Here is a 56,433-nt window from a genome sequence, read left to right on the forward strand (position 1 = left end):
CGGCTGGCCCATGGACGCAGACCCTTCGACGGTGTCTCACTCCAACAGCACGGGCCAGCCAAAATGCCGTCTACACCCAAAAACAATCCGCTTTAAGCCCCGACTACAACGCGGCGCATCGCGACCACTTCCACCTGGACATGGGCCGCTTCCGCACCTGCCGGTGACGATTCCGGATCAGCCGCTCCGGGGCATGGATTGCCTCACCGCTGTTCGATGGAGGTGGTTCCGAACAGGCGCTTGTACGCGCGCGGCTGCGAGCGCCAGTACTGCTTGGGCGCCTTCACCTCGGCCCCCAGCTCCGCCGCCGCGTGCCAGGGCCAGCGCGGGTCGTAGAGGATGCCGCGCGCCAGGGCGACCATGTCCGCCTGACCGTTGGCGACGATGGACTCCGCCTGTTGCGGTTCGGTGATCAGCCCGACGGCGATGGTCGGCATGCCTGTGTCGCGCTTGATGGCTTCCGCAAAGGGCACCTGATAGCCGGGGCCGATGGCGATGGACTGCGCTGGGGTCAGGCCGCCGCTCGAAACGTCGATGAAGGCGCAGCCCAGCTCCTTGACCGCCTGGGCGAAGGCCGTCGTCTGCTCCAGATCCCAGCCGCCCTCGGCCCAGTCGGTGGCGGACACCCGCACGCCCACCGGGCGGTCGGCGGGAAAGGCATCGCGAACCGCCCGGAACACCTCCAGCGGGAAGCGCATGCGGTTCTCCAGGCTACCGCCATAGGCGTCGTCGCGCCGGTTGGACAGCGGCGACAGGAACTGGTGCAGCAGGTAGCCGTGCGCGGCGTGGACCTGGATGGTGTCCAGCCCGATTCGCGCCGCGCGCTTGGCCGCCTCGGCGAAGGCGTCCCGCAGGCGCTCCAGCCCGGCCGCGTCCAGCGCCATCGGCGTGCGCTCACCGGCTGTGTGCGGGATCGGCGAAGGGGCAACGCAGTCCCAACCGCCCTCGGTGAGGAGAAGCTGCGCGCCGCCGTCCCAGGGCGGCCTGACGGACGCCTTGCGCCCGGCGTGGGAAAGCTGGATGCCGATGGGCGTCGCCGATTCCCGGCGCACGGCCTCCAGCACGCGCGCGAGCGCCGCTTCGGTCTCGTCCGACCACAGGCCGAGGTCGCCGGGGCTGATTCGTCCGTCCGCTTCGACCGCCGTGGCCTCGATGAACAGCAGGCCCGCCCCCGACAGCGCCAGATGGCCGAGGTGAATCAGATGCCAGCTGCCGGGCATGCCGTCCTGCGCCGAATACTGGCACATCGGCGCGATGACGATGCGGTTCTCAAGCTGGAGCGGGCCGAGCTGGATCGGCTGGAAAAGACGACTGGTCATCGGAACTCCGTGAATTGGCCGGAGGGTGGGCGGTCCCAATGCATGCTGTCACCGACCGGCCTGTCCGCCAACGGCGAAGGCCTCCCAATGCGCGCATGGCTGCTTTCTTCCATGCCCGATGTGACCATCCGCCATCGCAAGAAGACACAACCCGGATGCGGCGCGCAGGCCTACGCTGATGGAAGCCCGGCCACCGGCCGGGTCACAACCCGAATGCCGCGAGCATCTCACATGGCCACCGAACTCCACCGTATCGAGGTCCAGTTGATCGCGCCGAAGGATCTGGCCGGCCTCGTGCCGGTTCAGGCCCGCGCCCGCACGAAGACGGCGGTTTGCGCCTTCAACGACGCCGTGCACTCCGCCGGCCGCTCCGACGTCTTCATCCGCGGGCGATCCGCAATGGGGGTTTACGTGGAAGCCACCGACGACGGCTGCGCCTTCCTGCAAAGCCTGCCGCAGGTTTCCATGGTCGTGCCGTCCGCCTGATCCGGCGGGTCGGCCAGCCCAGCTCTCTGTAGAAAAACAACCGATTCCGGGAGGCCATTCACGAGGCGCACAGCGCGCAACGCCCCACCGCTGACAAGAAAAGGGCCGCCATCGCAAACGCGCTGGCGGCCATAAGTCTAGGGAGGAAACGCCCTACAGCACAGGCTGTAGTAACGCTACAGATATATCAGAGCCCGAGCCGCCTGTACAGCCCTTTGATCACCCGAAAGGAGCGGACCGCGCCCACGGGCGCGATGCCCCGGAAGCCCGACTTGTGCAGAGCCCCGGTGCTGCGCTTAATGGTTGCCCCACGGTCGGTGTCGGAGGGCGGAACATGGCGGCGGACGAGATGGCGCACGACCTGCCTGTTGCCGGGAAGGCCCGCCCCTGGCGCCGGTTGATGGTGGCGGGCTTTCTCGTCGCCATCGCCGCGTCGGGCGTCGTCTTTTATCAGGCCGCGCGGGCAACCCCGCCGAGCGACGAGGAACTCCGCGCCGACCTGATCACGATGATCCGGGACGCCGCACCGCGCGAGCGGCTGGAAAAGGAGATTGCCGCCGCCCTGGACCAGGATGCCCCCGAACAGGCCGAGGAACTGTTCGAGGTTGCCGACCTCATCGGCGTGACCATCGATCCGGCGCTTCGCGCGCGCTGGGTCGAGGAAACCTCCGGATGGCGGGCCGGCGCGCGGGCCGCCCGACGCGCGGCCATGGGCTTCGTCTCCGGTCAGGGGGAGGATCCCGTTAGCCTTACCGCCGCGCTGGCGTCCGACCTCACCGTGGTGGGCGACATCCGCGATCTCGCCGGGCAGGCCGCACTCATGGTCAAGGGCGAGGCAGTGGATGAATTGACGCTCGGGCTGTCCATCGCCGGGGTCGCCATGACCGCCGGGACTGTCGTCACCGCCGGCGGCGCCTTGCCCGCGAAGACAGGCGTTTCGCTCGCCAAGCTGGCGCGCAAGACGGGCAAGCTCAGCGTCCGGTTCCAGGCCGAACTCGGCCGCATCCTGGCGCGGGCCGTCGATCTTCCCGCCTTCAGGCACGCCGTTCGCGACATCCCCTGGTACCGGGCCGACGAGCTGGCGACGGCCGCCCGCCGCCATGCCGCGCGCGTCGATACCCGCGAGGTGGAGGCGGTGCTCTCCTCCGTGGGCTCGATCAACCAGGTGCTCGCCCCGTCGCGCACGCTCGCCGTCCTGCGGCATGTCGATGACGTGAAGGACGTTCAGAAGGCCGAGCGCGCCGCCAAGATCCTCGGCAAGCCCGTGAGCGGCGCGCTGCGGCTCACCGGGAAGCAGGTGCTCACGACGGTGGCGCGCACCGCCAAACTTTCGGTCGCAATGCTCGCCGCGCTGTTCGCCGCCATCGTCGGCGCCGTGTCGTTCCTGTTCGGCGCCGCGATGGCCCTGGTGGCGCTGCTTCGTCTCGGGAAACTGGTCCGCTGGCTGTTCCGCAACTCCGTGGGCCGCCTGCGCCGCCCGCGCCCGCAGCCGTCATAGACGACAATGGGGCGTAAACAAGAATGGGGTGGCGGGCCGGGCAACAACGGCGGCCCTGCTCTGTTGTCCGGAAGGCTTGTCGCCAAGCCGGTGTGACTTCAGACCAGAGGTGCTGTCATGGAGACGACCGAGACGGAAACCGTCGATACACTTCGTCAACGCCATGCCGAGCTCGAAGCCATGCTTCGCGCCGAGTATGGCCGTGCCAGACCCGACGACATGGCCCTGAAGCGCCTGAAACTGGAGAAGCTGTACGTCAAGGAGCGGCTGGACCAGCAACGGCTCCATTGAGCGGATCGCCACGGGACCCGCTCGGTCCGGGTCACAGATCCAGGACAATGTCGAAGGTGCCCTGAACGGCGCCCGCTTCAACGTCGTTCGCCGCCGCCAGGGGGACGATGACGCTTCGGCGCGCCCGCGGATCGCGGATGCCGTTCAGCAGACCGTCGCGCTCGTTCAGGGGCTCGCCCTCCACGTACATCTGCGTGACGAACCGCCCGGCGCCAGGGACGATCACCGCATAATGGATGTGCGGCGTCCGGCCCGGATAGGGCACCGGCTTTATCGTGCGGAACCGGTACACCCCGCCCGAGTCGACCGACATCCGGCCATAGCCCTGGAAGCCGCCGTCGAACCGTTCATGGTCCGGCGCGCGGGGATGCCGGTACCGCCCCTGCGCGTCGCACTGCCATATCTCGACGATCGCACCGGGGACCGGACGCCCGGCGCGGTCCAGGATGCGCCCGTGGATGTGCGCGACCGTGCCCAACGCCCGAGTCGCGGCCCCACGGACGAGGACGAGGTCGTTGTCCACATCCGCCGGGAAGCTGGTCGGGTAGAACGGCCCCTCCGTCTGCCCCGGTGTCGGGACGAGGCCGGCAGCCGCGCCCGGTTTGGGCAACAGAACCGTGGCGCCGAGGGCACTCAGGCTCGCCATGAGGGCTCGGCGGTCGATGGCGTGGCGTTCCGGCATAACCGACTCCCGTCTTGTGGCCCGGACACGGGCGAAGCGAGACTCCCGTGTCATTCATATGGTTGGCACGCTCCATTGCCGACAGAGGCCCGCCGCTCCACAATGCGCCCCACAGTGCGCCGGCCGGCACCGTCACCGGGTCGGGGCATGGAACACGGGGGGAACGGAATCGATGACCACAGACAACGCCGCCGATCGGGCCACGGATTTGGCCACGGATTTGTTTGATCGCTTGACCGCCGGAGCGGCCGACGAGTGGGCGTCCTACGTCGATCACCCCTTCGTTCAGCAGTTGGGGCGGGGGACCCTGCCCGTCTCCTCCTTCCGCCATTACCTCGTGCAGGATTACCTGTTCCTCATCCACTTCGCCCGCGCCTACGCGCTCGCCGTCTACAAGGGCCAATCCCTCGCCGACATGCGCGCCGCCTTTGGCGGGTTGAAGGCCATTCTCGACGTGGAAATGGATCTGCACATTCGGCTGTGCGCCGGCTGGGGCCTGTCCCCGGCGGATCTGGAGCAGGCGGCGGAAGCCAAGGCGACGATGGCTTACACGCGCTATGTGCTGGAAACGGGGCTGCGCGGCGACCTTCTAGACCTGCACGTCGCGCTGGCCCCCTGCGTGCTGGGCTATGCCGAGATCGGCAAGCGCCTCGCCGCCGGCCCGTCGGGTCTGGCCCAGGGCAACCCCTACCGCTCCTGGATCGCCGAATATTCCGGAGAGGCTTATCAGGAGGTGGCGGCCGGCGCCCGCGCCACGCTGAACCGGCTGGCCGCACGCGGCATGACCGAGCAGCGCTTTCCGCAACTGCTAACGACCTTCCGGCAGGCCTGCCGCCTGGAGGCGGATTTCTGGCAGATGGGTTTGACGCGCGCGACCTGAACGCCGTGCGAAAATGAAAACGCCCGCTTCGCCGGCCGGACCATGGCCGAGGCGAAGCGGGCGTTCTCTACGCTAGTCAATCGTGCGACAGCTTACTGATAGTACAGGCCGCCGTTGATGTTCAGCGTCGTGCCGGTGATGTAGCCCGCCAGATCGGAGGCGAGGTAGGACACGGCGGCGCCGATTTCCTCCGGCTTGCCCAGGCGCTTCATCGGGACCGAGTCGATGATGCCCTGGCGGATGTCCTCGCGGATCGCCATGACCATCTCGGTGCCGATGTAGCCCGGCGCGATGGCGTTGACGGTGACGCCCTTGGTCGCCAGTTCGGCGGCCAGCGCCTTGGTGAAGCCGATGACGCCCGCCTTGGCGGCCGAATAGTTGGTCTGGCCGGCCTGGCCCTTCACGCCGTTGACGGACGAGATGTTGATGACGCGACCCCAGCCGCGCTCAGCCATCTTCGCCGACACCTGATGGGTGACGTTGAACAGGCTGGTCAGGTTGGTGGAGATCACCGCGTCCCACTGCGCCTTTTCCATCTTCGGGAAGAACTTGTCGCGGGTGATGCCGGCGTTGTTCACCAGGACGTCGATCGGGCCGACGTTCGCCTCGATCGACGCGACCATCGCCTTGCAGCTCTCGTAATCGGAAACGTCGCCTTCGGCCATGTAGAACTTGAAGCCAGCGGCTTCCTGCTGGCCCAGCCACACAGCGGCCGGCTCGTAGTTGGGCAGGCAGTTGGCCACCACAAAGAAGCCATCCTTGGCCAGCGCTTGGCAGATGGCGGTGCCGAGGCCACCCATGGCACCGGTGACAAGCGCGATCTTCTGAGACATCACTATTGCTCCACTATTACCAGGACAAGCGCGCCGGGAATGCGCTTGAAGTTATCCACACGACGAAGACGCCGGTCGTGTCCGGGTCCCGTCACCGCAACGCCGTTCTTTCCGCCCTTCCAATGGCCGAGCATCCTGGCCCAGGCGCCGCGTCCGGGGACGACACCCAATCCACGCATGCCCTTCATATTGCATATGCGAAAGGTTAAGCCTTCGTTATGTGAAAAGTTAAGTTTTCGTTATAGGCAAAGTTGGGCCAACGCCATGCGACATGGCATCGCGTGCAGTGCACACAGACGGGCACCCCGGAATGTGCCTGGGACAAGGTGCCGCCGGCCTGCCACGCCGCCCTCTATCCGAAATGGGCACCCCGTCTGCGCGGGAACCGGATCGCCCCCTCCTGCATCAAATCGATAAACCAGGGAGCGCGGCATGGACCAGACAAAGGCGATCATGCGGCAGACGGTGCACAGCGACTTTGAACTGGCCGGACGGATCCGGTGCGGCGACGCCGACGCCTTCCGCATCCTGATGCAGCGGCACAACCAGCGGCTTTTCCGCATGGCGCGCAGTGTGCTGCGCGATCCCGCCGAGGCGGAGGACGCCGTGCAGGACGCCTACGTTCTGGTTTTCACCCACATCGGCCAGTTTCGCGAGGACGCCAGCCTGGCGACATGGCTTGGCCGCATCGTTCTGAACGAGGCCTTGCGGCGGCTCCGGCAGAGAAAGGCCATGACCGAGTTGCCCATGACCGAGTTGGACGAGGACGGCGCCGATGGTCGGACGGCGGGCGCTGAGGTGATTCCCTTCCCAGGAGCCCAGCCGCCGCCCGCGACACCCGAAGAGGAAGCCGCCCGCGCCGAGACGCGGCGCCTGCTGGAGCGCGCCATCGACGCGCTGCCGGACCCGTTCCGCGTCGTCTTCGTGCTGCGCGAGATCGAGCAGATGAGCGTCGAGGAGACCGCGTCGAGCCTGGGCATTCCGCCCGACACCGTGAAGACGCGCCTGCACCGGGCCCGCCGCCTGCTTGGCCGCAGCCTGCGCCAGCAGCTCGCGCCCGATCTTGCCGGCGTGTTCCCGTTCGCTGGCGAGCGCTGCGCGCGCATCGTCGCGCGCGTGCTCGACCGTCTGGGCCTGCCGGCCCCGCCGCCCGGCGGCGGGTGACACATCGGCCCGCCCCAACCCGCCATCGCCCGAACCATCATCGGACCCTCATCGAAGGAGGACACGCATGCTGATCCGCACCATCCTGATCGCCGGAGCCTTCGCCATGGCCGCCGTTCCCGCGCAGGCGCAGAGCGTGGAGAAGGCCCCGCCCGGCGGCACCTACAAAAAGGTTAGCGAACTGGTGAAACTGCCCGACTTCCTGCCGGGCATGGGCACGCTCTACGTCGATCCCGCCACGCTGCCGGCCGGCCCCTTCCTCGCCTACGATCACGACGGGCGGCTGGCCAGCACCATCTACATGATTCCGGTCGAGGACATTCAGGGCCAGAAGAAATTCGACAACCTGAAGGCCGCCGGCGGCAAGGTCGATCACGTCGACATGTACTTCAACGCCGGCCATCCCGGCGTGGAGAAGCCGCACTACCACGTCGTCCTGTGGCACATCGCCACGGCCGACGAGGCGCGCGTGGCGAAGTAGCATGATCGGGCGACGCACCGTGTTGCGGGCCGGCGGCTGGGCCGCCGGTCTGGCACTGCTCGGCCTGCCTCCGCCGGCGCAGGCGGAAGGGGTGGCCGAAGAGGTCGTGGAGATCCGCATGCGCGGCAACGCCGATGGCTCTGCGGTGTGGTTCGACCCGGTCGGCGTGCTGGTCGAGCCCGGCCAGACGATCCGCTGGATCAACGTCGATCCCGGCAATTCGCACACCAGCACCGCCTATCACCCGGCGAACGGCGATCACCCGCTGCGCATCCCCGAAGGGGCCGCGCCGTGGGACTCCGACTACCTGCTGCCGGACCAGAGCTTCGACCTGCGCCTCACCGTGGCCGGCGTCTACGACTATTTCTGCCTCCCACACGAGGAAGCCGGGATGGTCGGGCGCATCGTCGTCGGCCATCCGCAGGGCGGCCCGTCCGCCGCCACGCTCCCGGAGGCGGCGCGGCAGCGGCTCCCGTCACCGGAGGACATCGTCCGCCGCAAGTCCGTGCGCATCGGCTAGCGCCAGAAACACAAAACCCCGCCGAAGGGCGGGGTTTTGGTTCTGATCTCTCAGAGGAATTCGGTGGTGCCTGGGGACGGAATTGAACCGCCGACACGGGGATTTTCAGTCCCCTGCTCTACCAACTGAGCTACCCAGGCATCGCGCGCTTCGTTTTGGTCCGTGCGGGCCGCCGCGGCGCGTCGTGGGGCGGTTTGTAGGAAAATTCGGGGAGCCTGTCCAGACAAAAAATGCAAAAAATTCGAACCCTGTCGTTTTTCCCCTAAACCCGCTTGGGACAAGGATTTTCCGTCCCAAAACCTACTCCCCGCCATCCCCTCCGTCGGCGTCGGAATCGGCCTCCGGATCGGTGTCCGGCCGGTCGCCGCCCTCGATGCGGTAGACGCCACCCAGCCAACGGGACAGGTCCACGTCGGCGCAGCGCTTGGAACAGAATGGACGCAGCCCCGGCACCGCCGGCCGGCCGCAGATGGGGCAAGCCCCCTCGGCCTTTCTCCCGTCCATCGTCGGGTTGTCGCTCATACCTTGTCCTCCGCCAGCAGGTCGGCCAGTGCCGTGCCCCGCCGTGCCCTCGTCATCTCCACGAGCCCCAGTTTCGATATGCCGTAGACCTGCGTCTGCGCCGGGTCGTCCTCCACCGCGCGGGAGAGGGCGGCCAGCAGGCGTTCGGCCTCGCCACGGCTGCGCATGTTCACGAAATCCACGACGACGATGCCGCCGACGTTGCGCAGGCGCAGTTGCCGGGCGATCTCGGCCGCCGCCTCAAGGTTCACGTCGAGGGCGTTGCCGCGCTCCCCGGCGTTCACGTCCACGACGGTCAGCGCTTCGGTCCGCTCAATCACCAGGGAGCCTCCGGCCGACAGCGGCACGCGCGTGTCGAGCAGCCCGGCGACCTCGGCGTCGAGGTCGCGCAGGTCGAACAGCCTCTGCCGTTCGCCCGGACGCATGTCGTGACGGACGACGCGGTCCGCAAGGTCCGGGGCGCGGTCGGCGCACCAGTCGGCCAGATCGCGGGCCAGATCGGCGCCGTCCACGACGATCGCCGACGGGCCGGCGGCTCCATGCTCGATCAGGGCGCGGCGCGCTGCATCCGGGCCGGGCAGCAGCAGGGCGGGAGCACCGGTGCGGCCGGCGGCATCGCTCACGTCCCGCCACGCGAGGTGGAGCGCGTCGGATTCAGCCTCCAGCAGGGTGTCGGGGGCGGTCGCAGCGCCGGCCCGGACGATCCAGCCGGAGCCGGGCACGATGGACTGGATGCGCCGGGTCAACTCGGCCCGCGCCGGGCCGGTGCCGAGGCGCTTGGACACCGCCACGTCGCGGCCTAGCGGCGCGTGCACCAGGAAGCGGCCGGGCAGCGTGACGTCCATGGTCAGGGATGGCCCCTTGCCGCCCACCGCGTCGGTCTTGACCTGGACCAGCACCGGCTGGCCGGTGCGCAGCAGGGTGCCTATGCGCTCCACGCGGCCCTTCGGGCCACGGGCGTCGTTGACGGTCAGAAGACCGGATTTGCCGGTGCCGAGGTCGACGAAGGCGCCGTCCAGGCCGGTGGCGATGCGCTCCACCTTGCCCAGGAAGATGTGGCCGAGCCGCGACGGGCGGTCGGCGTGATCGATGTAGAGGTCGGTCAGCCGCCCGCCGGTCAGGACCGCCGCCCGCGTCAGCGGGCCGTCGCGGTCCACGAGGATTTCGAGGGACGCTTTCGCCGGGCCGCTCACGGAAGCGGGAAGCCCGCGCCGCGCAGCAGGGCCGCCACCTCGAACAGGGGGAGCCCGACCACGTTGCTGTAGGAACCGCCGATCCAGCGGACATGAGCCGCCGCCCGGCCCTGGATCGCGTAGCCGCCGGCCTTGCCGTGCCATTCGCCGGACGCGATGTAGGAGTCCACCTCGTCGGCGGCCAGCACCTTGAAGGTCACGTCGGTGCGCACGACCCGTTCCGTCCGGCGGGGCGCCTCGCCATCGCCGGATGGGGAGAGGAGGACCACGCCGCCGAACACCCGATGCCGGCGGCCGGACAGCAGGGCCAGGCAGGATCGCGCCTGCTTTTCCTCTTCCGCCTTCGGCAGGATGCGGCGACCACAGGCGACCACCGTGTCGGCGGCCAGCACGAAGGCGCCCGGATGACGGGCGGCCACGGCGGCGGCCTTCTCGCCGGCAAGGCGCAGGGCGTGCTGCGGTGGCAGCTCGCGCGGCAGAGGCGACTCGTCGAGGTCCGCGGGATCCACCGCGTCGGGGACGACGCCGATCTGGCGCAACAGGTCGAGCCGGCGCGGCGAGGCCGACGCCAGCACGAACCGGGGTGCGGAAAGCATGCGCGTTACGGTCAGGGTCACTTGAACCGGAACGTGATCCGGCCCTTGGTCAGATCGTACGGCGTCATTTCGACATTGACGCGGTCACCGGCCAGAACGCGGATGCGGTTTTTGCGCATCTTGCCCGACGTGTGCGCCAGAACCTCATGTTCGTTGTCGAGCTTCACACGGAACATCGCGTTCGGCAGCAGCTCGACGACAGTCCCGGAGAACTCGATCAGGTCTTCCTTAGCCATAGGCCCTTAAGTCCGTAACAGTTTCGGGCCAATAACTGACGCCACGACGCGCCGGGGTCAAGTGGGATTCCAAACGCCCCTTTCAACCCCTGAAGGGTACGATGAATCGAATTTCCCAAATTTGATTGGGGGCAGGCCGACCAGCCTAAGGGGGAATCGGCCCGAAAGCTGGTTCGAACCAGCCAAAACAGGCCCCTGCCCGAGGTTTTGAACGCAGAGACATGCGTCCGATGCATAGCTCCGATTGTGCATCGTTGTGCGGATTTCGCCGAAACGCGTTTCTGCACAACGGGCGAAAATGGCCGATTGTGCCTTCATAGCATCGCCTTGCGGCGAATTGTTCGTGTGCGGCCGTTGTGCAGTCCATGCACAACGATGAGCCCACATATGACTTCGCGACCCATGCGTCACAGACATGAATCATGTGCACCATCATACAGCGGCTCCGCGTGTGGTGGTGCATTGGTCAAGGCCGCACAGGAGCCCGGACGTCCAGGAAAACGCCCTTACCCGAGCAGGCCGTCGTCCACATCATCCGCGTCGCCGAGAGCCTGGGCGGACTGGAAGGCGCTGAGCGGGGAGTCGCCGCCGTCGAGGCGCTGGCGCGGTTCGGCGGCCTGGGCGATCAACGCGAACATGTCCTTCTGGTCGGTTTCCATCTTGCGCGTCAGGCGCGCGATGGTTTCCGAGGCGGTCAGGGCGCGGCCGCTCGCCCGGTCGAAGAAGAGGTTGTGGTTGGCCTTGGCCGCCGAAGGCAGCACCTCCGCCGCCGTGGCCTTCGGGGTCGACTCGGCGGCGCGGATCAGCTTGGCGGCGCCGCCCACGCCCATGACGTAGGCGATGCGGCTCTCGGTCTCGCTGACCGGCCGCTTCAGCCGCTGTTCCAGCCGGGCGCGCCCTTCCGACAGGTAGCGCGCGGCCATGCCGGCGGAGAGGTCCACGTCATGGCGCAGGTCGAGGATCTTGCGCCGCGCCGCCGGGTCGGAGACCGAGGGGATGCCGTTGCGGCTCTGGATCGCGCTGGCGAGTTCGCCTTGGCCGTAGGCGGCGCCATGGCGGCGGAACAGGTCGAGCCATGTGCGCTCCAGGAACTGGAACGGGCCGGCGGCGGAGCTGGAGCGGTTCCTGGCGGCCGGGTTCAGACCACTTTCCTGGGTCGCCTGCGCGAGAATGGCGGTGAAGCTGTGGCCCGACAGGCCGGCGACCTGTTGGGCCGCCAGCACCACGCGGCCGGCGGCGGCGCTGTTCGCCACGGCAGCGGCCGACGCCGAGTTCGCGGAAGCGCCGGGCTTGCGGCCGGGCAGCGGCACGGTGGTGCCGTCGGCGAGCAGCATGGGCGGTTCGGGCTTCTGAAGCGGGACCGGCGGCGCCTTCTGCCCATTGCCCAGCCGCCCCTTCGGCACCGGCTGCGCCTGCGCCAGCACATCCTGGAACGACAGGGCGGACCCGCCGGCGGCGTTGCCCGCCGAACCGGCCTGAAAGTCCGGCTTGCGTTCGGGGATCGGGGCGATGTGAGGCTGCGCGACCTTCATGGAACACCGGCACCGTCAGGACGATGCCGCCACGGAGTTCGAAGGAACCGGGCGGCAGGGTGGAACGGTACTCGTATAACACACAGTCGTTAATTTTATTCAATCAGCTCTGTGTCAAATGCCGGGCGGCCGGCGGCGGTCCAGCGGTCCACGGCGTGCAGCAGCTTCGCCTTTTCCAGCGGCTTGGGAAGATGGTCGTCCATGCCGGCCTGCCGGCAGCGCTCCACCTCCACCGCCAGGACGCCGGCCGACAGGGCCAAAATCGGAATGCGCCCGAGCGAACCGGGAAGCGCCCGGATGCGCCGCGTCGCCTCCAGCCCGTCCATGACGGGCATCTGCACGTCCATCAGCACGAGGTCGTAGTCGCGTTCCTGCACCGCCGCCACGGCGGCGGCGCCGTCGTCCACCGCGTCCACATAATGGCCGGCCTTGGTCAGCATGGTGACGGCGAGGTCGCGATTCATCGCCAGATCCTCGGCCAGCAGGATGCGCGCACCGCCGATAGCCGGGGTGTCGAGGTGGGACGGCCCGCCGTCCAGATCCTCGGCGCTCTGGGCGCTGGCCGGGTGCAGCGGCAGGCTGAACCAGAAGGTGCTGCCCACCCCCGGCCGGCTTTCCACGCCGATCTCGCCCCCCATCAGCTCCACCAGACGGCGGCAGATGGCGAGGCCGAGGCCGGTGCCGCCGCGCCCGCGTTCCACCTGGGTGAAGCGCTGGAACAGCTCGCGCTGGCGCTCCTCGGGCACGCCGATGCCGGTGTCGCTGACCGTGAAGGTGTAGCGGCGCCCGCCGCCTTCGTCGCCCATGGCCTTGACCGTCAGGCGCACGCTGCCGCGATCGGTGAACTTCACCGCGTTGCCCAGCAGGTTCAGCAGGATCTGGCGCACCCGGTCGGGGTCGCCCAGCACATAGCCGCGCGCCGCCGCCGACACCACGGTGTGAATCTCCAGCCCCTTCTGCTCGGCCGCCATGCGGACCATCGATTCGCAGCGGTCGGCGAGGTCATCGATGCGGAAGGGCACGCAGACGAGGTCGAGCTTGCCCGCCTCCAGCTTCGACAGGTCGAGCACGTCGTTGATGACGGTCAGCAGCGACCGCCCGGCCTCGCGCACCTGGGTGGCGTAGCGGCGCTGTTCGACGGTCAGCGGGGTTTCCAGAAGCATTTCCGCGAAGCCGATCACGCCGTTCATCGGCGTGCGGATCTCGTGGCTCATGGTCGCCAGGAATTCCTCCTTGGCGCGGCTGCCGGAACGGGCCTCCTCCATGGCGGCGCGCAGTTCCTGCTCGCGCTGCTTCAGGCGGCCGGACATGTCGTTGAAGGCGGTGGCGACCAGCCGGATTTCCTCCGGCGCGCGCGCCGATTCGACCACCGCGCCGACCTCGCCCGCGCCGATGCGCGTGGCTGCCTGGCTCAGCACCCGCATCCAGCGCAGCACCGAGGCATGCAGCAGCGCCCACAGCGCGGCGACGCTGAGCAGCCCGGCGATGCCCAGCACCACCAGCCCGCGCAGCAGGTCGCGGCGGGCGTCGGCCATGATGGGGCTGGTCGGCATGCCGACGGCGAAGGTGGTGTTGGTCTCCGACGAATGCTGGAAGGCCCAGATGCGGTGATGCCCGTCGGCACTGCCCGACTCGAAGATGCCGGCGCGCTCGGCCAGCATGTGCCGGACGTGCGGGAAATCGGCGAGGCTGCGGCCGACCCAGCCTTCCGGATCGGGCTGGCGGGCGATCATGACGCCGTTACGGTCCAGCACGATGATGCGGGCGTCGTCCTGCTTGGTCACCTTCACGAGGTCGGTCAGCCAGGCAAGGTCGATGGCCACGCCCAGCACGCGGTCGATCACGCCGTTCACCAGAACCGGCTGCACCGCCAGGATCAGCGGCTTGCCCGACCGCTTGCCGATGACGAAATCGCTGAGCACGAAGGATTTGCTGTCCAGCGCCCGCTGGAAATACTCGCGCTCGCGCAGGCTGATGCCGGCGCCGGGACCGGTGGTGTCGCAGATGATGTTGCCATCGGCATCGGTGACCCAGACGCCGGTCGTCCAGCGGTGCTGCCGGGGCATCGGCGCCAGCAGGGAAACGCAGGCGTCGGTGTTTTCGTGCGTGGCGTCGCGGATCGCCGGCACCAGGGCCAGCACGCTGAGCAGGTTGCGCGCTTCGCCGATCAGGTCGCGCTGGCGCTCGACGCCATCCTCGGTCAGGTGGCGCGCCAGTTCGCGGGCGCTGGTCAGCCGCTGCTCCAGCTGCTGGTTGGAATAATAGATCACGCCCACCAGCGGCAGCGCCAGCGACGCCAGCACGACGCCCATCAGCCGCACGCGGAGGCTGCGCGGACCGGCGGCGCGAAGGAGGCGGGACAGCAGGCCTGCGGACATCGGGCGGAACACCTTCCTTGAAAAGCAGTGCAGGCTAACGAACGCCGATGCCGTCTTCGATGATTTAACTCAATAACACCTCAACCGCGCCTTGCGAAACCGGTTCGTCGGCGTCGCGTAAAGGGTCACGCAAAAGGCACAAGGGGGAACGCCCTTACACGGTCGGGCCGCGCGACAGGGGGAAGCGGTCCTTGATCTTCTCCAGCAGGCCGTCGCGGACCTTGCGATAGGCCTCCAGCATGGCGTCGCGGTTGCCGTCCACCAGGGTGGGGTCGAAGGTGTTCCAGAACTCCACGTCGCAGGCCATGGTGCGCGTCATTTCGATGGCGCGGTGCTGGGCCTCCGGCGACAGGGAGATGATGAGGTCGAAGTTGGCGTCCTCCAGATCCTCGAAGGTGCGGCAGCGATGGCGGGAGATGTCGATGCCCATCTCCTCCATCACCGCGACGGCGAAGGGGTCCACCTCGTCGCCCTCGCGCACGCCGACCGAGTCGATGTAGATCCGCGCGCCGTGGAAATGCTTCATCATCGCCGCCGCCATGGGCGAGCGGATCATGTTGTAGGTGCAGGCGAACAGGACGCTCGACACGGGGAGCGGCTGCATCACCGGGGCCATGCGCCGCCCCGCCCCGTCAGCCGCGGATGTGCAGGACGCAGATCAGCGTGAACAGCCGCCGCGCCGTCTGCAGGTCCATTTCGACTTTCCCGGCCAGCCGTTCGCGCAGCATTTCCGACCCCTCGTTGTGCAGGCCGCGGCGCCCCATGTCGATCGCCTCGATCTGCGACGGCGTGGCGCGCTTGATGGCGTTGTAGTAGCTCTCGCAGATCAGGAAATAGTCCTTCACGATCGAGCGGAAGCCGGTCACCGGCAGTGCAATCTTCTCAATCGGGCTGTCGTCGTCGCGCCGGATGTCGAAGACGAGGCGGTTGTCCTCGATCGACAGGTGCAGGTGGTAGGGGCCGGCGTCCGCGTGATCGCACGGACAGAACTCGTTGTCCTCCAGCAGGTCGAAGATGGCGACCGCGCGCTCGTGCTCCACCTCCGGCTTGCGCCGGACGACGGTCTTCTCGTCGAGGACGACGTGAACGATGCGGCGGTTGCCCCTCGGATTCACGCGGCACCTCCCTGCGGCAGGCGGAGCGCAACGGAGAGCGCGTGGGCGTCCAGCCCCTCGGCGCGGGCCAGCGTCACCGCCGCCGGGCCGATGGCCTGGATGCTGGTCGCGTCGCAGGCGACGAAGGTCGTCCGCTTCATGAAGTCCAGCACGTTCAGGCCCGAGGAGAAGCGCGCACTGCGCGCCGTCGGCAGGACGTGGTTGGGGCCGGCGACGTAATCGCCGATGGCCTCCGGCGTGTGGCGGCCGAGGAAGATGGCCCCGGCGTTGCGGACCTTCACCGACAGGGCGTCGGGGTCCTCGACGGCCAGTTCCAGGTGTTCGGGGGCCAGACGGTCGATCAGGGCCGGGGAATCGGCCATCAGATCGCGGACGACGATGATCGCGCCATGCTCCCGCCAGCTCTCGCCGGCGATGGCGGTGCGGGGCAGCGTCTCCAGATGCTTGTCCACGGCCTTCGCCACGGCATCGGCGAAATCGGCGTCGTCGGTGATGAGGATCGACTGGGCCGAGGTGTCGTGCTCCGCCTGGGACAGCAGGTCCATGGCGATCCAGGCCGGGTCGTTCCGGTTGTCGGCGACCACCAGGATCTCCGACGGGCCGGCGATGCTGTCGATGCCAACCGTGCCGTAGACCAGCCGCTTGGCGGCGGCGACGAAGGCGTTGCCTGGGCCGACGATCTTGTCCACCGGCGCGATGGTCGCGGTGCCGTAGGCCAGCGCGGCCACGGCCTGGGCGCCGCCCACCCGGTAGATCTCGGTGATGCCGCAACGCTTGGCGGCGGCCAGAACCAGCGGGTTGATCACCCCGTCCGGCGTCGGCACCACCATGACGATGCGGTCCACGCCCGCCACCTTGGCCGGCAGGGCGTTCATCAGGACGGAGCTGGGATAGGCCGCCGTGCCGCCCGGCACGTAGAGGCCGGCGGCCCCCACCGGCGTCCAGCGGGCGCCGAGCCGCACGCCCTGCGGGTCGCGGTAGTCGGTGACATCCGGCACTTGGAGACGGTGGAAGCTCTCGATCCGTTCGGCGGCGGTGTCCAGCGCCGCCAGCAGGTCCTTGCCGCACTTGCCCACCGCCGCGTCCACCTCCTCCTGGCCGATGCGCAGGGTGTCGGGGGTGAGCGTCTGGCGGTCCCAGCGGGCGGTGTAGTCGATCAGCGCCGCGTCACCGCGCTTGCGCACGTCGTCGATGACCCCGGCGACGAGGGTCTGCACGTCCTCGCTGGTCTCGCGCTTGGCGTGCAGGAGCCCCTCGAAGCCTTCATTGAAGCGAGGGTCCTGAGCATCAAGCCTGACGGGCATTCACGGCCTCCCGGAAGCGTTCGATCCAGCGGGAAATTTCTTCGGGCCGCGTCTTGAAGGCAGCCCGGTTGACGATGAGGCGGGAGGTCACGTCGGCGATGTGCTCGATCTCCACCAGCCCGTTGGCCTTCAGCGTGGAACCGGTGGACACCAGATCCACGATGCGGCGGCACAGGCCCAGCGTGGGGGCAAGCTCCATCGCGCCGTTCAGCTTCACACATTCGGCCTGCACGCCGCGCGCGGCGAAATGACGCTTGGTGACCTCCGGATACTTGGTCGCCACGCGCACATGGCTCCAGCGCGAGGGGTCGTCGCTCTCGCCCAATGCTGCGGGCTCGGCCACCGACAGGCGGCACTTGCCGATGCCGAGGTCGAGCGGCGCGTAGATCTCCGGATAGTCGAATTCCATCAGCACGTCGTTGCCGGCCACGCCCAGATGGGCGGCGCCGAAGGCGACGAAGGTCGCCACGTCGAAGGACCGGACGCGAATGATGCTGAGGCCGGGGACGTTGGTCGCAAAGCGCAGGAGCCGGCTGTCCTCGTTGTCGAACTCGGCCTCCGGCTCAATGCCGGCGTGCGAGAGCAACGGGCGCAGCTCCTTCAGAATGCGTCCCTTGGGCAGGGCCAGGACCAGCTGCTGGGTGTCCGTCTGGTCGCAGGCTTTCTGGTCGGGGGCCGGCGCGCCAGGGGCACGGGTATCGGCGGGCAAAGAACTCTCCTCGGGCTAGACCGCTGCCCGGATATACCACATTCCGCGCCGCCGTCACCGGATTAGGAGACATAAGCTGTCTTATGCCTGCAGCTCTCTTATGCCTGGCCCTCAAGACGGGGGCGGCGGAACTCCGTGCCGGCGGGGGCGGTTGGATTCGGCCCATCAGAATAAGGAATGCGCCATGGCACAGGACAGCGCCAAGCAGCCGGTCAACCCGCGCGGCCCGCACATCGGCGGCGACCCGAGCGACACCCAGTCACCCGCCCCGAACGCCGACCCGCGACGTTCCGAAGACGCGCCGACCGGCATTTCCGAGCGGCTGGAGAAGCAGAAGACGGGCCGCCACATTCCGGCCCAAACCCCGGACGGCAAGCCTTACGCCGACGAGATGGATCCAGATCGCCTTGAGAAAGGCCGCGCCAACATCGGCACCCCGGGCGGGGCGGTGTAGGCTCGGAAAACACTGACTTCTCTCGTTATATCCACGAAAGCGGGAATCCGGGCCCCTCTTACCAAATTTCCCCAATGCCCTGAATCCCCGCTTTCACAGCGGCCGACAGGAGCCGCCACAAATGAACATGAATCATGTGTTCTTCGCGTTTTTTCACACGGAAGGTTCAATTTCCCCGCTTGACTGATTGCCCACAGACATTGTAGATAAGTCTTCGGACGCCCACCGTGGGCGCCCCGCGGCAATTTGAACCCAGCAGCTTGCGCCGCGTCACCAAACGCTAAAGCGCCACGATACCGGTCGTGGATCTCTGAGAAGGAGAGACCGGCGGAATGATGAAGACGCTCCCCACCTCCCCCGCCCCTCGGATCGCTGTCGTCGGTATGTGTCGCGGCATGTGTTGCCGCTGAACGCGCCGCATTTCCCAAGACAATCCGAGACATTTCGCCCGCCGGGACGCTCCGCGCCGCGGGCATAGGGGGAGTTTTTCCCATGAGCCAGTCGCACGCCTACGCCATTGAAGTCCAGGGCCGCTCCGCCGGCATCGTCGTCGCCGAACGCGGCGGCTTCACCTTCTTCGTGTCCGATTGGACCTTCAAGGATCTGGACCGCCGAACCTTCCGAAACGTCGGTCAGGCCGAGCGCGCCGCCCGCCAGATCGTCACCGCCCGCGCCAGCACCTCCCGGCATTGATCCGGGCTGCGTGGATCGCGGCCATTCCACATGCCACTTTCGAACAAGATCACGGTTGACGAAACACGTTGTGTTGAATAACGCTGTATGAACCCACTATTCAACACAACGGCTTCGCGCAATACTGCGGATTTCCCATTCCCCTGCCCCAAGCCTCCCCTCCCAGGAAAGGACACCTTCCGTGAAGACCCTGCTGACCTCCGTTCTCGTGGCCGCCGGCCTGTTCTCGTTCACCGCCCAGGCGGCTCCGCTGAAGGTGGGCGTGTCGGCCGGCCCCTACGGCGAGATCCTGGAATTCACCGCCAAGATCGCCGCCAAGGAAGGGCTTGAGGCGAAGGTCATCGAGTTCACGGACTGGAACATGCTGAACGCGTCGCTTCAGGACGGTGACATTGACGCCAACAACTTCCAGCACCAGCCCTATCTGGACAACCAGATCAAGCAGCGCGGCTACGAGATCGTGCCGGTCGCCAAGAGCATCGTCGTGCCCATGGGCGTCTACGCCAAGAAGGTGCAAAAGCTGGAGGACCTGAAGGAAGGCGCCAGCATCTCCATCCCCAACGACCCGACCAACAGCGCCCGCGCGCTGTTCCTGCTGGCCAAGGCCGGCATCATCGGGCTGAAGGACGGGGCCGGGCTGAACACCACCATCGCCGACATCGCCGCCAACCCGAAGAAGATCAAGTTCGTGGAGCTGGACGCGGCGCAGCTGCCGCGCTCGCTGGACGACGTGGACGCGTCGGTCATCACGCTGAACTACGCGGTGCTGGCGGGCCTGACGCCGAAGACCGCGCTGCTGCTGGAGGACGACCAGTCCAAGTGGCATCTGATCTGGGCCGTCCGCAAGGACCGCGCCGAAGACCCGCAGATCAAGCGCTTCATCGAGCTGTACCGCTCCCCGGAGGTGCGCGAGTTCATCAACACCCGCTTCAACGGCACGATCATCCCGACCTGGTGAGCAATCACTTTTTATAAGTGCCGTCATTCCCGCGAAAGCGGGAATCCAGGGCAACTCGGGACGTTTCCCAAATGCCCTGGATCCCCGCCTTCGCGGGGATGACGGGAACGTCTGAGCAATTGAGCTTTTGCGAGGCCCCTTCTTGGGGACTGCATCGAGGACTCCTTCCATGACCGCCCCGTTCTCCCGCACCGCGTCGATCTTCGAACGTGATCTCGCCCCCGGTTCGGCGAACCATGTGCCCCTGAGCCCGCTCAGCTTCCTGAAGCGCGCGGCCAAGGTGTATCCGGACAAGCCGGCCATCGTGCACGGCGGCCGGGTCATCACCTACGCCCAGATGCGCGATCGGGTGCGGCGGTTCGCGGGCGCGCTGCTGGGGGCCGGGGTCGGCAAGGGCGACACGGTGTCGGTGCTGGCGCCCAACGTTCCGGCCCTGCTGGAGGCGCATTACGGCGTGCCGCTGGCCGGCGCCGTGCTGAACGCGCTGAACACGCGGCTGGACGCCGGCTCAATCGCCTTCATCCTCGACCACAGCGAAACCAAGGTCCTGATCGTGGACCGCGAACTGATCCCCGTCGCCAAGGCGGCGCTGGAGCAGACGGCGCGGTCGATCACGGTGGTGGAGGTCGCCGACGAGCAGGTGCCCAATGCCCCGACGCTGGGCGCGGTGGAGTACGAGGAGTTCCTGGCGTCCGCCGCCCCCGCCGCGTGGCGCGGGCCGGAGGACGAGTGGGACGCGCTGGCGCTGAACTACACCTCAGGCACCACGGGCAACCCGAAGGGCGTCGTCTATCACCATCGCGGCGCCTATCTGAACGCGCTGGGCAACGCCTTCACGCTGAACGTCCGGCCGGACAGCGTCTATCTGTGGACGCTGCCCGCCTTCCATTGCAACGGCTGGACCTACACATGGGCGGTCACGGCGGCCGGCGGCACGCACGTCTGCCTGCGCCGGGTCGAGGCGGCGGCCATCTTCGCTGCCATCGCCGAACATAACGTCACGCACCTCTGCGGCGCGCCCATCGTGCTGAACATGCTGATTCACGCGCCGAAAGAGGCGCAACGCCGCTTCGACCACACGGTTACCGTGGGAACGGGCGGTGCCGCACCCCCGTCGGCGGTGCTGTCCGGCATGAAGGCGCTGGGCTTCGAGGTAATCCATATGTACGGCCTGACGGAGGTCTACGGCCCCGCCACCGTCTGCGCCCCGCAGGACGGGTGGGAGGATCTGGACGCCGATGCGCTTGCGCTGAAATACGCGCGGCAGGGCGTCAACCACATCGCGGTGGAGGACGCGACCGTCTTCGACCGCGACACCGGAAAGCCGGTCCCCGCCGACGGCGAGACCATCGGCGAGATCGCCGTGCGCGGCAACACGGTGATGAAGGGCTATCTGAAGAACCCGGCGGCCACGCGGGAAGTGTTCGAGGGCGGCTGGTTCCGCTCCGGCGACTTGGGCGTGCTGCACCCGGACGGCTACATCGAGGTCAAGGACCGCTCCAAGGACATCATCATTTCCGGCGGCGAGAACATTTCGTCCCTGGAGGTGGAGGAGGTTCTCTACAAGCACCCCGCCGTGCTGGAGGCCGCCGTGGTGGCCCGGCCCGACGACAAGTGGGGCGAGAGCCCCTGCGCCTTCGTCACGCTGAAGCCCGGCGCGGAACGCCCGTCTGAGTCCGATATTATTCAGTGGTGCCGGCAGCGCATCGCCCATTACAAGGTGCCGCGCACGGTCGTGTTCCGCGACCTGCCGAAAACATCGACCGGCAAAATCCAGAAGACCGTCCTGCGCGACGTGGCCCGCGAACTGGGTGAGCGTCGGGAGGCCCAAACCGCATGATTACGTTCGAACACGTCGAGAAAACCTACCCCGCCCGTGGCGCCGGAGCGCCGGTTCACGCCCTGACCGACATCGACCTGACCATCGAGCGGGGCGAGATCTACGGCATCATCGGCCGGTCGGGCGCCGGCAAATCCACGCTGCTGCGCACCGTGAACCTGCTGGAAAAGCCGACCTCCGGCCGCGTGCTGGTGGACGGCGTGGACATCACCGGCCTGTCGCCCGCGCAGCTGCGCGAGGCGCGGCATTCCATCGGCATGATCTTCCAGCACTTCAACCTGCTGTCCTCGCGCACGGTGTTCGACAACGTCGCCCTGCCGCTGGAGCTGGCCGGCGTGAAGAAGGCGCAGATCAAGGAGACGGTGGAGCCGCTGCTGGAACTGGTCGGCCTGACCGACAAGCGCGACCGCTACCCGGCAGAGCTGTCGGGCGGGCAGAAGCAGCGCGTCGGCATCGCCCGCGCGCTGGCCAGCAAGCCGAAGGTTCTGCTGTCGGACGAGGCGACCTCCGCGCTCGACCCCGAGACGACGGAGCAGATCCTCCACCTGCTGGCGGACATCAACAAGCGGCTGGGTCTGACCATCGTGCTGATCACGCACGAGATCGCCGTCATCAAGGAGATCTGCCACAAGGTGGCGGTCATGGAAGGCGGCAAGATCATCGAAAAGGGGCCGGTGTTCGACATCTTCGCCCATCCCAAACACGCGACGACGCACACCTTCGTCGATCCGGTCATCAACCGGGGCATTCCGGACAGCCTGAAGGAGCGCCTGTCGGCGACCGAGGTTCCGGAGTCCAACATCGTCCTGCGCATCACCTTCACGGGCGAGCGCGCGACCTCCCCGGTCATCAGCGCGATCAGCCGCAAGCTGAACCTGGACCTGAACATCTGGCACGGCCAGATCGACGAGATCCAGGGCGCGCCCTTCGGGACGCTGGTGGTCGAGGCCATCGGCAACCCGCAGTCCATCGAGGCGGCCATCAGCCTCCTGAAAGTCAACAAGCTCGGCGTCGAGGTGCTTGGTTATGCTGTCCCCGGAAATCTACGCGCTGCTGTTTAAGGCGCTGCTCGACACGCTGCACATGGTGGCGGTGTCGGGCATCCTGGGCACGCTGCTGGGCCTGCCCATCGGCGTGCTGCTGGCGGTCACGGGCCGGGGGGAGCTGTTGCAGAACCTCGTCTTCAACCGCGTGGTCGGCGCCATCGTGAACATGACGCGCTCCACCCCCTTCATCATCCTGGTGGTGGCAATCATCCCCTTCACGCGGCTGGTGGCGGGCACCTCCATCGGCACCACCGCGGCCATCGTGCCGCTGACGGTCGCCGCGACGCCCTTCATCGCCCGCATCGTCGAGGGCGCCATCCGCGAGGTGGACCGGGGCCTGATCGAGGCAGCGCAGGCCATGGGCGCTACGCCCTTCCAGATCATCCGCAAGGTGCTGCTGCCGGAAGCCATGCCGGCCATCGCGCTGGGCCTGACCCTGTCGGCGGTCAGCCTGATCGGCTATTCGGCGATGGTGGGTGCGGTCGGCGGCGGCGGTCTCGGCGACCTCGGCATCCGCTACGGCTACCAGCGCTTCCTGCCGGAGGTGATGCTGGCTGTGGTCGTCGTCCTGATCGTGCTGGTGCAGATCGTGCAATCAACGGGCGACTGGATCGCCCGGCGAGTCAACAAACGAAACCTGAAGTCCTGAGGAGTTGGAGATGATCCGCAAGCGCTTGCTCGGCACTTTCGCCGCCGCCGTGACCCTGGCCGCCGCCTTCGGCGCCCCCATCGCGGCCCATGCCGAAGCCATCAAGATCGGCGTCACCCCCGGCCCGCACGCCCAGATCATGGAGAAGGTGAAGCCCATCGCTGCCAAGGAAGGCCTTGAGCTGACGGTGATGGAATTCTCCGACTACGTCATCCCGAACCAGGCCCTGGCCGACGGCGACCTGAACGCGAACTCCTTCCAGCACCAGCCGTATCTGGACAATCAGGTGAAGGATCGCGGCTACGACCTCGTCAGCGTCGCCAAGAACGTCATCTTCCCGATGGGCGTCTATTCCAAGACGGCGAAGAGCCTGGACGCGCTGCCCAACGGCGCCAAGGTGGCCGTGCCGAACGACCCGACCAACGGCGGCCGCGCGCTGCTGCTGCTCCAGTCCAAGGGCCTGATCAAGCTGAAGGACGGCGCCGGGCTGAAGGCGTCGCCGCTGGACATCGCCGAGAACCCGAAGAAGCTCCAGATCGTCGAGCTGGACGCCGCCCAGTTGCCGCGTTCGCTGGACGACGTGACCGTGGCGGTGATCAACACCAACTACGCGCTGGAGGCGGGGCTCGACCCCCTCAAGGACGCCATCGCCCGCGAGGCCAGCGAGAGCCCCTACGCCAACGTCATCGTCGTGCGCAAGGCCGACCAGGACAAGCCGTGGGTGGCGAAGCTGGTGAAGGCCTACCAGAACGACGAGGTGAAGCAGTTCATCAACGACAAGTTCAAGGGCGCGATCGTCCCGGCCTGGTGATCGCCTGAGTCACGGCACGCCCGATGGCGCCCAGCGCGTCGTCGAGCGTGCCGCCCGGCGGCGGGGCGAACAGCCGCATGGACGGGTACCAGGGCCGCACGGCGGTGCCGAGCGCGGTCCATTCCCCCGCCCAGCCGAAGCGCCACACCGGCACGCCGAGCGCGCCGGCCATCTCCGCCACCGACGTGCCGGCGGAGATGACGAGGTCCAGCGCCGCCGTCAGCGCCGCCGCCTCGTCCAAATCGTTCATCAGGTCCACATCCGGCCAGCGCCGGACGCGCACGCCGAAGCGTTCCTCCGCCGTTGCGAGTTCAGCGACGCAGTCGTCGTATTGAAGATTGACGAAATGGACGCCAGGAGTGGCGAGGATCGGCCCCCACTGGTCCAGAATTGTGTAGGCGGACTCCCGCAACGCGTTCCGAAAGCGGCTGCGCCAGCAGATGCCGATCTTCAAACCCGGCCCGAGCGCCGCCAGACGGTCCCGCCACCGATTGAGTTTTTCCGGGTCCGGCGTGAGCCATCCCGCGCGATCCGGAAAGGCGTCCAGGCGAGTGCGGAAGTGCCGCGGCAGCGATCCCGCCGGAACGTGAAGGTCGAAATCGTCGGGGTCGGCCGTCTCCGCGCGCACCACGGCGTTGGGGAAGGAGCGCGCCATCAGCGGCACCAGACGGGGATCGCATTCGACGATGACCCGGCTGGCGCGCGCGATCAGGTCGGCGTAGCAGGAGGCGTAGAGCAGTTCGTCCCCCACGCCCTGCTCCCGCCACAGCAGCACGGTCTTGCCGGTCAGATCGCCGCCGTCCCAAAGGGGTTTGCGAAACCGCCGGTCGGGCGTGGCCTGCCCCGAGGCGAAGCGCGCTTCCAGCCCGGTCCAGCCCAATTCCAACTCGCCACGGGCCAGCGCGGCGTAGCCCCGGTTGAAGGTGGCGAGCGACAGCGACGGGTCCACCTCCACCGCCCGGCGGTAGGCCACGTCGGCGTCGGATGGGCGGCCGGCGGCCTGAAAGGCGTTGCCGAGATTGTAGTGCCATTCGGCGCGTTGCGAATTCAGCGTCAGGGCCCGGCCCCAGGCGCGCAGGGCGGCGTCGAAACGCTTCTGCCGTTGCCGCAGGTCGGCCAGCCCGGCGAAGCCCTCGGACGAACCGGGGTCGAGCAGGATGATTTTCCACCACGCCAGAGCCGCCCGGTCCGCTTCCCCCGCCGCCTCCAGCGCGTGCGCCAGATTGCCAAGCGTGCGGGCGTCGTCGGGGCGCAGGCGAAGAGCGGCGCGGAGGGCTGCCACGGCCTCCGGATTCTTGTTGAGAGCCAGGAGCGCAACGCCTTGGTTGCTCAGCGCCTCCGGGTAGTCGGGGCGCAGGCGCAAGGCACGGTCGGCGAACGCGTCGGCCTGGGCGACGCGGTCCGCCGCCAGCGCGGAAGAGGCAAGACCGTTCCATGCCTCGGCCAAAGCCGGGTCGAGTGCCAGCGCCCGGCGCAACGCCCCATCCCCGTCGCTGCCAACGGCTTGAAGAGCCAGCCCAAGGTTGGCGTGCAGACCTGCCCATAGGGGCTGAAGGCGCGCCGCCTTAGCCGTCACGTCGGCGGCCTCGGTGGCGTTGCCCAGCCCGAGCAGCACGACCCCGAGATTGCCGAGCGCTTCAGCATCGTCCGCCTGGAAGGTCAGCGCCGCGCGGTAGTCGGCTTCGGCCTCGGCGAAAGCGCCCAGCGTCTGAAAGGCCAGCGCGCGGCGCCGATGACGCTCGGCGGTGCCCCCGCCGGCCGCAATGGCGCGCCCGATCAACTCCACCGCGATGTCGGGCCGTCCGGCCTGATGGCCCAGCCAGCCATAGCCCTCCAGGGCCTCCGCGTGGTTGGCGTCGGCCTGGAGGATGCTCTGGTAGGCCTTCTCCGCCTCCGGCCATTGGCCGGATTGGTGGAGAGAATGGGCCTCTTTCAACAGATCGTCATCCCCACGAAGGCGGGGATCCAGGGCCATTTGGGACTTTCCCGCGTTGCCCTGGATCCCCGCCTTCGCGGGGATGACGGTGGGGAGCTGTTGTTTTAACGCCCCCGCCATCCGCGCCAGGACGCCATCCAACCCCTCCCCGCCGCGCGCACGCCACATGCGCATGCTGGGGAACCAGGGGCGCACGGCCGTGCCCTGCATGGTCCAATCGTTGGCTCCACCGAAGCGCCAAACCGGCACGCCCAGCGCCCCGGCCATCTCGCCGACCGAGGACGCGACGGTGACGACGAGGTCCAACCCGGCGGTCAGCGCCGCCGCCGCTTCCAGATCGTTCTTCAGGTCGGTGTCAGCCCAGCGGTGCAGGGTCACGCCCTGGCGTTCCAGCGCTCCGTCGATCTCCTCGTCACGGGCGTCGTATTGCAGGGCAACGAAGACCAGTCCCGGCACCCGGAACAACGGTGCCCAGGCGTCCAGATGGGTGTAGGCGTGCTTGCGCTCCCCCAGCGTGCGCTGGCTGCGCCAGCAGACGCCGACCCGCACACCGGGCGGCAATGCGGCCAGCCGGTCCCGCCACAGCGCCGCGCGCTCCGGGTCCGGCACCAGATAGGCCCCCGCCGCTGAAAAGCTGGCGTAGTCGCGCCGCAGGAAGCGCGTCAGCGAGGCCATGGGAACGTGCGTGTCGAAGTCCGGCGGGTCCACCGTCTCCCGGCCGTCGGGGGTGAAGGTCTGGGCGCGCACCGTCGCCTGGGGGAAGGACCGCGCGAACAGCCCGACCATGCGGGGGTCGCATTCCAGGATCACTTGCCCGGCGCGCCGGATCAGGTCGGGCAGGCAGGTGGCGTACAGCAACTCGTCGCCGAGGCCCTGTTCGCGCCAGACCATGATGCGCTTGCCCGAAAGATCCTCGCCCTGCCAGCGCGGCACCGGGAAGCTTCGCGCGCCCAGCACGCGGCGGGAATCGAAGCGGGCTTCGTAAAGGTCGCGCCCCTCCGGCAGCGCGCCGCGCCCGATCAGCAGCAGCGACAGGTTCCAGCGGGCCAGCGCGAAGCCCGGATCGCTGCGCAGCGCCTCGCGGTAGCAGGCCTCGGCCTCCACCGGCCGCCCCTGCGCCTCGCGCAGCAGGCCCAGGTTGACCAGCGTTTCCGGGTCGCCGGGGGCAAGGCGCAGGGCTTCCGTGTGGGCGGCCTCGGCCTCGTCCAGCCGGCCGGCCTCCTTCAGCACGACGCCCAGGTCGGTGTGCGCCAGCGGATCGGCGGGGTCGAGCGCCAGCGCGGCGCGCAAGCTCGCCTCGGCCTCCTCCAGCCGGTCCTGCGCGTGCAGGGCGGTGCCGAGGTTGACCAGCGCCTCCGGATAAGCCCCGCGCAACTCCAGCGCACGGCGGTAATGGGCGATGGCCTCGTCGAGCCGGCCGAGATCCTGAAGCGCGCTGCCCAGGCTGTTCTGCGCCTCCGGATAGTCCTCCTTCAGCGCCAGCGCGCGGCGGTAGGCGGCCTCCGCCTCCGCGACGCGGCCGAGGCCGTGCAGCGCGAGGCCGAGGTTGGCGTGGTGTTCGGCCTTGCCACCACCCTTTTCGTTGGCCCGCGCGATGGCCTCGGCGATCAGGCGGGCGGCTTCGGCGTCATGGCCGGTCTGGTGGGCCAGCACGCCCAGCAGATGCAGAGCTTCCACATGGCCGGGGTCGGCCTGGAGGATCGCGCGGTAGCCCCGCTCGGCCCCGGCGAGGTCGCCGGCGTGGTGGCGGGCCACGGCTTCGGCAAAAGCGCGATGGGCCGCGTCATGATGGGCCATATCATGATGGGCGGGAGCCTTGTTGCGATCCTGCTTGGTCATGGTGCCTGTCGTTTCGTCCCCCGCCGCCCCCTCGATAACATGTTTCCGGCGCGGGAAGCGTGACGGAAGCCCCAGGGGCAATTTGTCACGCGCAATTTTTGGCGCGGTTGCTTCGTGTGCAGTCGTTCGTTAACTCAAGTGGTCCTACCATTTGGCCAAAGGTTCCTGCCAAGGACAAGACAGATGCATGGCCTGCAATTCGGCATCAGGGCCAAGATCCTGATTTTCCCCGTCATTTCGCTGGTGGCCCTGGCCATCGTCGCCGCCGTGTCGCTGATCCGCCTGGAAGCGACCATGATGGACGACCACAAGTCGCGCGTGCGCGCGGTGGTCGATTCATCGGTCAGCATCGTGGAGGATTTGGAAAAGCGCGCCGCCAAGGGTGAAATCCCGCTGGCCGAGGCGCAGGCGGCGGCGAAGAACGTCCTGCGCGCCCTGCGCTTCGACGGATCGGAGTACCTGTTCGTCTACGACCGCGAGGGTGTGTCGGTCGCGCACGGCGCCAAGCCTGGGCTGGAAGGCAAGAACCTCTGGAACTACCAGGATCCCGGCGGCACCTACGTCATCCGCGAACTGATCCAGGCGGCGCCGAAGGGAACCTTCGTCAACTTCCTGTGGGAGAAGCCCGGCCAGGACCAGCCGGTGCCCAAGGTCGGCTTCGGGCGCTTCACGTCCGGCTGGGGCTGGATGATCGGGTCCGGCGTCTATCTGGATACCGTGAACGCCGCCTTTGCCGAACGCGCCTGGCAGATTGGCGGTATCGTCGCCATGCTGGCGCTGGCGACCTTCGCGCTGGCCTTCGCGCTTGGCCGGGGCTTCAGCCAGCCGATCCTGCGGCTGGAAGAGGCGATGGTCAGCATCGCGCGCGGCGATCTGTCCACCGCGATTCCGGAACGGCATCGCAGCGACGAAATCGGCAAAATGGCCCACGCGGTCGCCGTGCTTAAGGACAGCGCCGAAGAAACCGCCCGCCTGCGCGCCGAGCAGGAACGCGCCAAGACCCGCGCAGCGGAGGAACGCCACGCCACGCTGGTGAGCCTTGCCGACCGGTTCGAGGCGAGCGTCAAGAGCGTGGTGGACGCTGTTTCGCAGGCCGCGCAGGAGATGCAGGGCGCCTCGACCGCCATGTCGCGCACGGTGACCGACGCCTCGCACCTAGCGACGGACGCCGCGGCCTCCGCCGAGGAAGCCACGTCGAGCGTCAGCACCGTCGCCGGGGCGACCGAACAGCTCTCGGCCTCCATCCAGGAGATCGGGCGTCAGGTGGCGCAGTCGAACAGCATCGCCGGCGCGGCGGTGCATGAGGCCGAGAAGACCAACAGCATCATGGCCCACCTCAACGAGTCCGCCCGCCGGGTCGGCGAGGTGGTCGAGCTGATCAACAACATCGCCAGCCAGACCAACCTGCTGGCGCTGAACGCCACCATTGAGGCCGCGCGCGCGGGCGAGCACGGCAAGGGCTTCGCCGTCGTTGCAAACGAGGTCAAGAGCCTCGCCAACCAAACGGCGCGCGCGACTGAGGAAATCCAGTCGAAGATCGCCGAGATTCAGGAGGCCACCGGGTCGGCGGTCACCGCGATCAAGGGGATCGGCGGCACCATCGGGCACATCAGCGAGATCTCGGCGGCCATCGCCACGGCAGTCGGCCAGCAGGACGCGGCGACGCGCGAGATCGCCGGCAACATCCAGCAGGCGGCAGCCGGCACCTCGGCCGTATCCGGCAACCTCGCCACCGTCACCCGCGTGACCGGTGAGGCCGGCGCCTCGGCCGAACGGGTGCTGAGCACGGCGGGCGGGCTGTCGCGTGAATCGCAGCGCCTGCGCGACGAGGTGACGAAGTTCCTGACGACCGTCCGGGCGTCATAAGCGACCGCAGGTCGGAAACGCGGAGACACACGAAGACGCGTCTTCGTGTGATCTTTTCCACCGTCAGCTCACAACCTGCCGAGAATCGCCCACCTTCGCCTTTTCGACAGCTGGCACGGCTGTCCAGTGAAACATTTGCCTTCGGGGCCATCCCTTTCCACATCGTCATCCCCGCGTAGGCGGGGATCCAGAAGGTTTCCGTGTAAGTGCTTGTTCGGCCTGGATTCCCGCCTTCGCGGGAATGACGACGTCGGGAGTGGCAGGCTCCGGGAAACAGCAGCGTCCGTTTCCGAGACTCGCGCCAAAACAATTCAGCCCCTTCAACGCCTGACTCGGCTCCCCTGACAGCCGTGCGACAGCTGGGGAAAGCACGCTTAAAGTTTCAGGCCCGCCACACCGTCGAGGATGACCCCTTCCATCAGCGCCTTGCGCTCCAGCTTGGCGCCGAACAGGCGGGCGTGGCTGAAGTCGGCCTTGGCCAGGTCGCAGCCCATGAGGTTGGCGAAGGACAGGTCGGCGCCCGCGAAGTTCACGTTGCGCAGGCAGGCCCCGCGCAGGTCGGCGTAGCGCATCCGGGCGCCGGCCAGTTCCGAGCGCATGGAACGCTTTTCGTCGAAGACCAGCGGGCGCAGGTTCACGTTGCGCAGGTCGGCGTTGTTCAGCTTGGCGTTCTTCAGGTTGATGCCGCGCATGTCGCCGCCGATCAGCTTGGCGACGCGGAAGTCCGCGTTTTCCATCACCGCCGCCTGAAGCTGCACGTTGGTGAGGTCCAGGCCATAGAAGGTCGCCCCCACCGCCCGCAGCATGGTCAGGCAGCTGTGCGCCAGCGACGGGGCGTGGCGCAGGTCGAAGTCCGACAGGTCGAGATGCGCGCCCTGGGCACCGCCGGTGCCGACCCACACGATGTGGTCGTGCAGCAGTTCCTCCAGCGGGCGGCCGAGTTCCGACACGACGCGGCCGACCGGGTTGTCGGTCAGCGTGTCCTCGATGTCGGCGTCGGTCAAGTCCGTCATGGTCAGCGCGGCACCGGTCAGCACCGCGCCGCGCAGGCAGGCGCCGCGCAGGTCGGCACCCGAGAGGTCGGCGCCTTCCAGGTTGGAGCCGGTGAAGTTGGCGCCGCGCATGGTGGCGCGCACCAGCTTGCACCCCTTCATCACCGCGTCGGTGAAGTCGGTGTGCAAGGCCATGGCGCCGCTGAGGCGGGCGTTGGTCAGGTTGGCGCCCGACAGGTCGGCGCCCGACGCTTCGGTCGGCTGGGTGTCCACCTGGACCATGCGCAGGTTGCCGGCCCGGTCCTTCTCAGCCAGCGAGCCGTCGCGCAAGTCGGCCTCGAACAGGTTGGCGCCGATCAGGATGGCGCCGCGCAGGCAGGCGCCGCGCAGGTCGGTCTTGATGAGGCTGGCGTTTTCCAGATTGGCCTGACGCAGGTCGGTGGCGAACATCGCCGCGCAGTCCAGCCGCGCCCCCGTCAGGTTCGCGCCGCGCAGGGAGGCACCGACGAAGTCGGCGTGCGCGAGGTCGCGCCCCGACAGATCCAGCCCGCTGAGGTCGAAGAAGGACAGCGTCGCCCGCGCTCCGCCGATGCGCGCGTTGCGGAACATCTCGTGCCGCCGCACCACGGCGTCGAGTTGTGATTGGTCCAGGCGGGTGAGGCTGCGCGGATTCATGGACGCTGGTTCATGGGGCCGTGTCGATTCCGATCACGGCCACAGGTTAACGCAGGCGTCGTTCAAGAATTATTAATGCTGATATCAACGCTGGGAGCGGTGCCGCATGAACCCACCGAACCAACCCGCCGAACGAACCCTAGGCCGCGCTCTGATGCGCGGCCTGCCGGGTGGCGCCGCGTTCCGTGCCGGCGGCGCGGAGGGCGTCGCGCAGCAGATCGGGGGTGAAGGGCTTGTGCAGCAGGCGGCAGCCGGCGTCCATCGCTTCGCGGATGCGCTCGGGCGCGGTGTCGCCGGTCAGAATGATGCCGGGGATGGGACGGCCAAGCTGCTCGGCGGCGCGGGTGACGATCTGCGCCCCGGTCAGGGACCCCGGCAGGCGGAAATCGGTCACGATGACGTCCGGGGCGCGGGGGGCCGCCCGCAAGGCCTCCAGCGCGGCGGGGCCATCGGCCGCCAAAATCACGCGGTTGCCCCAGCTTTCCAACAGAAGCTGCATGCCGGAGCGCTGGACCGGATCATCCTCGACCACCAGGATCAGGCGCTCGGGCGCGTCCTCCATCGGACCGGCGGCGGGGGTGGCGGACGGTTCCGCCTTCGTCTCGCTGGCCGCCAGGGGGACGGTGATGGTGAAGACCGCCCCATGGCCAAGGCGCGAACGCACCTCCATCGCATGGCCGAGCAGTTCGGCCTTGCGCCGCACCTTGGCGAGGCCGAGGCCCAGGCCGTGGCGGCGGTCCCGCTCCGGGTTGCCGAGCTGGACGAAGTCCTCGAAGATGGCGTCCAGATGCTCCGACGGGATGCCGGGGCCGGTGTCCCACACCTCGATGCGCAGCCACTGTCCGCGCCGCCGGCAGCCGACGACGATGCCGCCCGACGGCGTGTAGGTCACCGCGTTGCGCAGCAGCTCGCGCAGCATGCGGGTCAGCAGGGCCATGTCGGTCCGCACCACCGCGTCGGACGGGCGCACCCGCAGTTCCAGCCCCTTTTCCTCCACCGCCAGGCGGAAATCGGCGGCGACCTCGTTCAGGATGGAGGCGATGGGCACGTCGGCGACGTTCGGGCGCACCACACCGGCGTCCAGCGTGGCGACCTCCAGCAGCGCGTGCAGCAGCTTCTCGCCGCTGTCCAGCGCCTCCCCCATCTTGCCGGCGATGGACAGGTCGCGCGGGTCCTTCAGCCGCTCGGTCAGGATGTGATGGAACAGGCGCAGGGCCTGGAAGGGCTGGCGCAGGTCGTGGTTCGCCGCCGAAAGGAAGCGGCCCTTGGCTTGGTTGGCGCGCTCCTTCTCGGTCAACGCGCGGACGAGCTTCTGGTTCAGGGCGCGCAGGTCGGCCGTGCGCTCCTCCACCCGCTGCTCCAGCCGGGAATTGGCGTCCTGAAGCGCCTGACGGGCCGTCGCTTCGCGGCGCTGGCTGGCCCAGCCGAGCCACGACAGGCCGAGCAGCGCCAGAACGCTGAGGCCGACCACGGCGCCGCCGCGTTCCAGGCGGCTGTACCAGGGCGCCAGCACGGCGTTGCGCGACAGGGCGACGGCGGCGATCACCGGCAGCGTGTCCATGCGCTTCATGCCGAGCACCGACGCCTGCCCGCCGACCGGCCAGTCGGACTCCACCGCGTCGTCGCCCGGTGCCAGCCGCGGCAACGGACCCAGATAGGGCACGCCGAAGCCGATCAGCCGCAGGCCGTCCGGCCGCAGCAGCCCGGCGAAGCGGAGATGGCCGTCGCCGAAGACCCGCATCACATGGGACAGCGCCGAGGTGGGCAGCGCCAGAAGCACCGCGCCGTCCGTCTGGCCCCTGCGGTTGGTCAGCCGGCGGGTCAGCACGATGGCGCCCCCGTCGTCGATGTGGCCGGGCAGAAGCAGGATGCCGCGTTCGTCGTCCGGCATCTCGCCGTGCAGGATGGTGGTCATCGCTTCGGTGCCGAGCCCGATGGTCGGCCCGAACACCACCTTGCCCGAGGCATCGACGATGGACAGCGCGCCGATGCCCGAGGTGGCCAGCGCCTCCCCCAGGGCGTTTTCGGCCAGCGTGGACAGGCCGCCGCCCTCCATCCGGTCGGCGACGCGCGTCACGGCGGACGCGCCGCTCTCCAGCACCGCCGTCGCGTGGCCTTCCAGCACGGCGGCCGCCTGACGCGCGTCGCGCTCGGCGCGGTCCAGCGTGTCCAGATAGTCGAGCAGGGTCATCGCGCCGAACGCCGACGTCCCCAGGGCCGTCACCGCCACGACGATGGCGGCCAGGACGGCTTTGGGGTGCAACGACAGCAATGCGCGATAGGAGAGCCGAAGCATGAGCAAGGACAGTCGAACAGGGACAGGGCAGATCGTCCGGGATCGGCGACGGATCGCTGGTACGCCGGACGGGAAAAGCGACGGAGCGTCCCAGGCCGGGAACTCCGCGCCGGTTCAGGGCGCTGATTCAGGATTGGCCGGATCGGCGTGACGCTGGGGGCCTAGAGCTGAGGGGCTAGAGACGGGCCATGGGGCGGGGGCGCAGCGGAGGAGCGCCGGCGTGCGACGGGCAGCGCCGCTGGAGGCGCCAGAAGCCCGGATCGTTCGACCGATGTTTACCAGTCATAGCCGGCAAAACCGCCTCCGCGAAACTGATGATTTCGTTCATACACCCCCCGTATTCTTCGCCAATATTTGATGCGGTCTTCGCAATCCCCCAGCATATTTGTCTTTATTTTTCGTGTGGGAGCATACCATGGTGAGGCTTAGGGCGCGACCTGCCTTGACGACTATGACCATGCTCATAAGGCACCCACTCTGTTGGGAGAGGCTCGAAGGCCCACGGTGCCAAAAGCCTGTGATGAAGGTTCGGCCAAAGGCGAAGGGATCACCGGACCGTCTCGCGCGTTGCTCTCACGCCGCGAATTCCCCCATGAGCCGACACCGAGCCGTCACGAGGTCCGTCTTGAAGAAACTGCCCTTCGCCCCGCAGGTCTCCCGCCGTTCCCGCATTCGGGAGGGCCTGCCCTACCCGCTCGGCGCCACCTGGGACGGGTTGGGCGTCAACTTCGCGCTGTTCTCGGCCAACGCCACCAAGGTGGAGCTGTGCCTGTTCGACCAGGAAGGCCGCCGGGAGTTGGAGCGGATCGAGCTGCCGGAATACACGGACGAGGTCTGGCACGGCTATCTGCCGGACGCCCGGCCGGGCACCGTCTACGGCTACCGCGTGCATGGGCCGTACGAGCCGCGCGCCGGGCACCGCTTCAACCCGAACAAGCTGCTGCTCGACCCCTACGCCAAGCACCTGATCGGGCCGTTGCGCTGGTCGGACGCGCATTTCGGCTACCGCGTTGGCTCGCCGCGCGGCGACCTGTCCTTCGACCGGCGCGACAGCGCGCCCGGCATGCCGAAATGCGTGGTGATCGACCCGGCCTTCACCTGGGGCCAGGACCGCCACCCGGCGATCCCGTGGGAGCGCACGATCATCTACGAGACGCACGTGCGCGGCTACACCATGCGCCACCCGGCCGTGCCGCCGCAGTACCGGGGCACCTTCGCCGGCCTCGCCCAGCAGGACGTGGTGGACTACATCCGCTCCATCGGCGTGACGGCGGTGGAACTGCTGCCGGTGCACGCCTTCGTGGACGACCGGTATCTGCTGGAAAAGAAGCTGCGGAACTACTGGGGCTACAACTCCATCAGCTTCTTCGCGCCCGACCCACGCTATCTGGCGTCGGGTGCCATCTACGAATTCAAGGAGATGGTCGCCCGCCTGCACGACGCCGGGATCGAGGTGATCCTGGACGTGGTCTACAACCACACCGCCGAAGGCAACGAGATGGGGCCGACCCTCTCGTTCAAGGGAATCGACAACGCCTCCTACTACCGGCTGGCGCCGGACCCGCGCTACTACATCAACGACACCGGTACGGGGAACACGCTGAACCTCGTGCACGCGCGCGTCCTTCAGATGGTCACCGATTCTCTGCGTTATTGGGTGACCGAGATGCATGTGGACGGGTTCCGCTTCGACCTCGCCACCATTCTGGCGCGCGAGACCTACGGCTTCGACCACAGCGGCGGCTTCCTCGACGCCTGCCGGCAGGATCCGGTGCTGAGCCGGGTCAAGCTGATCGCCGAGCCCTGGGACTGCGGCCCCGGCGGCTATCAGGTCGGCGGCTTCCCGCCGGGCTGGGCGGAGTGGAACGACAAGTTCCGCGACACCGTACGCGCCTACTGGAAAGGCGACGAGGGCAAGCTGCCGGAAATGGCGACGCGCATGGCCGCCTCCGCCGACCTGTTCAACCGGCGCGGCCGCAAGCCGTGGGCCAGCGTGAACTTCGTCACCGCGCACGACGGCTTCACGCTGAACGACCTCGTTTCCTACAACGACAAGCACAACGAGGCGAACGGCGAGGACAACCGCGACGGCCATTCCCACAACCTGTCCTGGAACCACGGCGTCGAGGGCCCGACCGACGACCCGGAGATCAAGGCGCTGCGCCAGCGCCAGATGCGCAACCTTCTGGCAACGCTGCTGCTGTCGCAGGGCACGCCGATGATCCTGGCCGGCGACGAGTTCGCCCGCACCCAGCACGGCAACAACAACGCCTATTGCCAGGACAACGAGATCGGCTGGATCGACTGGGAGAACATCGACGAGGACGGGCTGGCCCTGACCGACTTCGTCCGCCGCCTGATCGCCCTCCGGCAGAGTCACCCGCTGCTGCGCCGTGGCCGCTTCTTCACCGGGGCCTACAACCCCGACCTGGAGGTGAAGGACGTCACCTGGATCACCCCCGCCGGTTTGGAAAAGCAGACCGAACAGTGGCAGGACCCAATGGCGCGCTGCCTCGGCATGCTGCTGGACGGGCGGGCGCAGGCGACCGGCATCAAGAAGAAGGCGTCGGACGCCACGCTTCTGCTGATCATCAACTCCCACCACGACGTCGTGCCCTTCAAGCTGCCGGAGGTGGTGGGCGGCAGCCAGTGGCTTCAGCTGGTGGACACCACCGAGCCCGAGCGTCTGGAGGTCTCCACCGCCCGCAGCGGTGACGAGATCCCGGTGACCGGCCGGTCCCTACTGCTGTTCGAGCTGATGCCCGACCGCCGGGTCGAAAGCACGCTCCGGGCTGCCGCGCGCGCCCTGCGCGACGCGTCGGAGACGGTGGATGAGCAAGCGACCGAGGCCCAGCCGGAAGAGGAGGCGGAAACCGCCCAGCAGCCGGGAGAGTGAACGGAAATGGCCCCCGGTGCGGCAACGCGCCGCATCGGGGTTGCATTGGATTTTAGGCGAATGAAATCTTTTGGTAACGCCAGCAATCCAGAATCCCACCCATGGTTCAAACCGACTACATCCGCTTCCTGGTCGCAACCCAGGGCGATCCCGCGTTGAGCGCGGCGCTGCGCCGCGCGTCGGCGGGTTTGCGCACGATCGCCGATCTGGTCGACTTCGCCAGGGGTCACGGCTACCGCTTCACCGAACAGGATGTTCCCCTGGAAGCGGCGCAGGCGGCTTGGCTGCCGCCGAGCACGGCCGCCTCGACCAACCGCCGGCCAACGCTGCACGCGGGATAGCGGGCGTGTTCCGAAACCCGAGAGGTCACACGGTCATCGGGGATTCACCACAACCGAATCTTGCCGGTTATTGCCGGCGCTGACGCGCCCATACCCTCACGGCGGCGGGGCCGTCGTCGCGGTTGTTCCGCGAATGGTCAGGATGATGCCGTCGTCGGACGTGCCAATGTCCTTGTCGGCGTCGCGCGGGATGGGAATTTTCTGGCGGCGACAGAACAGCAGAAGAACCGCCAGCGTCTTGCTGGCCAGGAACGTGACTTCCCGTGTCTTGGTGGATCCGCTCTGCTGAATCTGAACGGAAGCGCCGCCGCCTGCCTTGGGGGTCACCATGGTGATGACCCCAAGGGGCAGATCGGTCTGGTTCGGCACCTGCTGGTACCAAGCGAAGGCCTGCTTCAGGGCAATGTTGGTGAAAAGCAGTTGGCGGTTTTCTAGGATCATTCCGGAGCCAAATCAGGCCCGGCTGCCCTCCAGTTCCGGGTTCAGTCGGAACGTGATCGCACGGCCCAGTTTGGAGTCCCGCAGCAGAATGTGCTTGGTCTCCAGCAGCTTGATGGCCCGGTTGACGTTGGGCCGCTGCATGCCCAGCGCGTCAGCCAGTTCGGACTGCAGCACCGGAACGGGTCGGTCGAAATGGAGCCGCCGGCTCAGGTAGGTGAACACACGAAGCGCCTCCAAGGTGATGTCGCGGTCGGTCGAAACGGCCTTGGAGATGAAGTCATGATGCTGCATGGCGGCCTCGGTACGCAAGTTTCCACTGCGTCGCAGTGTGGTTGCTACAGCGTTCGGCTGTGCGCCGGCATCGTGCCCGGCGCATCCCCCTTTCGGCGAAACCCTCGAAACGGTGTCGGCGACAGAGTCAGTCCGGCGCGCGCGGTCTTGCGTCCGGTCCGGCGCGCCTACCCGCGCCGTCGTCGCAGCCATGCCTTGCTCGGTCCAAATCATTCGTCCAGGTCACGTTCGGTTTCGCTCAAAGCAGAGATTAGCGTGCGTTTGTTTTCCGAAAATTTCGGCACTGTTTCGTCTTTGACACAAAGACGCTTCACAGGCACCGCACCGGAACTCTTTTCCCTGGCTGCCGTTGCGTCCTCAGATGGCGACAGGGAGGGGCAAGCCATGCATCGCCTCGTGCTGCTGCGGCACGGTCAGAGCGTCTGGAATCGCGAGGATCTGTTCACCGGCTGGACCGACGTGGACCTGACGGAACAAGGCGTCGCCGAGACCCGGCACGCCGCCGCCCTGCTGAAGCAGGCCGGATTCGACTTCGACGTGGCCTTCACCTCGGTGCTGAAGCGGGCGATCAAGACGCTGCACATCGTGCTGGAGGACATGGACCGCCTGTGGCTGCCGGTGCACAAGCACTGGCGCCTGAACGAACGCCATTACGGCGCGCTCCAGGGGCTGAACAAGACCGAAACGGCGGCGCGCCACGGCGCCGACATGGTGTTCACTTGGCGGCGCAGCTGGAACGTGCCGCCGCCGCCCATCGAGCCGGACGACCCGCGCTCCGCCGTCAGCGACCGGCGCTACGTGGGCCTGGGCAAGGCGAACCTGCCACGCGGTGAAAGCCTGAAGGACACGACGGATCGCGTGATCCCCTTCTGGCGCGACAACATGTGCCCGGCGCTGCGGCTCGGCGCGCGGGTGCTGGTGGCGGCGCACGGCAACAGCCTGCGCGGCCTCGTGAAGCATCTGGACAACGTGCCGGACGCCGACATCCCGCTGTTCGAGATCCCGACCAGCCGTCCGCTGGTCTACGAGCTGGGCACCGACCTCATCCCTTTGCGCCGCTACTTCCTGACCGACGACGGCGGACAGGAGGAGATCACCTGGCCGGAACGGACGGGGGCGGCACAGGGTGGCAGCGCCGCGGCGTGAGGATTCCCTAATTTCCCTCTCCCGCCCCCGGCGGGAGAGGGAAATTCACCCCTTACGACGCCGCCGGTCGCCGCCCTCTATGCCCCGCACCGCCCTTGCCGCGCTTCTTGCCGGGCACGGGGTGGTGAAAATGCGGATGACCGCTCGGACGAGCCGCGGCACCGTCGCCCGCCGGGGCTTGGCCGTCAGCGTCCCGCCGCCTTCCATTGCCACGGGCACCATCGCCGCGCCGGCCCTGCCGCTCCTCCTGCCGCCCGGCGAAGCAGTTGTCGCAGACCCGGAAGCGGTGGTTGGCCTTCAGCCGCGTGCCGCACATCGGGCAGGCGCGGGCCAGCGAGCGTTCGGCCAGCGTCCGTTCGATGAAGGCGTTCAGATGCGCCCGGCGCTCCTGGCACAGGTCCATCTCCGGATAGGCGTCCGGGAAACGGTAGGCCAGCCAAGCGTAGGCGGTCAGCTCCTTCACCGCGCGCTCGGCCTTCTCCAGCTCCACGTCGGTGCCGACGTGGTGGCGGAAGCGTTCGGCGGCGTCGGGGGCCGGGTTGGGAACACCCTTGCCCTGATTCATCGCCCAGATCGCCAGCAGGCGCAGGTTGTTTTGGTCACGCACGTCGATCGGGCAGCGCGCCAGCATGTCGCGCTCGGCCAGCGACAGCTTCGCCCGGTCCACCGCCGCCGCCGCCTGGATGCGCTGCTCCAGATCGGTCATGCGGAAGGTCTGGTTGGCGCGCAGCAGCTCCTGGCCGGCGGTCCGCAGCACCTTGGCGAGGCTATCGGTGTCGAGTTCGCGGGCAATCGCCTCGACGTGGGACAGGTTGGGCGAAATCCACGAGCGCGGATCCGTCGGCGGCGTCGGCGGCGTGGTCAGCGCCCGGCGCACCGGGTTGATGTTCTCGCCCTCCAGAACCGCGACGCGCCCTTCCTCGTGCATGCCGAAACGGCCGGCGCGCCCGCCGATTTGGCGGATTTCGGAATGGGTCAGCTCGCGCTCCTCGCGGCCGTCGAACTTGCGGGTGGTGGACAGCACCACGCGCGCCACCGGCAGGTTCAGGCCCATGCCGATGGCGTCGGTCGCCACCAGCACGTCGGCCGTGCCCTCGCGGAAGCGCCGCGCCTCGGCCCGGCGGACCTCCGGCGACAGGGCGCCGTAGATCACCGCCACCGTGTGGTCGCGGGCCAGCAGGTCGCGCCGCAGCCCCATCACGTCCTTGCGCGAGAAGGCGATCACCGCGTCGCCCCGACGCACGTCGGACAGCTTCACCCGCTCCTCCTGCACGCGCAGCGGCGACTTGCGGGTGAACTCGACGATCTCCAGCTCCTCCCCCATCGCGTCGGCGAGGCGCTTGACGTAGGGGATGGCGTCGGCCGAGCCGGTCATCAGGATTTCCGGAGCGGCCACGCCGGCCACCGCCTGGGTCCAGGCCCAGCCGCGATCCGGGTCGCCGATCATCTGGATCTCGTCGATGACGCAGGCGCCCCAGACCTTGGAGGTGTTCACCATCTCGATGGTCGAGGAGGTGAAGGACGCGCCGGGCCGCACGTCGCGCTCCTCGCCGGTGACGAGGCTGCACGGACGGCCGCGCGTCTCCAGCGCCTCCTGCCCTTCCAGCGCCAAGAGGCGCAGCGGGGCGAGGTAGCAGCCGCTCTCCGCCTCGGCCAGACGGTCCATGGCGGCGTGCGTCTTGCCGGAGTTGGTCGGGCCGACGAACAGGCGCAAGCGCCGCACCATGGCGCGCGCCGTGGCGAAGCTGTCCAGATACACGCCCATGCCGGACGCGTTCTCCAGCCGCTCGCGCCGGACCTTCAGACCGGCCCGCGCGGCGGCGGTGGAGAAGGCCTCCTCCAGCGCGTCGAGCAGGGTTTGCAGGCGCGGGATGCGCCCGCCGAAGCCGACCACGCGGCCGAGTTCGTCGGCAAAGCCCTTGGGCCGCCACGCCTCGCCGAAGCCGGCGGCGCGCTGGGCCATGGAGGCGAACCAGCCGTCCACCCGCCCGCGCGCCTTCTCGATGGCCGGCGCGTTCAGGACGGCGGCCTTGACCTGCTTGCCCAGCGCCTTGGCCTGCGGACGGCCGAAGCCCTCCTCGGCGGTCATCAGGCCCCAGAGTTCCGCCTCGACGTCGGGCAGCGGGCCGATCGCCACGCGGAAGCGCAGCTTCAGTTTCCGGTCGGTGCCGGGGATCACCACCTCGTGCACCACCGCCACCGACCAGCGGGCCGGCGTGCTGTCGGCGTCCACCTCGATGCCGTCGCCGCGCACGACGGAGGCAACGGCGCGGAGTGCGTCGCGCCGGTCGAACTCGTCGGCGGTTCCGGGCTGGCGGGGGGTGTCTTCGTTGTCGCTCATAAACGTCTTCTTCTGTCGTCGGCCGTCCGGGCGGGGCAGTCCCAAGGGGCGGTCCCAAGCGGAGCGGCCGGTGGCGCACGGGCTCTGAAACAGGAACAGCGCCGCGGCCGAGCCGGCACGGCGAGGGCGGGTCCCTCCTTTGCGCACCGGCGATCAGCGGATGTACCTATATGGGCGGAGCCATTTGGTCCAGCAAGCGATTCCGTGGTTCCAAAGCGAGGCCGGGCTAATTCGCCTTCCTTGCCGCCTCACCAATCCCACCGCTGCGAAAAAGGGCTGACTCCAGCCACATAGATCGTCGCGTTCCGGCGTTCCGTTCGAACGGGTTAGCCGCGCGACGCGCCTCGGCGGGGCCCCTCAATCGGACGTGTTAGTAAGCATTTCCGTCTGACCGGCCGGCTTCCCGTCATGCATCATCGGGGCAGTGGCAATGATCGTGGTTGTCGCTGCGCAAATTGTTTTAGGAGATGTGCATGCCGAGCCCTCGTGACGTCCTGGCACTGATCGAGAGAATACGGTGTATTTCAAGCGAGGAAGAACGCCAGCATTTGCTGTCGTCTTTGGGCGCTGTGGAACGGCCGACCATTCTGTCGTTCGTCAACGCACACAGCGTCAATCTGTGCGCGACCTCCGCTCCGGCGCTGGCCGCGTTCCGGGCTTCCGACGTGATCCTGCGCGACGGGATCGCGTTGCAGCTCTCCCTGCCCTGGCTTGGCCAGCCGGCGGGCCTCAACATGAACGGTACCGATTTCATCCCGCTGCTGCTGCGCACGCTGTCGGCACGCCGGGTGGCGATCTACGGCACGGCCACGCCCTGGCTGGAACGCTGCCGCACCCACCTGGAAGACTGCACACCGCACGCGTACGTGGACCTGCAGCACGGCTTTCATCCCAACGGCCATTACATCGAGTGCGCCCGGCAGCATCGCCCGGACGTCATCCTGCTCGCCATGGGCATGCCCCGGCAGGAGGAGGTCGCGGTCGAACTGAAGCGCGCGCTCGACCACAAGGTTTTGATCGTCAACGGCGGGGCCATCGTCGATTTCCTGGCCGGGAGATTCGCGCGGGCGCCGACGCTTGTCCAACGCCTTGGCTTCGAATGGGCGTTCCGGCTCGCCCAGGAGCCGCGCCGGCTGTTCCGCCGCTACTGCGTCGGGGCCTTCGGCTTCGCCCACAACGTCCTGCTTCTGCGCCGTGCCGCCGCCACGCGTTCGTCCCGCGCCCCAGCACCAGCGCCCATGCATAAGGAGCTTTGAGAAGTGGAAAACCTTCCCCAGATCAACCGCGGTGGGCCGCCGGTTCCGGCTTGGCCGACCGCCGGCGTCCCCGGCCCCGGCCTGTCGTCGCGAGGCGAATTCGAAGGGCAAGCCCCGGCCGCCGGGCCGGATTTCCGGTTCATCCTGCGCGTGCTGGGCAGCCACAAGTGGCTGATCGCCTTCATCGTGGTGACACTGACCGGGCTGTCGGCGCTGGGCGTGTCGATGCTGAAGGACCAGTACACGTCCGAAGCTCTTCTGCTGGTCGATAACCGCCAGGTGCGCATCGTGCGCGAGGCCGAACAGGTCGTCGGCGCCATGCCGGCCGAGGACGCGGCCATCCTCAGCGAGATCGAGATCCTGAAGTCGGCCCACGTGCTGAACCGGGTGATCGAGGACCTGAACCTGGGCACCCATCCCGAGTTCAACCCGCCGGCCCAGGAGGACGAGACCCTGCCGCTGATCGAGCGCGCGGTGGCCCAGGGCCGCGACCTCGCCAGCCGCGCCTGGGGCGACGAGCTGCCGGGCCCGGTCGCCTGGCTGCTGAGCCACGGCGACGGCGTGGCCAAGGACATCCGGGCGCGCGAGGCCCACGCCGCTCTCGGCAACGACCAGATCATGGCGCGCATCCATCGCAAGCTGGACGTCACCATCGTCGGCCGGTCGCGCGTGATCCAGGTGCGCTTCAGCGCCAAGGAGCCGCAGCTGGCCCGCGACGTGGTGGACGGCATCGTCCGCCACTACATGGAAACCCGCCAGAAGATGGACCGCGACCTGTCCACCGGCGCCATCGCCTGGTTGCAGGACCGCATCAACACCCTGCGCCAGGAAGTGGCCGAGGCCGATGGCAAGGCCGAGGCGGCCCGCATGAAGGCCGGCCTGATCAAGGGCGGCACCGGCCCGATGGCCATGCACGAGCTTGAGTCGACCCGCATGCGTCTGGCCGAGGCCGCGGCCATCCGCGCCCGCAGCGTCGCCCAGGCCGATGCGCTGGAGCGCAACCTGCGCGCCGGCAACTGGAACGCCATCGGCGGCAGCATCGCCTCCCCGGTCGTCGCCCAGCTGCGCGCCACCGTCGCGGCGATCTCCACCGAGATGGCCCAGCTGTCGCGCCAGTACGGCCCCAAGCACCCGCGCATCGTTGAACTCCAGGCCCGCCTGAACGAGGCCAACTCCTCGCTCCAGCAGGAAATCCGCCGCGAGATCAACGGCGTCCGCGAGGCCGCCCAGGTCGCGGTGGAGCAGGAAACCGCCCTGAAGAGCATGATCGCGAAGATGGAAGGCAGCTACGCGACCATGCAGGAGGACGCGATCCCGCTGCGCACGCTGGAGTCCGAGGCCCAGGCCAAGCGTCAGCTGCTCGACAACCTGCTGGCCCGCCTGGAGGAGGTCGAGGCCCAGAAGGACACCCGCGCCTTCCCGGCCGCCGTCAAGCTGGTGTCGGCCCCGCAGGTGCCGCATGAGCCGTCGGGTCCGTTCCGCGTCCTGCTGCTGCTGGCCGGCTTCGTCGCCTCGGTCGCCCTGTCGATCTTCACCGTGTTCGGCCTGGAGCTTCTGCAGCGCCACATCCACACCCCGGACGCCATCCGCCGCATCCTGGGCGTGGGCGTGGTTCACATCGTGCCGCACCACACCGACCGCAGCGCCAAGGGCCGGCTGTACAAGATCTTCCAGCGCCACCCGTTCTCCCTGTTCAGCGAGTCGCTGCGCGCCCTGTTCCGCAACCATCTGACCGACCTCGGCCCGGTGGGCTCCATCGCGGTGACCTCGGCCCGGCCGCAAGACGGCAAGACCTCGCTCAGCCTCGCCGTGGCGCAGGTGGCGAGCCAGGCCGGCCGGCGCGTGGTGGTGGTGGACACCGACTTCCGCCGCTCGCGGATCGACGGCCTGTTCGACCTGTCGGCCAAGAAGGGCCTGTCGGACTGGATCGCCGGCGAGGCGTCCCTGGACGAGATCGTCCACGTCTCCGACGAGGTTCCGTTCGCCATGGTTCCGGCGGGCCGCCTGAACGCCATGACGCTGGACCGCTTCAACGTGGACAGCCTCGTGCATCTGATGGCCGGCCTGTCGCCGCAGTTCGATCTGGTGGTGTTCGACACCGCCCCGGCGCTGGCCGTGTCGGACGCCCGCATCGTGTGCGGCGCCGCCTCCAAGGTTCTGTTCGTCACCCGCTGGGGCCACACCACGGCCAGCGACCTGCAGGCGGTGGCGGACCTCGGCCCGATCGACCACGACAAGTTCGTGTGCGTGATGACCGACGTGAACCTGAAGAAGGCCGCCTCGAAGGGCTACCAGGGTCCGTACAACAGCTACGTCGCGACCCGGAAGTACTACGGCAACCCGACCCTGCGGGTCACGCCGTAAGCCTCCCTCCCCTTGCGTCCACCCCTCTCCCTCCCATCCTGCATGAGGGGGGAGAGGGGCTTTTTTTCACAGCACGAGGCCCGACATCATGGTCCCGCCCTCGCCCAACACCCAGAAGTCCCGCCTGTTCGACCGCATCGCGCTGACCCGCCGCGACGCCCTGCGCGCCGCCATCGGCGCCGCGGTGCTGGCGAGCTGCAAGGCCGCCACCGCCCCGGCGGTCGCCGCCGCGCAGGCCCTGGCATCGCCGAGCGCGGCGCCGGACGTGACGCTGCGCGACGCCTGCCGGGCCGCCGGGGTCCGCCACGGCGCTGCTCGCGACCACTTCATCGAGCCGGAAGACCCGATGCTCGACACGCTGATGGCGCGGGAATGCGACGTGGTCACGCCGGAGAACGGCGGCAAATGGGCGGTCTTCCAGCCGCAGGACGGCCGGTTCGACTGGCGCCGCTTCGACGCCAGCGTGGAGCTTGCCCGCAGCATCGGCGCCCAGCCCAACTGGCACTGCGCCCTGTGGCAGCACATGGGCATGCCCGACTACATGAAGCTGCCGGTCGATTTGATGCCGGAACTGGGGATCGGCGAGAACCGCTACTTCTCCGCCGAGGGCACGCTCTCCCCCGAGAATCATTGGGAGCGCTTCACCGACATGGTCGCCGCCGTGAAGCGGCGCTACGGCGACATCTTCTACCGCATCGACGTGGCCAACGAGGTCTTCTTCTGGGAGACCGGCTACAGCCACCCGCATGAGCAGGACCGCCACGGCTTCCGCAAGGGCATGTGGTGGGTGGCGGCCGGCGGCGCCGAGAAGGGGCCGGAATGGCTGGATCCCTTCTTCCACCACATCCGGCAAGCCTTCCCTTCGGCCAAGCTGGTCATCAACGACTTCGGCATCGAACTGGCGGAGGGCTGGCAGCAGCGCAAGCGCGCCTACCTGCTGACCTGGCTGACCGACGCCGTGGCGCGCGGCGTGCCGATCGACGGGGTCGGCCTGCAAAGCCACCTGATGGCCGGCAAGCCCTACGACCGCGACGGCATGCGCCGCTTCTACCGCGCCGTGGACCGGCTGGGCCTGCCGATCCACATCACCGAATTCGACGTGGACGAAACCCACCTGCCCCGCGCCTGGTCCCGCACGGAGAAGGACCGCAGCATGGCGTGGCTGGCCGGACAGTATGTGGGCGATGTCATGGCCAACGCCCGGCTGGCCGAGCTGTGCTGGTGGCACCTGCGCTCCGACCTGAACTACATCGCGCGGGAGAAAGCAGAGTTGCAGCCGCAGCCGTCGCCGTACGACGCCGCCTCGCGCCCGTTGCCGATGTACGAAGCAACCGTGCAGGCCCTGCGGGGGAGGACGCGGGCGGGGTAGTTCCCGGACGGTGTCGCGGCGAGCCCCCTTCCTCCCAGCCTTCGGCTGGGCCCCTCCGAGGTCGCTCGCAAGTCTCGCGACCGCGCTCCGCCTACGGTCGCCTTTGGCGCCCGTCCGGCCTGCGGCCGTCGGCTCCACGCCCCCATCTTCGGCGGGGGCAGGTTGCATTCCCTCCCCCGTGCACGGCATGGGGGAGGGTTAGGGTGGGGGCCCGATGCGACCACCCTCCCGCCTCGGGCGGGAGAGGGTTACCTCCACCCCCTCCCCTACTCCGATCGAACCGGTCATACCCGCCATTCGCACCGCCTACGAACGATTTCCGGCTCCCTAAATTCAGGGCTGGTCATGTCGCTTTTTCCCCATGAGGTCGGTCATGGAACGCCTGAACGCCCAGGAACTGGTTGCCCGCTACAAGCGGAAATTCGGCCTCGCGCCGAGCTATCCCCTCAGCGAGAGCATGGTTCTTCAGCACTGGGATCTGGAACGCCGGCTGGCGCGCGAACTGCTCGACTCCCGCCGCGAGGAGCGCTGGTCGGTGTTCGAGCGCTGCTACACCGCGCTCTATTCCGCCTGCCCCTGGCTGAACGACGCGGTGGACACCTCGGTCCAGGACGACCAGCTGGACTTCGGCCATTTCCTGACGCTGCTGAAGGGCGCCACGGACGTGTACGAGGTCGGCTCCGGCAAGGCGCGGCTGCTGGGCTTCCTGGCCCGGCACGGCTATCGCTGCGTCGCCACCGAGGTGACCCGCGAGCGCGGTGAACGCTGGATCGACGAGCGCACCAACGTCACTTGGCGCTGCTGCGACGGCGTCAACCTCGCGGAGTTCGAGCCGAAGGAACAGTACGACGCAGTCGTCTCCACCCACGTCATCGAGCATTTCCACCCCGACGACGTGATCCCCCACATGGAGAACGTGCACGCCATCCTGAAGCCGGGCGGCCGTTACGTGCTGAGCATGCCGCACAAGCACGCCGGGCCCATGGACCTGTCGGAGGTCTTCGGGCTGGACGAGCCGATCTGCATGCACCTGCGCGAATACACCTGGGCGGAGACGGAGGCGGCGCTGCGCAAGGCCGGCTTCGAGCGGATGGAGGCCGTCTACATCGCCCCGATGTCGGTGCGGCGGCGCCTGCCGATCCATTTCTCCGGACGCGGCTATCTGGCCTATGTGAAGGCCGTGGAGGCTCTTCTGGGCGCCATGCCGTTAACCATGCGGCGCAAGCTCGGCAAGCTCGGACAGCTTTATCTGTTCCGTCCGGAGGTTTTCATGGTGGCCCACAAGGCCCGATGAGATCTCCCCCGAAATCTGACCTGTAAAGAAATCAAACACTTGTGGTCGCGAGAGCCCACTGTGTCTTTTCAGGCGCAGTAAAGCGGGATTCTCGCGTCCCTTTCTTTTCACAGGCGATCGTGGCTTTTGGGCAGCATTTCCCTAAAATGCGAAATATCTCGTTAACCATTCTGGACGAACCTCGGCTCCAGCGAAAAACGGAAAGAGGTATCTTCCAATGGCAACGACCACCACGAGCCTCGTCGACACGACCTTCGTCGTCAACGCCTCGGGGCAGGCTGCCGGCGGGATCTGGCCGCAGTTCAAGCTGCGCCTGGATGGCGTCGATCTCGGCCAGGCCACGGTCAGCTCGACCACCGCCGGCCGCTACACCTTCACCGCCAAGGTCGCTCCCGACCAGGCGCACAAGGTGCAGATCGTCTACACCAACGACGGGTACGTGAACGGTCAGGACCGTAACCTCCTCGTCAAGTCTTTGGAAGTCAACGGCAAGTCCGTCAGCTCGACCAGCTCGCTCGTCACCTACGACAAGGGCGCCGTCGACGGCAAGGACGTCGTCCCCGGCCAGGAAGGCATGTGGTGGAACGGCGCGCTCGACTTCGCGCTGACCAAGGACTACTTCCCGGTCACCACCCCGACTGCCCCGGCCGGCAACGCCCAGATCGTGATCAACGCGCAGGGCAACGCCGCCGCCGGCGTGAACGCGCACTTCAACCTGCTGATCGACGGTAAGAAGGTCGGCGAGGGCACCGTCGGCACCACCGCCAAGGACTACGCCTTCACAACCAACGTGGCGGCCGACCAGGCGCACAAGATCCAGGTCCAGTACGACAACGATGCGACCATCAACGGTCAGGACCGCAACCTGATCGTCAACAAGATCACCATCAACGGCAAGGCCGTCGCCCCCGACGCGTCCATCGTCAGCTATGACAAGGGCCCGCTGGACGGGCAGGACGTGATCAAGGGCCAGTCCGGCATGTGGTGGGACGGCACCCTGGTCGTCAACGCCGATAAGAGCTACTTCCCGGGCGGCAGCACCGGCACGCCGACGACGCCGGTCCCGCCGACCCCGACGCCGACGCAGCCGTCGATCACGGTCAACGACGTCACAGTGACCGAGCCGACCGGTTCCTCGTCCAGCAGCACGGGCATCGCGCCGGGCTTCCTGTCGACGGACGGCGGGCAGATCATCGACAGCACCGGCAAGGCGGTGAAGCTGACCGGCGTCAACTGGTTCGGGGCCGAGGGCTACGCCTTCGCGCCGCAGGGGCTGTGGATGGACAGCTACCAGAACCAGATGGCCAAGATGAAGGAGCTGGGCTTCAACGTCATCCGCCTGCCCTACTCCGACGCCATGCTCGACGCCGGCCGCCGCCCGACCGGCATCGACTACGCCAAGAACCCCGATCTGGTCGGCAAGACCTCGCTGGAGGTGTTCGACAAGATCATCGAGCACGCCGACAAGATCGGCATGAAGATCATCCTCGACCACCATCGCTCCGGCGACGGTGCCTCGGCCAACGAGAACGGGCTCTGGTACACCAGCCAGTACCCGGAATCGAAGATGATCGAGAACTGGAAGATGCTGGCGACCCGCTACAAGGGCAACGACGCGGTCATCGGCGCCGACCTGCACAACGAGCCGCACAACCCGGCGACCTGGGGCGACGGCAACCCGGCGACCGACTGGGCGCGGGCGGCCGAGCGCATCGGCAACGCCATCCAGTCGGTGAACAAGGACTGGCTGCTGATCGTGGAGGGCATCGAGACCTACCAGAACCAGTGGTACTGGTGGGGCGGCAACCTGCTCGGCGAGAAGAACTACGAGGTCAAGTTCAACACGCCGGACAAGCTGGTCTACTCGGTGCACGACTACGGCCCGTCGCTGCACATGATGTCCTGGTTCAACGACGGCAACTTCCCGAACAACATGCCGGCGAAGTGGGATCAGATGTGGGGCCACTTCATCAAGAACGACGAGGCGCCGGTGCTGGTCGGCGAGTTCGGCAGCCGCATGGAGACCGCCATCGACCAGAAGTGGATGCCCAAGCTGGTCCAGTACATGAACGGCGACTGGGACGGCAACGGCACCATCGACCTCGCCCAGGGCGACCAGGGCGCCAGCTGGACCTACTGGGCCTGGAGCCCCGGCTCGGGCGACACCGGCGGCATCATGAACGACAGCTGGCAGGTCGACTATCGCAAGTACGACGCCATCAAGGCCGGCCTGTACAAGGGTTCGACCGGTGGCCCGGCGACCGCCGACGCGACCTTCACCGTGAAGCTGTCGAAGGCCTACACCGAGGCGGTCACCGTGGATTACGCCACAGCCGACGGCACGGCCAAGGCCGGTTCGGACTACACGGCGACCAGCGGCAAGCTGACCTTCGCCGCCGGTGAGACCAGCAAGACCGTTACCGTCAAGGTGCTGAGCGACAGCGTCGCGGAGGGTACGGAGAACTTCTCGCTGAAGCTGTCCAACCCGACGAAGGCGACCATCACCGACGCCACGGGTGTCGGCACCATCAACCCGCCGGGCACCGCCCAGGCCCTGGCCATGGCCGCTCCGGCCGATGGTTCGGTGGATGTGTGGACCCATGCGGTGACCCAGCAGCAGGCCGAGGCGGCCACCTCCTCGGCTCCGGAGATCACCCCGGTCGCCACCACGGCCGCGGCTGCGGAACTGGCTGCCCTGGGTGCCGAGCACCTGGAATACGGTCATTCCCACTACATCGCGACCGAAGGCGCCTGATCGGCGGTTTCGATCATCCACGCAGGAAGAGCGACTTGGGCCGGCAGCGCACGCTGCCGGCCTTCTTTTTGTCCGCTTAGGTTTTGCTTGTCCGCTTATATCTCAGGCGCGTTTGCCAGTCGCGTTGCCCGGCGCCTGATACCAAATCCCGGTGATCGGAACCGATCACCGGGCCTCAATCGCCGGCGCGAGCGTCCGCTCGCTTGGCTCCGCGGGCATGTGCCCGCGCGGCGGCGGTCGCCGCCGATACCAAGGCCCAATGAGTTGTTCTCATTGGGCCTTGGTATGAGTGCCGGTGAGCCGGCACGACAACTCGTCGATCCGGGATTCCAGCAGTCCCCGCAGGTGCGGCACCGCCTCGGCCTTCGGCAGAAGCCGCCCGGCCTCGAACGCCCGCAGGACGTCGGCGGCGTTGCGTCTTAAACCATTCTCGTCCGATTGCTGTCTGTTCATGCGACTTCCCTTCCCCCTTTGCCCGTCAGTGCGATTGCTGCACGCGGCTGATGCGTTCGGTCAGGGTGTCGAGGCTGCGGATCAACTGCGTTTCGTCCTTCGGCTCGATCTGTCCCTTGCGCTGGGCGAGACGAAGAGCCGCTTGCGCCTCTTCCAGGCAATCAAGCGTGTGGCGCACGTAATCGTGTTGTTCCATGTTCCCCTCGCCTCCAAAGCCGTCGTCAATCCGAGGACAAACAGGCCGGGGGTTGCTCGGTTCCACCACTCCGGACGACTCCTTCCGGATCGGGGCGAGGCGGGGCGCGGTCAGGGACGCCGCGCGAGGCTGTCCATCTCCTTGGCCCAACCGCTGTAGCTGCGGTGATAGTCGACCAGGGCCGGGTCGTTCCGGGTCCGCTCCGCCAGGGCGTGCATCAGGGGTGCCTGGGCCGCCGCCAGGGCTTTGGCGTCCGGCCGGCGGGTGGCGGTCAGAAAGGAGGACAGGCTGGTGACGAGGTTGCCGCCGGTCGGCTTCGCCGCCATCTTCGCCAGATCGTTGAGCGTCCAGGGCATGTATTTCAGGATGTAATCGACGTAGGTCCGCATGACCGGAGCCTGTTCCAGCAACTCGCCCCGTTCCCGGTCGAAGTCGGCGCGGTCGAGGATCGCGTGGTTGCTGTAGACGACCGGCGCCGCCGCCGAGACGTCGCACTGCCAGCCCTTGCGGGGAATCAGCAGGTCGGCTTGGTCCTTCTCATCCCGATACGGGTAGAAGGGCATGGTCCGGCAGCGCGACGGCTTGTCCGCGTGGATGCCGCAGAGATTGTCCGCCCGCAGTTCCGGACATGGGTAGGAGGGCGGCAGATAGGCGGTCGGCTGGACCAATACCGCCACCGTCTTGCGGTTGGGCAGTCGCACCGTCTGGCCGAGCCGCGTGGCGAGATCGTAGGACTTCGCGTTCGACCGCACCGGCGTCCACACCATGGCCAGCGGAAAGCGGCCGGCGTGGGCGACGGCGTCCTTCAGCGTCAGCGGCAGCCAGCCGTGGCAGCATTTGCCGCAGGCGGTGCAGGAAAAGCGCGGTTCCATGGCGGGGACGCCCCGTTCAGCCTAGTACCAAATCCCGGTGATCGGAACCGATCACCGGGCCTCAATCGCCGGCGCGAGCATCCGCTCGCTTGGCTCCGCCGCATGAGCGGCGCGGCGGCAGTCGCCGCCGATCCCAAGTACCGATGAGACCAACTCATCGGTACTTGGGATCACGCGCCGCAGCAGGTCTTGTACTTCTTGCCGGAACCGCAGGGGCAGGGCTCGTTGCGCCCGACCTTCACCACCCGGCGCGGTTCGCCCTTAGGGTTTACCTCGCCGCTGACGTAGAGCCAGTTGCCGTCCTCGCGGCGGAAGACCCCGCGTTCATGATGTCGCATGTCCAGCCCGTCGCGGCGGAAATGGATCAGGAACTCGACCATGCCGGCGTCGCCGTCCTCGGTGGCGCGCAGTACCTCCAGGCGCTGCCAGTCGCATTCGTCGGCCACGCGCTCGGCCTCCGCCCGGTTGAAGTCCTCGCGGATCTCCGGTGCGTGGGTGCGTTCCACATGGTCGAGGTCATGGCGGACGAAGGCGGTATAGCGGGACCGCATCAGCGCCTCGGCGCTCGGAGCCGGCGCGCCGGCGAGGATCGGGCCGCAGCACTCGTCGAAGGAACGGTCGGAGCAACAGGGGCAGGAGGTCATGAAGCGATCCTGGACTGGGTGGAAAACCAGGGCCGCATCCGCCCGGGTCATCGGTATCAGCGGGATAGATCAAAGCCTTCGCCCCCGTCAACCAAGGACCGTCAGCCAGGGACCGGGGCCTTCGCCGTCGCGAGATGGACGAAAGCCTCACCCGCCCGCCCCACAGGCCTTGCACGGCGCCCGCCCTTCCCGGATCACCCTCGCCAGGGTCTCCGCCAACTCGCGCGGCTGGACGGGCTTGTGCATCAGACGGCAGCCGATGGACTTCGCCTCGCGCAGGCGTTCCGGGGCGGTGTCGCCGGTCACGATGATCGCCGGCACCTTCCAGCGTCGCCGCACCATCTCCACCACCGTGCGGCCGGTCGCTCCGCCCGGCAGACGGTGGTCGGCGATGATCACGCTGGGAACGGCTGGGACTCCGTCGAGCCGGGAGGCCAGTTCGTCCGGCGTGTGGGCGGCCACGACCCGGATGCCCCAGTCCTCCAGCATCATGGACATGCCCTTGAGGATGTTGTCGTCGTCCTCCACCACGAGGGCGACATGGCCGGCGAAGTCCGGTGTCAGAGGGGTGACACCGCTCGGCGCCGTGGCCGGAGCCGGAGCCGGCGATGCCAGGACCGGGCAGGCAGGGACCGCCGAGCCCGCCAGGGGAACGGAGACGGTGAAGAGCGAACCGCGCCCGACGACCGAGCGCACGCCGACGCGCAGGCCCAACAGCCGCGCCATCCGCGCGACGATCGACAGGCCGAGCCCGAAGCCCTTGGTGGAACTGCGCTCCGGGTTGTTCAGCTGGTGGAACTCCTCGAAAATGGTGTCGAGATGTTCCGGCGGGATGCCCGGCCCGTTGTCCCAGACCTGGAACTCCGCATGGTCGGCGCGGCGGCGGCAGGCGATCAGCACGGCACCGCCCGATCCCGACGAGGCGCCATGCTTGATCGCGTTGGACACCAGATTGCGCAGGATGCGGTCGAGCATCTGCGGATCCGTCAGGATCGGCTGGCCGAAGGGGCGGCAGCGCAGCTCCACCTTCTGCGACTGGGCCTCCGCCCGGAACTCGCTGACCAGACGGAACAGCAGCGGATCCGGGTCGAAGTTGACCGGTGCGGGCTCCACCACCCCCGCCTCCAGCCGCGACAGGTCGAGCAGCCCGTTGAGCATGGAATGCAGGGAAGCGATGGAGGCCTGAAGCAGCTCGAACAAATCCGCCACCCCGATCTTCTCCGCGTGCCGGCGCAGCAGTTCGGCGTAAAGGGCGGCAGCCTGGATCGGCTGGCGCAGGTCGTGGCTGGCGGCGGCAAGGAACTGAGTCTTCGCGCGGTCGGCGCGCTCCGCCGTTTCCTTGGCCCGGCGCAGTTCGTCCTCCAGGTGTTTGGTTTCGGTGACGTCGAAGATCAGGCCGATCAGCCGTTGCGGTCTGCCATCCGGGTCACGCTCCAGCACCCGGCCGCGTCCGGCGATCCAGCGCAACCCCTTGGCGGGGTGAAGGATGCGGAATTCGGCGCGGAACTCCCGGTCTCCATTCCGCAGAATGCGTTGGATGGAGGCCTCCGCCGCCGGCCGGTCCTCCGGCAGGATGGCGGACAGCCAGCCGTCCAGCGACGGTTCGATGCTGCCCGGCGGAATGCCGCAGAGTTCGTAGCACTCCCGCGACCAGACGACGGAACCCCTGGCGATGTGCCAGTCCCACATGCCCGCCCCGGCGGCGGTCTGGGCGAAGTGCAGCCGCTCGTCGCGTTCACGCAGCGCGGCGAAGGCGTTGGCCAGTTCGGCCGTGCGGTCGTGAACGCGCCGCTCCAGCGAGGCGTTGGCCTGCTCCAGATGCTCGGCGAAGTCCTGAAGTTCCTCGTTCAGGTTCGAACCCGGGTCGGGCTTGCCGAGGTTGGACTTGGCCGCCCGGCTGGACAGCAACTCGCCTTGCAGCCGTTCCAGCCGCCCGGCGAGATCGGCGGCCTCTCGCTGGGCCTCCGCCAACCGGGAGCGCAGCGCGGCGGCCTCACGCTCGTGCGCTTCCAGCGCGGAATCCACTTCCACGCGCTCGGCCGCAAGCCGATCGGCCCGTTCGCGCGCGTCCTCGGCCGCGACCAGCGCCTGTTCCAGCTCCTGGTCGAGGACCGAGAGCCGGCTGCGCAGCTCATCCCGCTCCTTCAGCAGTTCCTCGACAGATGGCATGGAATGCCCCGGAAACCCTCACCGGAGATCTCTAACTGTTTTTCTCCTCAGTTGTTCACCGCACCACCAGAAATTGGACGAAAGAACTATGGGCCCCCCGATCACCGCCCCACATCGGGGACGACACCACCGGCCAAATGCGGCTGCAACAGTTCATAGGGGATTCGGTCCGTGCGGTCCGGATGATCGCTGAAGGGATCGTTCACCAGCAGAATCGGGACGGCATCGCGCAAGGTCTGCATGTACTCGATGCCGCGCAGCACCACCGCGTGCCCTTGCTCCGGCCCGTTCTGCAGGGCCAGCACGACCGGCCGCCCGCCTTGCAGAAGCCGGTGCATGCGGTCCACGTCGAAAAAGGGCGCGGGCTTGGCTGCGACGCCGGTGAACAGCTCGATCAGATGCCCGATTCCGACCAGCGTGCCGTCCTGCCGGCAGTGCTCCGGGTGGTCACAGCATTCGCCGGGGGGGACGTTCCTGGCGATTTCCAGCATGCGGCACTGGGGCAGGTCGAATTCCGGCATCGTCCAGCGGATGACCTGCTTGGCCGTGGCGACCCAGCACCAGTTGGGCGTGTCCTGCCGGATGTTCGGAATGCCGAGATCGACGTTCACCGGCGCCGGTCCCGCCATGGCCGAACCGCAGCAGAGAAGAGCCGACAGAATCATGCTGAAACGGAAAGACATGGCGGGGCCATCCATGGTGCCGTCGTTCGGGCCAGCAAGCCCGCAAGACCCGAACAACAGCCACCAAGCCCGGTCGTTCGCCCGCGTCTCAAACGACCGCACAGGTTTCGGCGCGTCGAAATCCATCCTCGCCTGTTTGTGCTTGGGCCGAAAACCCCGACATTCGGGAGACCACACCCCAATGACACAGACACTGACTCTGTCGATGGCCGACGCCATTGCGAACAAAACCCTGGAGACCGGGCGGGAGAAGAAATTCCAGCCGCTGACCGTCGCCGTTCTGGATGCCGGCGGCCACCTGAAAGTGCTGAAGCGGGAGGACGACTCCAGCCTGCTGCGGCCGGAAATCGCCATGGGCAAGGCCTGGGGCGTGCTCGGCATGGGGTTTGGCGGGCGCGAACTGGCCCGCCGGGCCGCCAAGATGCCTGCGTTTTTCAACGCCGCCTCCGACTTGGCCGGCGGGCTGATGGTTCCGGTTCCGGGCGGGGTGCTGATCCGCTCCAAGGACGGCCGCATCATCGGTTCGGTCGGCGTCACCGGCGACGTGTCGGAGAACGACGAGTTGTGCGCCGTCGCCGGCATCGAGTCCGTCGGGCTCGTCGCCGACACGGGCGGGGTGGAATAGCCGCTCAGCCTTTCCCGGCGGGAGCGACGCGCAGGATTTCGCCGCTGTCCTCGTCGGTCAGCAGGTACAGCGCTCCGTCCGGCCCCTGTTTGACCTGGCGGATGCGCTTGCCGAGCGTGGCGAACATCCGCTCCTCGTGGGTTACGCGCTTGCCGTCCAGCTCCAGGCGAACCACCTCGGCCGTGGCCAGCCCGCCGTTGAACAGGCTGCCCTTCCAGCCCGGAATCAGATCGGCGGTATAGAAATCCATGCCGGAGGAGCCGATCACCGGCGTCCAGTGGTAGATCGGCTCCTCCATGCCCGGCGCGCTCTGCTTGCCCGTGCCGACCGGCGTCCCGTCGTAGTTCACACCGTAGGACACCACCGGCCAGCCGTAGTTCTTGCCGGGCTCGGGCACGTTGATTTCGTCGCCGCCGCGCGGCCCATGCTCGTTCATCCACAACTGGCCGGTCTGCGGATTCAAGGCCGCGCCCTGCGAATTGCGATGGCCGTAGGACCAGATC

Annotated in this window: 51 protein-coding genes and 1 tRNA gene (1 of these 52 only partly in view); 25 read left to right on the forward strand and 27 right to left on the reverse strand. The window is 67.9% G+C overall.

Translation table 11 applies throughout. From position 1 onward, the window contains the following. The coding region (locus J2852_RS32455; protein WP_209882372.1) for an extensin family protein at positions 1–167 on the forward strand (167 nt) is incomplete at its 5' end. A 36-nt stretch (positions 168–203) separates the two neighbouring features. Here the strand turns inward: J2852_RS32455 and J2852_RS28650 are convergent. Continuing rightward, positions 204–1,319, reverse strand: coding sequence for an NADH:flavin oxidoreductase/NADH oxidase (locus J2852_RS28650; protein ID WP_209882288.1), 1,116 nt, complete (start codon positions 1,317–1,319; stop codon positions 204–206). A 42-nt stretch (positions 1,320–1,361) separates the two neighbouring features. On the opposite strand from J2852_RS28650, the gene J2852_RS28655 reads away from it, so the two are divergent. The 3 genes from J2852_RS28655 to J2852_RS28665 all read left to right on the forward strand — a co-directional run bounded on the left by J2852_RS28655 (position 1,362) and on the right by J2852_RS28665 (position 3,594). Next, entirely contained in the window at positions 1,362–1,805 is a 444-nt protein-coding gene (locus tag J2852_RS28655; protein WP_209882289.1) for a hypothetical protein, read from the forward strand. Between the two features lie 334 nt (positions 1,806–2,139). Continuing rightward, a complete protein-coding gene (locus J2852_RS28660) occupies positions 2,140–3,303 on the forward strand; it encodes a hypothetical protein (RefSeq protein WP_209882291.1) in 1,164 nt (387 codons plus the stop codon). A gap of 117 nt (positions 3,304–3,420) precedes the next feature. Next, positions 3,421–3,594 carry an HP1242/YdcH family protein gene (locus J2852_RS28665; protein ID WP_209882293.1) on the forward strand — a complete coding sequence of 58 codons (174 nt, stop codon included), beginning with the start codon at positions 3,421–3,423 and terminating at the stop codon, positions 3,592–3,594. A 31-nt stretch (positions 3,595–3,625) separates the two neighbouring features. Here the strand turns inward: J2852_RS28665 and J2852_RS28670 are convergent, their stop codons facing one another. After that, on the reverse strand, positions 3,626–4,276 hold the full coding sequence (locus J2852_RS28670; RefSeq protein ID WP_209882295.1) for a dioxygenase family protein: 651 nt from the start codon (positions 4,274–4,276) through the stop codon (positions 3,626–3,628). Positions 4,277–4,448: 172 nt separating this feature from the next. Here J2852_RS28670 and tenA point away from each other — a divergent pair, with 172 nt between their 5' ends. Then, positions 4,449–5,156 carry a thiaminase II gene (gene tenA / locus J2852_RS28675; RefSeq protein WP_209882297.1) on the forward strand — a complete coding sequence of 236 codons (708 nt, stop codon included), beginning with the start codon at positions 4,449–4,451 and terminating at the stop codon, positions 5,154–5,156. Positions 5,157–5,248: 92 nt separating this feature from the next. On the opposite strand, the gene phbB is transcribed toward tenA, so the two are convergent. Further along, positions 5,249–5,989 carry a beta-ketoacyl-ACP reductase gene (gene phbB / locus J2852_RS28680; RefSeq protein WP_209882299.1) on the reverse strand — a complete coding sequence of 247 codons (741 nt, stop codon included), beginning with the start codon at positions 5,987–5,989 and terminating at the stop codon, positions 5,249–5,251. A 432-nt stretch (positions 5,990–6,421) separates the two neighbouring features. Between phbB and J2852_RS28685 the strand changes: the two genes are divergently transcribed. The 3 genes from J2852_RS28685 (at position 6,422) to J2852_RS28695 (ending at position 8,154) form a co-directional block, all read left to right on the forward strand. Further along, entirely contained in the window at positions 6,422–7,153 is a 732-nt protein-coding gene (locus tag J2852_RS28685) for an RNA polymerase sigma factor (RefSeq protein ID WP_209882300.1), read from the forward strand. A 67-nt stretch (positions 7,154–7,220) separates the two neighbouring features. Further along, complete coding sequence (locus J2852_RS28690) at positions 7,221–7,634, forward strand: DUF5602 domain-containing protein (RefSeq protein ID WP_209882302.1); 414 nt, start codon at positions 7,221–7,223, stop codon at positions 7,632–7,634. A 1-nt stretch (position 7,635) separates the two neighbouring features. Further along, complete coding sequence (locus J2852_RS28695; protein WP_209882304.1) at positions 7,636–8,154, forward strand: plastocyanin/azurin family copper-binding protein; 519 nt, start codon at positions 7,636–7,638, stop codon at positions 8,152–8,154. Positions 8,155–8,218: 64 nt separating this feature from the next. On the opposite strand, the gene J2852_RS28700 is transcribed toward J2852_RS28695, so the two are convergent. The 11 genes from J2852_RS28700 to hisG all read right to left on the reverse strand — a co-directional run bounded on the left by J2852_RS28700 (position 8,219) and on the right by hisG (position 17,664). Further along, positions 8,219–8,294, reverse strand: a tRNA-Phe gene (locus J2852_RS28700). 160 nt (positions 8,295–8,454) lie between these two features. Then, positions 8,455–8,676 (reverse strand): DNA gyrase inhibitor YacG, encoded by a 222-nt coding sequence (locus J2852_RS28705; RefSeq protein ID WP_209882306.1) that lies wholly within the window; start codon positions 8,674–8,676, stop codon positions 8,455–8,457. Further along, positions 8,673–9,833: a ribonuclease E/G gene (locus J2852_RS28710; RefSeq protein ID WP_343206842.1), complete on the reverse strand. Its 1,161-nt coding sequence runs from the start codon at positions 9,831–9,833 to the stop codon at positions 8,673–8,675. The genes J2852_RS28705 and J2852_RS28710 overlap by 4 nt, the downstream gene beginning before the upstream one ends. A 32-nt stretch (positions 9,834–9,865) precedes the next feature. Then, entirely contained in the window at positions 9,866–10,465 is a 600-nt protein-coding gene (locus tag J2852_RS28715; RefSeq protein ID WP_209882309.1) for a Maf family protein, read from the reverse strand. Positions 10,466–10,482: 17 nt separating this feature from the next. Beyond that, the gene (gene infA, locus J2852_RS28720; protein WP_014198195.1) at positions 10,483–10,701 is read right to left on the reverse strand and encodes a translation initiation factor IF-1; all 219 of its coding nucleotides are present in this window, start codon (positions 10,699–10,701) and stop codon (positions 10,483–10,485) included. A 506-nt stretch (positions 10,702–11,207) separates the two neighbouring features. After that, a complete protein-coding gene (locus tag J2852_RS28725) occupies positions 11,208–12,233 on the reverse strand; it encodes a lysozyme family protein (RefSeq protein ID WP_209882311.1) in 1,026 nt (341 codons plus the stop codon). 95 nt (positions 12,234–12,328) lie between these two features. Then, on the reverse strand, positions 12,329–14,611 hold the full coding sequence (locus tag J2852_RS28730; RefSeq protein WP_209882313.1) for a hybrid sensor histidine kinase/response regulator: 2,283 nt from the start codon (positions 14,609–14,611) through the stop codon (positions 12,329–12,331). Between the two features lie 154 nt (positions 14,612–14,765). Then, positions 14,766–15,227: an arsenate-mycothiol transferase ArsC gene (locus J2852_RS28735; RefSeq protein WP_209882315.1), complete on the reverse strand. Its 462-nt coding sequence runs from the start codon at positions 15,225–15,227 to the stop codon at positions 14,766–14,768. A 16-nt stretch (positions 15,228–15,243) separates the two neighbouring features. After that, a complete protein-coding gene (locus tag J2852_RS28740) occupies positions 15,244–15,726 on the reverse strand; it encodes a UPF0262 family protein (RefSeq protein WP_209882317.1) in 483 nt (160 codons plus the stop codon). Continuing rightward, complete coding sequence (gene hisD, locus J2852_RS28745; protein WP_209882319.1) at positions 15,723–17,030, reverse strand: histidinol dehydrogenase; 1,308 nt, start codon at positions 17,028–17,030, stop codon at positions 15,723–15,725. The genes J2852_RS28740 and hisD overlap by 4 nt, the downstream gene beginning before the upstream one ends. Beyond that, on the reverse strand, positions 17,014–17,664 hold the full coding sequence (hisG, locus tag J2852_RS28750) for an ATP phosphoribosyltransferase (RefSeq protein WP_209882374.1): 651 nt from the start codon (positions 17,662–17,664) through the stop codon (positions 17,014–17,016). The genes hisD and hisG overlap by 17 nt, the downstream gene beginning before the upstream one ends. Positions 17,665–17,923: 259 nt before the next feature. Between hisG and J2852_RS28755 the strand changes: the two genes are divergently transcribed. The 7 genes from J2852_RS28755 to J2852_RS28785 all read left to right on the forward strand — a co-directional run bounded on the left by J2852_RS28755 (position 17,924) and on the right by J2852_RS28785 (position 24,190). Continuing rightward, a complete protein-coding gene (locus J2852_RS28755; protein ID WP_209882320.1) occupies positions 17,924–18,193 on the forward strand; it encodes a hypothetical protein in 270 nt (89 codons plus the stop codon). A 492-nt stretch (positions 18,194–18,685) separates the two neighbouring features. Continuing rightward, positions 18,686–18,886, forward strand: coding sequence for a hypothetical protein (locus tag J2852_RS28760; protein WP_209882322.1), 201 nt, complete (start codon positions 18,686–18,688; stop codon positions 18,884–18,886). 181 nt (positions 18,887–19,067) lie between these two features. After that, complete coding sequence (locus J2852_RS28765; RefSeq protein WP_209882324.1) at positions 19,068–19,844, forward strand: MetQ/NlpA family ABC transporter substrate-binding protein; 777 nt, start codon at positions 19,068–19,070, stop codon at positions 19,842–19,844. 169 nt (positions 19,845–20,013) lie between these two features. Continuing rightward, positions 20,014–21,684 carry an acyl-CoA synthetase gene (locus tag J2852_RS28770; protein ID WP_209882325.1) on the forward strand — a complete coding sequence of 557 codons (1,671 nt, stop codon included), beginning with the start codon at positions 20,014–20,016 and terminating at the stop codon, positions 21,682–21,684. Continuing rightward, complete coding sequence (locus J2852_RS28775; RefSeq protein WP_209882327.1) at positions 21,681–22,745, forward strand: methionine ABC transporter ATP-binding protein; 1,065 nt, start codon at positions 21,681–21,683, stop codon at positions 22,743–22,745. The genes J2852_RS28770 and J2852_RS28775 overlap by 4 nt, the downstream gene beginning before the upstream one ends. Continuing rightward, positions 22,711–23,379 carry a methionine ABC transporter permease gene (locus J2852_RS28780; RefSeq protein WP_209882330.1) on the forward strand — a complete coding sequence of 223 codons (669 nt, stop codon included), beginning with the start codon at positions 22,711–22,713 and terminating at the stop codon, positions 23,377–23,379. Before J2852_RS28775 ends, J2852_RS28780 begins: the two co-directional genes overlap by 35 nt. Positions 23,380–23,389: 10 nt before the next feature. Beyond that, the gene (locus J2852_RS28785) at positions 23,390–24,190 is read left to right on the forward strand and encodes a MetQ/NlpA family ABC transporter substrate-binding protein (RefSeq protein ID WP_209882332.1); all 801 of its coding nucleotides are present in this window, start codon (positions 23,390–23,392) and stop codon (positions 24,188–24,190) included. Here the strand turns inward: J2852_RS28785 and J2852_RS28790 are convergent. After that, positions 24,162–27,965 (reverse strand): tetratricopeptide repeat protein, encoded by a 3,804-nt coding sequence (locus J2852_RS28790; protein ID WP_246500059.1) that lies wholly within the window; start codon positions 27,963–27,965, stop codon positions 24,162–24,164. The genes J2852_RS28785 and J2852_RS28790 overlap by 29 nt on opposite strands. Positions 27,966–28,148: 183 nt before the next feature. Between J2852_RS28790 and J2852_RS28795 the strand changes: the two genes are divergently transcribed. After that, positions 28,149–29,831, forward strand: a complete 1,683-nt coding sequence (locus J2852_RS28795; protein ID WP_209882333.1) for a methyl-accepting chemotaxis protein — start codon at positions 28,149–28,151, stop codon at positions 29,829–29,831. A 374-nt stretch (positions 29,832–30,205) separates the two neighbouring features. Here the strand turns inward: J2852_RS28795 and J2852_RS28800 are convergent, their stop codons facing one another. Beyond that, entirely contained in the window at positions 30,206–31,498 is a 1,293-nt protein-coding gene (locus J2852_RS28800; RefSeq protein WP_209882335.1) for a pentapeptide repeat-containing protein, read from the reverse strand. Positions 31,499–31,637: 139 nt separating this feature from the next. Next, the gene (locus J2852_RS28805) at positions 31,638–33,794 is read right to left on the reverse strand and encodes a hybrid sensor histidine kinase/response regulator (RefSeq protein WP_209882337.1); all 2,157 of its coding nucleotides are present in this window, start codon (positions 33,792–33,794) and stop codon (positions 31,638–31,640) included. A gap of 592 nt (positions 33,795–34,386) precedes the next feature. Between J2852_RS28805 and glgX the strand changes: the two genes are divergently transcribed. Together glgX and J2852_RS28815 are read left to right on the forward strand one after the other, a co-directional pair. Continuing rightward, complete coding sequence (gene glgX, locus J2852_RS28810; protein WP_425514409.1) at positions 34,387–36,690, forward strand: glycogen debranching protein GlgX; 2,304 nt, start codon at positions 34,387–34,389, stop codon at positions 36,688–36,690. A gap of 101 nt (positions 36,691–36,791) precedes the next feature. Continuing rightward, entirely contained in the window at positions 36,792–37,031 is a 240-nt protein-coding gene (locus J2852_RS28815) for a Nif11-like leader peptide family natural product precursor (RefSeq protein WP_209882338.1), read from the forward strand. A 96-nt stretch (positions 37,032–37,127) separates the two neighbouring features. Here J2852_RS28815 and J2852_RS28820 read toward each other — a convergent pair whose 3' ends face one another. Beyond that, complete coding sequence (locus tag J2852_RS28820) at positions 37,128–37,472, reverse strand: hypothetical protein (protein ID WP_209882340.1); 345 nt, start codon at positions 37,470–37,472, stop codon at positions 37,128–37,130. Positions 37,473–37,484: 12 nt separating this feature from the next. Beyond that, on the reverse strand, positions 37,485–37,763 hold the full coding sequence (locus J2852_RS28825) for a MarR family transcriptional regulator (RefSeq protein ID WP_246500061.1): 279 nt from the start codon (positions 37,761–37,763) through the stop codon (positions 37,485–37,487). 384 nt (positions 37,764–38,147) lie between these two features. Here J2852_RS28825 and gpmA point away from each other — a divergent pair, with 384 nt between their 5' ends. Then, positions 38,148–38,909, forward strand: a complete 762-nt coding sequence (gpmA, locus tag J2852_RS28830; RefSeq protein WP_209882344.1) for a 2,3-diphosphoglycerate-dependent phosphoglycerate mutase — start codon at positions 38,148–38,150, stop codon at positions 38,907–38,909. A 52-nt stretch (positions 38,910–38,961) separates the two neighbouring features. Here the strand turns inward: gpmA and J2852_RS28835 are convergent, their stop codons facing one another. Then, complete coding sequence (locus J2852_RS28835) at positions 38,962–41,250, reverse strand: helicase-related protein (protein WP_209882346.1); 2,289 nt, start codon at positions 41,248–41,250, stop codon at positions 38,962–38,964. Positions 41,251–41,723: 473 nt separating this feature from the next. Between J2852_RS28835 and J2852_RS28840 the strand changes: the two genes are divergently transcribed. The 5 genes from J2852_RS28840 to J2852_RS28860 all read left to right on the forward strand — a co-directional run bounded on the left by J2852_RS28840 (position 41,724) and on the right by J2852_RS28860 (position 50,288). Then, the gene (locus tag J2852_RS28840; RefSeq protein WP_246500062.1) at positions 41,724–42,506 is read left to right on the forward strand and encodes a WecB/TagA/CpsF family glycosyltransferase; all 783 of its coding nucleotides are present in this window, start codon (positions 41,724–41,726) and stop codon (positions 42,504–42,506) included. 3 nt (positions 42,507–42,509) lie between these two features. After that, complete coding sequence (locus tag J2852_RS28845; RefSeq protein ID WP_343206843.1) at positions 42,510–44,870, forward strand: GumC family protein; 2,361 nt, start codon at positions 42,510–42,512, stop codon at positions 44,868–44,870. An 88-nt stretch (positions 44,871–44,958) separates the two neighbouring features. Continuing rightward, on the forward strand, positions 44,959–46,239 hold the full coding sequence (locus tag J2852_RS28850) for an endo-1,4-beta-xylanase (protein ID WP_209882349.1): 1,281 nt from the start codon (positions 44,959–44,961) through the stop codon (positions 46,237–46,239). A gap of 373 nt (positions 46,240–46,612) precedes the next feature. After that, on the forward strand, positions 46,613–47,533 hold the full coding sequence (locus J2852_RS28855; RefSeq protein WP_209882351.1) for an SAM-dependent methyltransferase: 921 nt from the start codon (positions 46,613–46,615) through the stop codon (positions 47,531–47,533). Between the two features lie 217 nt (positions 47,534–47,750). Further along, on the forward strand, positions 47,751–50,288 hold the full coding sequence (locus J2852_RS28860; RefSeq protein WP_209882353.1) for a cellulase family glycosylhydrolase: 2,538 nt from the start codon (positions 47,751–47,753) through the stop codon (positions 50,286–50,288). A 270-nt stretch (positions 50,289–50,558) separates the two neighbouring features. On the opposite strand, the gene J2852_RS28865 is transcribed toward J2852_RS28860, so the two are convergent. The 6 genes from J2852_RS28865 to J2852_RS28890 all read right to left on the reverse strand — a co-directional run bounded on the left by J2852_RS28865 (position 50,559) and on the right by J2852_RS28890 (position 55,305). After that, positions 50,559–50,741: a hypothetical protein gene (locus tag J2852_RS28865; protein ID WP_209882355.1), complete on the reverse strand. Its 183-nt coding sequence runs from the start codon at positions 50,739–50,741 to the stop codon at positions 50,559–50,561. Positions 50,742–50,766: 25 nt separating this feature from the next. After that, positions 50,767–50,937, reverse strand: coding sequence for a hypothetical protein (locus tag J2852_RS28870; protein WP_209882357.1), 171 nt, complete (start codon positions 50,935–50,937; stop codon positions 50,767–50,769). A gap of 110 nt (positions 50,938–51,047) precedes the next feature. Continuing rightward, positions 51,048–51,809 (reverse strand): YkgJ family cysteine cluster protein, encoded by a 762-nt coding sequence (locus tag J2852_RS28875; protein WP_209882359.1) that lies wholly within the window; start codon positions 51,807–51,809, stop codon positions 51,048–51,050. Between the two features lie 170 nt (positions 51,810–51,979). Then, positions 51,980–52,453, reverse strand: a complete 474-nt coding sequence (locus tag J2852_RS28880) for a YchJ family protein (RefSeq protein WP_209882361.1) — start codon at positions 52,451–52,453, stop codon at positions 51,980–51,982. Between the two features lie 147 nt (positions 52,454–52,600). Beyond that, positions 52,601–54,622 carry an ATP-binding response regulator gene (locus J2852_RS28885; protein ID WP_209882364.1) on the reverse strand — a complete coding sequence of 674 codons (2,022 nt, stop codon included), beginning with the start codon at positions 54,620–54,622 and terminating at the stop codon, positions 52,601–52,603. Between the two features lie 101 nt (positions 54,623–54,723). Further along, positions 54,724–55,305, reverse strand: a complete 582-nt coding sequence (locus tag J2852_RS28890; protein WP_209882366.1) for a papain-like cysteine protease family protein — start codon at positions 55,303–55,305, stop codon at positions 54,724–54,726. Between the two features lie 181 nt (positions 55,306–55,486). Between J2852_RS28890 and J2852_RS28895 the strand changes: the two genes are divergently transcribed. After that, positions 55,487–55,930 (forward strand): GlcG/HbpS family heme-binding protein, encoded by a 444-nt coding sequence (locus J2852_RS28895; RefSeq protein ID WP_209882368.1) that lies wholly within the window; start codon positions 55,487–55,489, stop codon positions 55,928–55,930. A gap of 4 nt (positions 55,931–55,934) precedes the next feature. On the opposite strand, the gene J2852_RS28900 is transcribed toward J2852_RS28895, so the two are convergent. Next, positions 55,935–56,433: the 3' portion of a PQQ-dependent sugar dehydrogenase gene (locus J2852_RS28900; protein ID WP_343206844.1), read on the reverse strand. The gene runs 605 nt beyond the window's last position; only the last 499 of its 1,104 coding nucleotides appear in the window; its start codon lies off the right edge, out of view — the gene reads right to left on this strand; the stop codon is at positions 55,935–55,937.

The organism is Azospirillum soli (assembly GCF_017876165.1).
GTDB lineage: Bacteria > Pseudomonadota > Alphaproteobacteria > Azospirillales > Azospirillaceae > Azospirillum > Azospirillum soli.

What these genes read in the sequence shown, in the direction of transcription:
- J2852_RS28785 (WP_209882332.1), top strand. Translation starts at nt 23,390, where the DNA reads ATGATCCGCAAGCGCTTGCTCGGCACTTTCGCCGCCGCCGTGACCCTG.
- J2852_RS28655 (WP_209882289.1), top strand. Translation starts at nt 1,362, where the DNA reads ATGCTGTCACCGACCGGCCTGTCCGCCAACGGCGAAGGCCTCCCAATG.
- phbB (WP_209882299.1), bottom strand. Translation starts at nt 5,989, where the DNA reads ATGTCTCAGAAGATCGCGCTTGTCACCGGTGCCATGGGTGGCCTCGGC.
- J2852_RS28840 (WP_246500062.1), top strand. Translation starts at nt 41,724, where the DNA reads ATGCCGAGCCCTCGTGACGTCCTGGCACTGATCGAGAGAATACGGTGT.
- J2852_RS28825 (WP_246500061.1), bottom strand. Translation starts at nt 37,763, where the DNA reads ATGCAGCATCATGACTTCATCTCCAAGGCCGTTTCGACCGACCGCGAC.
- J2852_RS28880 (WP_209882361.1), bottom strand. Translation starts at nt 52,453, where the DNA reads ATGACCTCCTGCCCCTGTTGCTCCGACCGTTCCTTCGACGAGTGCTGC.
- J2852_RS28660 (WP_209882291.1), top strand. Translation starts at nt 2,140, where the DNA reads ATGGCGGCGGACGAGATGGCGCACGACCTGCCTGTTGCCGGGAAGGCC.
- glgX (WP_425514409.1), top strand. Translation starts at nt 34,387, where the DNA reads ATGAGCCGACACCGAGCCGTCACGAGGTCCGTCTTGAAGAAACTGCCC.
- J2852_RS28770 (WP_209882325.1), top strand. Translation starts at nt 20,014, where the DNA reads ATGACCGCCCCGTTCTCCCGCACCGCGTCGATCTTCGAACGTGATCTC.
- J2852_RS28820 (WP_209882340.1), bottom strand. Translation starts at nt 37,472, where the DNA reads ATGATCCTAGAAAACCGCCAACTGCTTTTCACCAACATTGCCCTGAAG.
- J2852_RS28865 (WP_209882355.1), bottom strand. Translation starts at nt 50,741, where the DNA reads ATGAACAGACAGCAATCGGACGAGAATGGTTTAAGACGCAACGCCGCC.
- J2852_RS28885 (WP_209882364.1), bottom strand. Translation starts at nt 54,622, where the DNA reads ATGCCATCTGTCGAGGAACTGCTGAAGGAGCGGGATGAGCTGCGCAGC.
- J2852_RS28775 (WP_209882327.1), top strand. Translation starts at nt 21,681, where the DNA reads ATGATTACGTTCGAACACGTCGAGAAAACCTACCCCGCCCGTGGCGCC.
- J2852_RS28755 (WP_209882320.1), top strand. Translation starts at nt 17,924, where the DNA reads ATGGCACAGGACAGCGCCAAGCAGCCGGTCAACCCGCGCGGCCCGCAC.
- J2852_RS28890 (WP_209882366.1), bottom strand. Translation starts at nt 55,305, where the DNA reads ATGTCTTTCCGTTTCAGCATGATTCTGTCGGCTCTTCTCTGCTGCGGT.
- J2852_RS28815 (WP_209882338.1), top strand. Translation starts at nt 36,792, where the DNA reads ATGGTTCAAACCGACTACATCCGCTTCCTGGTCGCAACCCAGGGCGAT.
- J2852_RS28835 (WP_209882346.1), bottom strand. Translation starts at nt 41,250, where the DNA reads ATGAGCGACAACGAAGACACCCCCCGCCAGCCCGGAACCGCCGACGAG.
- J2852_RS28695 (WP_209882304.1), top strand. Translation starts at nt 7,636, where the DNA reads ATGATCGGGCGACGCACCGTGTTGCGGGCCGGCGGCTGGGCCGCCGGT.
- J2852_RS28760 (WP_209882322.1), top strand. Translation starts at nt 18,686, where the DNA reads ATGAGCCAGTCGCACGCCTACGCCATTGAAGTCCAGGGCCGCTCCGCC.
- J2852_RS28690 (WP_209882302.1), top strand. Translation starts at nt 7,221, where the DNA reads ATGCTGATCCGCACCATCCTGATCGCCGGAGCCTTCGCCATGGCCGCC.
- J2852_RS28650 (WP_209882288.1), bottom strand. Translation starts at nt 1,319, where the DNA reads ATGACCAGTCGTCTTTTCCAGCCGATCCAGCTCGGCCCGCTCCAGCTT.
- J2852_RS28850 (WP_209882349.1), top strand. Translation starts at nt 44,959, where the DNA reads ATGGTCCCGCCCTCGCCCAACACCCAGAAGTCCCGCCTGTTCGACCGC.
- tenA (WP_209882297.1), top strand. Translation starts at nt 4,449, where the DNA reads ATGACCACAGACAACGCCGCCGATCGGGCCACGGATTTGGCCACGGAT.
- J2852_RS28725 (WP_209882311.1), bottom strand. Translation starts at nt 12,233, where the DNA reads ATGAAGGTCGCGCAGCCTCACATCGCCCCGATCCCCGAACGCAAGCCG.
- J2852_RS28855 (WP_209882351.1), top strand. Translation starts at nt 46,613, where the DNA reads ATGGAACGCCTGAACGCCCAGGAACTGGTTGCCCGCTACAAGCGGAAA.
- J2852_RS28795 (WP_209882333.1), top strand. Translation starts at nt 28,149, where the DNA reads ATGCATGGCCTGCAATTCGGCATCAGGGCCAAGATCCTGATTTTCCCC.
- J2852_RS28800 (WP_209882335.1), bottom strand. Translation starts at nt 31,498, where the DNA reads ATGAATCCGCGCAGCCTCACCCGCCTGGACCAATCACAACTCGACGCC.
- J2852_RS28780 (WP_209882330.1), top strand. Translation starts at nt 22,711, where the DNA reads ATGCTGTCCCCGGAAATCTACGCGCTGCTGTTTAAGGCGCTGCTCGAC.
- J2852_RS28805 (WP_209882337.1), bottom strand. Translation starts at nt 33,794, where the DNA reads ATGCTTCGGCTCTCCTATCGCGCATTGCTGTCGTTGCACCCCAAAGCC.
- J2852_RS28895 (WP_209882368.1), top strand. Translation starts at nt 55,487, where the DNA reads ATGACACAGACACTGACTCTGTCGATGGCCGACGCCATTGCGAACAAA.
- J2852_RS28670 (WP_209882295.1), bottom strand. Translation starts at nt 4,276, where the DNA reads ATGCCGGAACGCCACGCCATCGACCGCCGAGCCCTCATGGCGAGCCTG.
- J2852_RS28875 (WP_209882359.1), bottom strand. Translation starts at nt 51,809, where the DNA reads ATGGAACCGCGCTTTTCCTGCACCGCCTGCGGCAAATGCTGCCACGGC.
- J2852_RS28705 (WP_209882306.1), bottom strand. Translation starts at nt 8,676, where the DNA reads ATGAGCGACAACCCGACGATGGACGGGAGAAAGGCCGAGGGGGCTTGC.
- J2852_RS28730 (WP_209882313.1), bottom strand. Translation starts at nt 14,611, where the DNA reads ATGTCCGCAGGCCTGCTGTCCCGCCTCCTTCGCGCCGCCGGTCCGCGC.
- J2852_RS28665 (WP_209882293.1), top strand. Translation starts at nt 3,421, where the DNA reads ATGGAGACGACCGAGACGGAAACCGTCGATACACTTCGTCAACGCCAT.
- J2852_RS28860 (WP_209882353.1), top strand. Translation starts at nt 47,751, where the DNA reads ATGGCAACGACCACCACGAGCCTCGTCGACACGACCTTCGTCGTCAAC.
- hisD (WP_209882319.1), bottom strand. Translation starts at nt 17,030, where the DNA reads ATGCCCGTCAGGCTTGATGCTCAGGACCCTCGCTTCAATGAAGGCTTC.
- J2852_RS28790 (WP_246500059.1), bottom strand. Translation starts at nt 27,965, where the DNA reads ATGACCAAGCAGGATCGCAACAAGGCTCCCGCCCATCATGATATGGCC.
- J2852_RS28735 (WP_209882315.1), bottom strand. Translation starts at nt 15,227, where the DNA reads ATGGCCCCGGTGATGCAGCCGCTCCCCGTGTCGAGCGTCCTGTTCGCC.
- J2852_RS28685 (WP_209882300.1), top strand. Translation starts at nt 6,422, where the DNA reads ATGGACCAGACAAAGGCGATCATGCGGCAGACGGTGCACAGCGACTTT.
- gpmA (WP_209882344.1), top strand. Translation starts at nt 38,148, where the DNA reads ATGCATCGCCTCGTGCTGCTGCGGCACGGTCAGAGCGTCTGGAATCGC.
- J2852_RS28715 (WP_209882309.1), bottom strand. Translation starts at nt 10,465, where the DNA reads ATGCTTTCCGCACCCCGGTTCGTGCTGGCGTCGGCCTCGCCGCGCCGG.
- infA (WP_014198195.1), bottom strand. Translation starts at nt 10,701, where the DNA reads ATGGCTAAGGAAGACCTGATCGAGTTCTCCGGGACTGTCGTCGAGCTG.
- J2852_RS28870 (WP_209882357.1), bottom strand. Translation starts at nt 50,937, where the DNA reads ATGGAACAACACGATTACGTGCGCCACACGCTTGATTGCCTGGAAGAG.